Below are 57671 nucleotides of genomic sequence, written 5' to 3'. Positions count from 1 at the left end.
CCGATCCGTGCCCGGTGGTCGAGCCGCACCGTGCTGACGCTGATCGTCCGACTGCCCCGCGCCCAGCGCGCCTCGAGCAGCAGGCCGGGGAAGAAGTCCGCGGGCCAGACGATTCCCGCCACCCGGCCCGTGCCGTCGGCGAGTTCCGCGACGACCTCCTGGACCGCCTCGTCTTTTTCCAACAGGCCCCCGGGATGGGTGAGTTCCAGTTTCAGTACGGCCTGTCGCCCGTGCACGTCGCGGAGTTCGTCACTGACGAGCGAATGCAGGGGCAGACGGCCGTCGATGAGGTGGGCCAGGCGCAAGGGCTGGCGCCAGACGACCTCGCCGCCGCTGCGCAACAGCTCGGCCGGCCCAAGGTCCTCGTCGTCCTTCAGGGTCCCGTCCTGCGGCTGCAGCTCCGGCTCGGGCTCCGGCTCGGGCTCCGGCTCGGGCTCGGGCTCGGGCTCGGGTGAGTGTGCTGGTGCCAGGGTCGCGGCCCAGCCCCGACCCGCGGGCACCAGCGGTTCTACCGGGTCCTCCAGGTCTCCCGGGTGGTGCGAGCGCCAGACGCCTCCGCTCTCGAAGGCGTCGTCGAGGGTCACCCGGGTGCCGTTGGCGAACAGCCCCTGTTCGCTGTCGCGCTGGACGACGTCCGCCAGGGTCAGGTTGGCGCGGCACACGGCGGCCGCGTAGTCCATGCCCCGGAGCAGTTCCGCTGCACCGGGGAAGGCCCGCAGCCGGGGCCCGACAGCCGTGTACACGGTGACGGCGGAGGCCACCCCGTGCCGGCGCTTCGGCGGCACGGCGGCCCGTTCCACGGCCGCCGCGAGACTCCGCATGTCGTCGCCGCCGAGCGGACCGGTGTCGCGCCAGCGGGCCGCGAGGGACTCGCGGGTCACGGCGTACGGCCCCCACATGCGCAGCCGGTCGCTGGTGGCGAGCACCTGACGCACGGTGTCGAGGACTCGGAGAAGCCCGGTGCGCAGGGTCTCGTCGTCCGTCCCGCCCACGAGCGCGGGCAGGGAGACGGGCACAAGAGGGCTCAGCAACTGCGGCCGCGCGGTGGTCAGCAGATGGTCGGCGTAGGCCTCTGTGTCGCCACGACGGGCCGCCTCGTGCGAGGCGTGGCGGGCCTCGACGACCACGTGCCCGTCCTCGTTGATCCAGCGCTGGTGGCTACGCAGCCGCTGCAACTGCACGGGTGTCAGGCTCAGTCCCGGCCCGAAGGCGTGCGGGTCCGGCACGAGAAGTTCACGGCGCGGTGGGGCGTCGTCCGAACAGGGCCGCCCCGGGCCATCGGCGCCCGCCGGCGCCCCCGACACCCAGCCGGGCACCTCGCCCAGTTCCCCGATGGCGGGGTGGGCCCCCTCTTTGTAGACGATCTCGGCGAAGACGGGGTCGGAGCCCGTGGCTATGCGCACCATCGCGCCCACGGGCAGCGCGTCGATACGCTCGCCGAGCGTGACTTCGGGAAAGTCGTCCGGGTTCAGCGGGCTACGCCCGTACCCCTCGCCACCAAGGTCGTACCCGAAGTAGAGGGCGTTGAAGGCGACGGCGACGTGCACGGGCGCGCGGCGCAGAGCGACGACGGCCTCCAAGTACTTCCGCACGCCGACCAGTTCCTCTACCGAAGGCCGCGTGCCGTCCCGCACCATCGCGGATGTGAGCAGGGGCTGCTCGCCGTACGGGTCCCCCACCTCGGCGGCGACCTGCGGCGGTTGCGTTCCTCCAGCCCCGGCACCCCCGCCCCCGGCCGTTCCCCCGGCCCGCGAATTCCTTGCGTCCCCACCCATGCTGCCTCCAGCGCGCCGCACGTCGTTCTCTCTCACCTGCGGCCCCTTGCGCAGGCTATGCGCGTATCGATCCACCCGACCATGCTTTTGTCACATTCACGATCACGAACGGGGGCGCTCGGAACACTGAGCGCCCCTGTCGCGCTCCCCCGCGCAACGCCCGCCCACCTACCTGCGCCGTTGCGCCCTCGAAGTGCGTGGGTCGCGCCCGGCTCACTCCACTCGCTTCCACTCCTCGCACCGGTTCGTCTTGAAGTATTCGCCGGAGTTAAGGGTCACGCGGCCCGGCCCCTGGAGGTTGTTGTTGGCGATGATGGAACCGAACTCGCCGCTGGCGTCCTTGGCCCGCTCCCAGTAGCAGCCGAACTCGCCCTCAGGGCCGGACGTCTTGTAGGTGCCCGCCTTGATGTCCTCACCGACGAGGTACTCGCCCTCGCCGGAGAAGCTGGTGGCGGGGCCGGGCTTCGCGGTCTTCTTCGGCTTGGCGGTGACGGTCTCGCGCACCGTCTCGGTGACCGTGGGCGCGGGGTCGCTCTCCTCCTCGGTGGTCTGCGTGACGGTGACGGTGGGCGCCGGTCCGCTCTTGGTGTCGGCGGTGTCGGAGCCGCTCGCGTCGCCGGCGCCGATGCCGGCCCCGACGAGGAGGGACACGAGCGAGACGGCGCCGTAGACGATCCAGGTCTTGCGGCGGCTCTGCGGCCGGAGCGGGGGCGGTGGGGTGCCCCACGTGGTGGCCTGGGGCTGCGGGCCGTTCTGAGGCTCGGGGTGGGGAGTGGTCATGATAGGGCTCCTGCGTCTGGTGGCTGATTGTCGAAAGTCACGGGTGAGCAGTCGGCGAGAGCTTCCGGCCTGCGGGCCTGTCAGCCCCGCAGACCTCGGATGCGACGCCCGGTCTCGGTCGCCGGGTAGAGGATCGCGTCGGCGACCCGGCCGCCGGAGTCCTTCACGCCGCCACTGAAGTTGAGGCGGCCGGAGGCGCCGGCCTTGGCCGCGATGCCGCCCCAGTACGCCGCCTCGCGCTCCCAGCGGATGTCGGCGAGCAGCCGGCTCAGCGCCTCGGCGTCGAGCGCGCGGTCGCTCCAGGGCGTGGCGTGGTGGACGGCGATGCCGACGCCCGCGAGGACGGCCGGCGCGGTGAGCGCGCTGCGGCTCGCGAAGTGCGGGAAGTGGTCGGTGACGACGCGGGACAGGAGCTGGACGACGACGGTCTCGACCTCGTCGGGCCGCGCGCCGTCGGGCAGTTCGTCCTCGTGGACGGTCTCGGCGGAGCGGGCGAGGCCCTGGCGCCCGTAGATGGCGGTGACGACGAGGGCGCGCAGCGCGGAGAGCGTGACGACCTCGCGGTCGCTCCGGGACACCTGCCGCTTGCTGGCGTTGACGAGCTTCGCGAACGGCACGCGCTTGTCGTCGAGTTCGACCTTGACGGAGTCAGCGAGCCGGTGGGCGAGCCGGGTGCCGAAGTCGCGCTGGTCCATCGACATGGCGAGGTTCTTGGCGACGGCGACGCCCTGGACGTTGCGGTCGTAGAAGATCTGCCGGGCGTCGGCGGGCGCGAGGTCGACGTACAGCTCGAACGGGACGCGGACACGGGCGAGTTCGGCGTGGGTCAGGCCGTAGTCCTCCGGGTCGTCGTAGAGGTCGTGCCAGGCGGTGGTCTGGGTCTCGCCGTCGATGGCGACGACCATGGCGCCGGGCGCGACGGTGAGCGTGCGCAGTCCGGTGCCGGGGAGCAGCTCGTCTCCGAGTCCGGCGAGTTCGCCGGCGTGCCAAAGGGTGACCGGTGGCGTGGACCAGCCGGCACCGAGGTCGCCCTTGAGGCCGTCGGCGATGTACTCGGCGTACGGCCGGACGTTCTTGCCCTTCTGCGACTTCAGGGTCCGCTGGACGGTGGCGCGCAGTTCGGCATGGCGCCGGACGAGCCCGCCGGCGGCCGTGAGTCGCTTCGGGTCCTCCTGCGTCCGCGGCGACGGCACGAGCTGGACGAGCGCGGGCACCGACATGGTCCCGATGACCGCGTCGTCACGGAACGGCATGACGGTGAGCTGGATTCCTTCGACGACAGCGGTCGGCATGGTGAGCCGCATGGGTCCCCTCCCAGTGGTGATCACGTCGGCACCCCCGCAGTCCCGGTGCGACAGGGCGGACGCGGGACGGGCACGACTAAGGAGCGCTCCCACCGGTGGACGTTCACCGTCGGAAGCATCTCCAGATAAGCATGGCACTGAAAGCATCGTCAAACGCCTTGACGGATTTGACGGGTGCTGTAGGTTGTTAACCGTTCGCTACTGAGAGGCTCAGGATCCCGTGATGCCCCAGCCGTCCGCCCAGGTGACCGCCGCCGAGATCTCCCGCATCGCGGGAGTCACCCGCGCCACCGTCAGCAATTGGCGCCGTCGGCACGACGACTTCCCGGCGCCGTCGGGCGGCACGGACAGCAGCCCCTTGTACGACCTGGAGGAGGTCCGCGCCTGGCTCGCGGCGCGCGGACAGGCAGCGGCAGCCAACCCTGCCGAGGAGCTGCGCACGGTGCTGCGATTGCGCGCACAGACCGGCACATCCGGCGCGTCCAGTGCGTCTGGTGCGTCCGGCGCCTCCGACCTGCTCGCCTTCGTCCTCGCGGCGGCCCGCCGCACCCCGGACGACCTCACGGCGCTCACCCACCTCCCGGACGCGGAGCTCGCGCAGAGCGCCACCACCGCGGTCGCCACCGTCGCCGATGTCGTCCCCCCGGCAGGCACCGGGCGCTTCACTCCCGACGACGGTCCGGTGCTGCGCGCGCTGCTGCACTGCGTACGCGACGAGGGCGGCGAGGCGGCGCTGGCGGTCCTGGCGGAACGGGAGCTGGAGGACAGCGCGGCGTCCGGCACGTACCGCACCCCGGAACCGCTCGCCGATCTCATGGCCCGTCTGCTCCCCGGCTCCCCCGCGCGTGTCCTCGACCCGGCGTGCGGCAGCGGCAGCCTGCTGGCGGCGGCCGCTCGGCGCGGCGCGAGCGCGCTGTACGGCCAGGACGCCGTCCCCGTGCAGGCGCGGCGCAGCGCGGTGAGCCTCACACTGACCGCGCACGGGGCCAAGGCGGTCGCGGTCCGCACCGGTGACAGCCTCCGCGCCGACGCCTTCCCCGACCTCCTCGCCGACGCGGTGCTGTGCAACCCGCCCTACGGCGACCGCGACTGGGGCCACGACGAACTGGCCTACGACCCGCGCTGGGCGTACGGCGTCCCGGCCCGCGCCGAGTCTGAACTCGCCTGGGTGCAGCACGCGTTGGCCCACCTGGAGCCGGGCGGCCACGCGGTCCTGCTGTTGCCCCCGGCGACGGCGACGCGCGCCTCGGGCCGCCGGGTCCGCGCGGAACTGGTCCGTAGCGGCGCCCTGCGCGCGGTGCTGGCGCTGCCGCCGGGCGCGGCGACACCGCTCCACATCGGCCTGCACCTCTGGGTGCTGCAACGCCCCGAGCCGGGCGGCGCGGAACGCAAGTCGGTGCTGTTCGTGGACACGACGGACACGGGCGCCGCACATGGCCCGGAGGTGCCGACAGGTACAACACCGTCCCGTACGAGAGGCGCGGGGCGCTCGGCATCACCGGCCTGGCCGGCGCTGAGTGAGCGGGCGGTCGCCGAGTGGACGGCATTCGCCGCGGACCCGGACGGCTTCGAGGGCGAGCCGGGTATCTCGCGCGCGGTGACGGTCGTCGACCTCCTGGACGACGTCGTCGACCTCACCCCGACCCGGCATGTCCGTGCCTCTCGGGCCGACGTAGACCCGGACGAGCTGTCGGCGGAGGTCGAGGAGGCCCGCCGCAAGCTGGTGACCGCGGCGAAGTCCCTGGACCGGGCGGGCCAGAACGCCGAGTGGACCCCGGCAGCACCGGCGGCCCGGGAGTGGCGCACGGCAACGGCCTCGGACCTGGCGAGGGGCGGCGCGCTGACACTCCTGCGGACGGTCCCCGAAACCCCGAAACGCACGGGAGCCGACGGCGGCACGACACCGACAGACGCCCGCCCGGTACTCACGGGCTCCGACATCGCCCGCGGCACCGGCCCGACCGGCGACCCGGGGGAACTGCGCAGCGAGGCGCCGATCGTCATCACCGCCGGGGACGTCCTGGTGCGGTCGGTCGCGAGCGACGGCGGCGCGATGGCACGGGTCGCCGGCGAGGAGGAGTCCGGCGCGCTGCTCGGCCTGCACGTCCACCTGTTCCGTCCAGACCCGGCCCGTCTGGACCCGTGGTTCCTGGCCGGCTTCCTCGGTGCGGCGGACAACATCGCGGGCGCGTCCACGGGCAGCTCGGTGCTGCACATCAGCCCGGGGCGACTGAGGGTCCCACTGCTGCCGCTGGAGGAGCAACGGCGGTACGGGGAGGCGTTCCGGCGGGTGCACGAGCTGCGCGTGGAAGCGCAGCGGGCGGGGCGGCTGGCTGAGGAGACGGCGCGGCTGCTGGCGAGCGGCCTCACGGGAGGGCAACTGCTGCCGACGGCCGGCGCGGCCAGGTCAACAAGACGTCACACATCTTCATAGGCGGAATTTGCCCCTTCGGGGCGTCCGGCCTTCACACATCGACCACACTTGTCTCCTCGTCGGTCCGCGTTCGATGCGGCACGGCGGCGGGACGGTACGGAAGGAACTCGGGGAATCCCTTTGAACAGCAGTAAGCACACGGAGTTGGCGAACAACGCGTGGTCAGTCGCTAACCTCCTGCGCGGCGACTACAAGCAATCCGACTACGGCAAGGTCATCCTGCCGTTCACGGTGCTGCGCCGCCTGGAGTGCGTCCTGGAGCCGACGCGCGCGAAGGTCGCGGAGCTGGCCAAGCAGTACGAGGAGAGCGGAATCGATCCCGACCTCTTCCTGCGGCGGGCCTCGGGCCACTCGTTCTACAACAGGTCCGGCCTGACCCTGAAGAAGATCGCCGCGGACCCGCAGAACGCGGCGAAGAACCTTCAGGTGTACATCGGGCAGTTCTCGGACAACGCGCGCAGTGTGCTGGAGCGCTTCGATTTCGGGCAGCAGGTCAAGCGACTCGAAGGCACCGGCCTGCTCTACGAGGTCATCGGCCGGTTCACGGATCTCGACCTGCACCCCGACGCCGTGCCCAACCACAACATGGGTTACATCTTCGAGGAGTTGATCCGCCGTTTCGCGGAGCAGTCCAACGAGACGGCCGGTGAGCACTTCACCCCGCGTGAGGTCATCAAGCTCATGGTGAACCTCCTCATCGCGCCGGACGGCGACGCGCTGACCCTGCCGGGTGTGGTGCGCACGGTCATGGACCCGGCGTGCGGTACGGGCGGCATGCTGTCGGCGGCCGAGGAGCACATCAAGTCGCTGAACCGGGACGCCACCGTCGAGGTGTACGGGCAGGAGCTCAACCCCGAGTCGTGGGCGATCTGCCGGGCCGACCTGATGATCAAGGGCCAGAACCCGGAGAACATCGCCTTCGGCAACTCCTTCTCCGACGACGGTCACGCGCGGCAAAAGTTCGACTACCTGCTGGCCAACCCGCCGTTCGGCGTGGAGTGGAAGAAGGTCAAGGACGAGGTCGAGCACGAGTTCAAGGCGCTCGGCGAGGCCGGCAGGTTCGGTGCGGGGCTGCCGCGCATCAACGACGGTTCGCTGCTGTTCCTCCAGCACATGATCTCGAAGATGAAGCCGGTCGATGTGAACGGCGAGGGCGGCTCCCGCGTCGCGATCGTCTTCAACGGCTCGCCGTTGTTCACGGGCGCGGCGGGCTCGGGCGAGTCCGAGATCCGGCGCTGGATCCTGGAGAACGACTGGCTGGAGGGCATCGTCGCCCTGCCGGACCAGCTCTTCTACAACACCGGTATCTCGACGTACTTCTGGATCCTCACGAACCGGAAGGACAGGGCCCACAAGGGCAAGGTCGTCCTGCTGGACGCACGCGACCAGTGGCAGAAGATGCGGAAGTCGCTGGGCGACAAGCGCAAGGAGCTGGGCCAGGAGCACATCGCGACGATCACGCGTCTGTACGGGGAGGCGCTCCAGGCCGCGGAGAACGCGGAGCACCCGCTGCACGGCAAGGTGAAGATTTTCCCCAACAAGGCCTTCGGCTACCAGCGGATCACCGTCGAGCGTCCGCTGAAGCTGCGGTTCAAGGTGACGGAGGAGACGCTGGCGGCGCTGGCTGCGGCGAAGCCGGTGCAGAAGCTGGAGCAGTCGGAGGAGTTCGTGGCGGCGGTACGTACGCTGCTGGGCTCGTCGTGGGGGACGAAGTCGGAGGCGTTCGTCGCGCTCAAGGACGCCGTGGTCGAGGCCGGGCTGATGTGGCCGGCGGGGGCACCGTTCGCGAAGGCGGTACGCGAGACGATCGGCGTGCGGGACCCGGAGGGCGAGGTCCAGCGGGTCAAGGGCGAGCCGGAGCCGGACGCGGAGCTGCGGGACTACGAGAACGTGCCGCTGGGTGAGGACGTCGAGGAGTACCTGAAGAGGGAGGTCCACCCGTTCGTGCCGGACGCGTGGATCGACCACAGCAAGACGAAGGTTGGGTACGAGATCCCGTTCACGCGGCACTTCTACGTGTACGAGCCGCCGAGGCCGTTGGCGGAAATTGACGCGGAGCTGAAGGCGCTTGAGGCGGAGATTCAAGGGCTGTTGGGAGAGGTGACGGAATGACGGAGAACAGGATTCCGTACGGAAGGGCTCTGCCCGACACGTGGACCGCGGTACCACTCAAATACCTAGCTACCCTGACCAACGGTTACGTCTTCACCTCTAGCGCCCGAAGCGAGACCGGTACGCCGATCATCCGGATCGAAAACCTCAACGGATCGCCGCGATTCAACCTCTCCGAACTCAACCTTCCAAGCAAATATCAGGTTGACTTCGGAGATTTGCTATTCTCCTGGTCTGGGAACCCCGGAACATCGTTCGGACCCTATCGGTGGAATAAATCCGGTAACTATTACCTAAATCAACACATCTTCAAAGTAGGTGTTTTCGGATGCGACCCTCGGTGGCTCTACTGGGCGCTTAAGGCAGCTACTCATTGGATTGAGCGCGAGCTCACCAGCGGCATGATCGGAATGGTGCATATCACCAAGGACGATCTGTCTGGTGTACCTATCCCGGTGCCGCCAATCGAGGCACAGCGCCGGATCGCCAACTCCCTCGAAGCCGAGACCTCCCGTATCGATAGGCTTATTTCGCTACAGCGCCGCTCCCTTGATCTGCTCGATGAACGCGACAACGCTTTGCGCGATCAGCTCCTGGATCAGCTGTCCACTACTACCGGCCTTGCTCCCTTGCGTCGTTTCACGACTCGCATTGAGCAAGGCGCGAGCCCTCAATGTGACGCCATTTCTCGGCTAGGCACACAGGAATGGGGCGTCCTGAAGCTGAGCGCTGTCAAACGTGGAAAGTTTGATCCCGCCGAGAACAAGCGCCTACCTGACGACGTTCCGGCGCCACGAGGCCTGGAGGTTCGCCCCGGCGATCTCCTAGTCACTCGCGCCAACACTCCACGGCTTGTCGGGGACGTGGCGGTAGCCAACGAGCATTGTGAGCGACTACTGCTCCCGGATCTGATCTACCGAGTGGGACTGCTGGAGAATGTTCGGGCCGAGTTCATCGCCGCAGCTGCCCTCGGACGCCGAATTCGCTCGCAAATTGAGGCAGTCGCCCGGGGTTCCTCCCAATCCATGGTGAAACTTCGAGGCGAAGACATTAAGGCATGGCCCATCCCGCGAGCGACGCCTCGGCAGCAGGACGACCTGGTCGCAGAGCTACGCGCTGGCACAGCATCGACCGAGCATCTCCGTGACCTCGTACGAAGGCAGCTCACTTTGCTAGCTGAACGCCGCCAAGCCCTCATCACCGCCGCCGTAACCGGCCAGTTCGACGTAAGCACCGCCAGCGGGCGCAACGTGACGGACGGAGTCAGCGCATGAGTCCCGTGCACGACGAGAAGTCGTTCGGCACCGCCATAGTCGCCGCCCTCCGCGAGCGAGGTTGGCGAGAGGCGCGGCCCGAGGACTACCGGGCCGACCTCGGCCTCGACACCAACGAGTTGTTCACCTTCATCGGCGAGACCCAGGCCGACGAATGGCACGACCTCCTCACCGTCTACGGCGGTGACCCCAACGAGGCTCAGCGCGGGTTCGCCCAGCGCCTCGACCGGGCCATCGCCGAAGACGGGCTCCTCAACGTCCTCCGCAACGGTGTCAAGGACCGCGGAGTCCGCCTCCGCGTGGCCTACTTCAAGCCAAACCTCGTCGCCGACGACACCGTCCTCGACGGCTACCGAGCCAACCGCCTGACCGTCGTCCGGGAACTCCCCTACGCCACCAAGCAGGCCGACTGGGGACACAAGCTCGACCTGACCCTGTTCCTGAACGGCATCCCGGTCGCCACGGCCGAGCTCAAGAACCCGCTCACAGGACAGGGCGTCGAGCACGCCAAGGAGCAGTACCGCACGGACCGCGACCCAACAGAACTGATCTTCACCCGGCGAGTCATCGCCAACTTCGCCGTGGACCCGGACCTCGTCTTCGTCACCACACAACTCCGCGGCAAGAGCACCCAGTTCCTCCCCTTCAACACCGGCTCCAATGGCCCCGGCCGGCCCGGCGGCGCAGGCAACCCCGCGCCCACGGTCTACGGGACCTACGCCACCTCCTACCTCTGGGAACAGGTCTTGGAGCGCGAGAACTGGCTCGACCTCCTCCAGCGCTTCGCGCACCAGCAGAAGCACAAGACCCCCGGCGGCGGCACCACCAAGTCGACGATCTTCCCCCGCTACCACCAGTGGGACGTCGTCAAGAAGCTCACCGCGCACGCGGCAGTGCACGGCGCGGGCCAGAACTACCTGATCATGGCCTCCGCCGGCTCCGGAAAGTCGAACACCATCGGCTGGCTCGCCCACCGCCTCAGCGACCTCCACGCCGACCGCGACCCGCGAGTCCTGGACCCCGAGGCCGTCGCAGGGGGCCGGATAACTCCGGGCGCTCCCGTCTTCGACAAGGTCATCGTCATCACTGACCGCCGCAACCTGGACGCCCAGCTCCGGGAGACTGTCGGCAGTTTCTCGCAGACGGACGGCCTGGTCGTGAAGGTCGACGAGAAGCACGGCGCCAAGAGCGAACAGCTCGCCCGCGCCCTCTCCCGCGACACCGGCAAGATCGTCACTGTCACCCTGCACTCGTTCCCGGCACTCCTCGACTACATCAAGCGCAACCCGACCGAGATCAAGGGCACCCGGTTCGCGATCGTCGTCGACGAAGCGCACTCGTCCCAGTCCGGCGACGCCGCGACCGCCGTGAAGTCCGCCCTGCGAGACCTCGGCCTGGACTCGGACTCCGACGACGCCGGCGCGACCGCCGTCACCGTGGACGAGAAGCTGAAGGCCAAGGCCGTCGAACGGTCCCGCGCCGGCAATCTCTCCTACTTCGCCTTCACCGCCACCCCGAAGGCGAAGACCCTCGAACTCTTCGGCACCGAGAGCATCGAGAACGGCAAGCCCGTCTACCGCCCCTTCCACACGTACTCCATGCGGCAGGCCATCGAGGAGGGCTTCATCCTCGACCCGCTGCGCAACTACGTCACGTACAACACGTACTGGAAGCTGGTGAACCAGAACCCGGACGAGAAGGAGGTCGACCCCTCCAAGGCCAACAGTCTGCTCGCTCGGTTCGCGCTCACGCACGAGTCCACCGTGTCCCAGCACGCCCAGGTGATCGTGGAGCACTTCGTCGCCCACACCCGCGGCCGGCTCGGCGGGCGGGCCAAGGCAATGGTGGTGACAGCCTCCCGACAGTCTGCCGCCGAGATGGCGCGGGCGATCCGGAGTTACATCAAGGACCGCGACTACGACACCAAGTACCCGGACCTCGGTGTCCTCGTCGCCTTCTCCGGTTCCCTCACCATCGACGACGAGGAGACCACCGAGAGCAAGGAGAACGGCGGACTCCCCGAGAGCGCGCTGCCGAAGGCTTTCGCCTACACCCGCGCCGACGACAAGGCCGTCAAGGCAGGCGGCCGTGCCCAGCAGCAGGAGTACCGGATCCTCGTCGTCGCCGAGAAGTACCAGACCGGCTTCGACCAGCCGCTGTTGACGACGATGTACGTGAACAAGACGCTCACCGGCATCGCCGCCGTCCAGACGCTCTCGCGCCTCAACCGCACCGCTGAGCGCAAGACGCAGGCCGACCTCGCCGTCCTCGACTTCGTCAACGACGCCGAGGACATAAAGGACGCCTTCCGCCCGTACTTCGAGGAGGCGAACACCCTCCCGTCCGACCCCAACCTGCTCTACACGGCCCAGAGTCGCGTGATGTCCGCGCCGATCGTCTCCGAGCAGGACATGGACGAGTTCGCCGCCGCGTACTTCGAGGCGAAGGAGAAAGCGGGCGGCTCCCAGGCCAAGTGGGAGAAGCTGCACGCCGAGTTGTACCGGCTGCTCTCCCCCGCCGTGGCGCGCTTCACCACGCTGCTGGACAGCGAGGAGGAGGACGACGTCGAGGCCGCGGAGGAGTTCCGCTCCCACCTCAACGACTACGTCCGCAAGTACGGCTTCCTCGCGCAGATCGTCCCCTACCACGACCCCGAGTTGGAACGGCTGTACCTGTACGGTCGCTACCTGCTCAACCGCCTTCCGCGGCGCGCCGACGGCGGCGTCGACATAGGGGAGGTCGACCTCAGTCACCTCCGCGTCGAGAAGACCGGCGAGCACGACGTGTCCCTCAGCCCGGAAGGGTCGGCCGAGCTCAAGGGCTTCGGTGACGGCGTCGGCGGCGCGAAGGAGGCGGAGAAGTCCCTGCTGTCCGAACTGATCGACCGGTTCAACGCCAAGTTCGGCACGGAGTTCACCGAGGAGGACGTCCTCGCCCCCTTCAACGCCACCAAGGACGACCCGAAGGTCCGAGCGGCCGCCGTCGTCAACGACGAGGACAACTTCGCCATCGTCTTCGACAAGAAGTTCGAAGAGAACATGATGGACCACGTCACGACCATCGACACGCTCGGCAAGCGGTACTTCGGTCCCGACCGCGACTTCAAGTCCAACCTCGACCGCAGTGCGCGGCGCGCGGCATGGCGGATGATCCGGGCGGAGGAAGGGCTGGACGACTTCTGACACGCTTCGGGGCCCGGCGTTTCCGTCGGGCCCCGAAGGATCGGACGATCAGTGGCCGGCCGCGAGCCGCACGAAGTCGGCCCAGGCGTCCGGGCCGACGGTGAGTATGGCGTCGCCCGGGCGCTTGGAGTCGCGGACGAGTACGGCACCCGTGGCCTCGGCCACCTCGACGCACTCGCCGCCTTCTCCACTGCTGTAGCTGCTCTTGAACCAAGCCGGCTCGGGGAACGGCTCGTTCGCGCGATGAGTCATGTCTCTCCCAGGAGTCCCTCGACAAAGGCCAGCGATTCTCGCGGAGTCAGAGCCTGCGCCCTCAGGATGCCGTACTGCTCCTCGGCGTCCCGCACCTCCACGCGCTCGGTGTAGAGGCGACTGGTCCGCTGGACTTCCACGTACGCCATCCTCCGTCCGTCACCGTTCTCGATCAAGGTGAACGGTCCGGCCAACCCGCAATGTTCCGCGACCTCGTTGGGCATGACCTGGATTTCCACGTTGCGCCGCCTGCCGTGCAACAGAATTTGCTCCAACTGTCCACGCAGTACCGAGAGCCCGCCGATGGGCCGCCGCAGCACGGGCTCCTCGATGACGAAGCTCACCGTGGGCAGCGGCTTGCGGGAGAAGATCTCCTGCCGGGCCATGCGGGCTCCCACCCTCTGTTCGACAGTCTCCTCGTCCAGCAGCGGACGTCGCATCCTGAACACAGCCCGCGCGTAGTCCTCGGTCTGGAGCAGTCCGGGAATGGCGAGCGCGCCGTAAACGTGGAGTGTGACCGCCTCGGCCTCCAGCCGCGCCATGTCCCGGAAGAACGCCGGGTACTGGGCCCGCGACACTTCCTCCTTCAGCGCCATGAGGACACCACCCGCAGACAGCACCTCGTCGGCGCGTTCGATGAACCGCGGCTGCGGAATACGCCGGCCCTGCTCGAACGAAGCCACAGACTCCGCCGAGTACCCGACCCGCCTACCGAACTCCGTCCGGTCCAGCCCCGCCCGCGTCCGCAACAGCTTCAGTTGCCGCCCGAACGCCAGCACCACCCCCGAACTCGGCTCGTCCTCCTGCCTCCGCTCATGCACCTCGTCGACGTCCCTCACGGGCACCGCTCCCTCACCCCGCCGTACCTCCTCGTACAAGGGCGACACGCACCACGTACGAACGCCTCGCGTCAGCGCGTCACCTCTGGTCACGCTACGCCACGAGACGCCACTGTGAGTGCATGAACAGCACAGAACTACCCGTACCGGTGCGTGACTTCGCGATGCGGTTCACGTCGACCGCGCGCGGCGCCCGCCTCGCCCGGCGCCTGTGCGGCGAACGCCTGCACGCGTGGGGCGTCCCGCACAGCAGTGACGCGCACGACGTCCTGACGCTCATCGCCGCCGAGTTGTGCGCCAACGCCGTACGGCACGGACACGTCCCCGGCCGGGACTTCTACTTCCGGGTGACGGTCACGCCGCCCGCACTCGTCGACGACGGCACGACGACCGTCCGTATCGAGGTGACCGACACCCGCGGCGAACGCCTCCCCGTGCGGCAGCAGGCGCCCAGCCCGGCCGAGCCCTCGGCGCCGTACCGTGTCGGAGGCCGGGGCCTGATGCTCGTCGAGGCCCTGGCCGACCGCTGGGGCTGGACGCCGCGCGCGGATGCCCCCGGCAAGACGGTGTGGGCGGAGTACACGGTCACCCGGCCGAAACCCGACGAGGAGCCCGGCACGCCCCACTGATCGGCTGGACGGCGCCTTGGTTCAGCCGGAAAACTGATCCCCTGACGACGGCCGCTGCTCGACGGGGGAAAGGTGCCGGACAGACCGATCGCGGGGCGCTACGAACTGCTCGAACAGCTCGGCCAGGGCGGCATGGGGGACGTGTGGCGCGGCTACGACGCCGTGCTGGACCGGCCCGTGGCCGTGAAGCGGATCCTGCCGCAGGCCGTGCCGACACCGGCGATGGCGGAGGAGTTCGCCAAGCGGTTCAAGCGCGAGGCGCGGATCACGGCCCGTATCCAGCACCCCGGCGTGCCGCAGGTGTTCGACGCGGTGCTGGACCAGTCGTTCGACCATCTGTATCTGGTGATGGAGCTGGTCGACGGTATACCGCTCACCGCCTACGTGCACCCCGACCGTCCGCTCCCGGTCAGCTGGGCAGTGGCCGTGGCGGCGCAGGTCGCCACGGTGCTGTCGTACGCGCACGACGTGCCGGTCGTGCACCGTGACCTGAAGCCGAGCAACATCCTGGTCGCCCGGGACGGCACCGTGAAAGTCCTGGACTTCGGGGTAGCGGCGATCCTGCGGACCGACGTCACGAAGCTGACGGCGACCGGTACGCCGATCGGGACGTACCAGTACATGGCGCCGGAACAGGTGCGCGGCGGACGCGTGACGCCGCGCACCGACCTGTATGCCCTTGGCTGCGTACTGCACGAACTGCTCTGTGGGAGGCCTCTGTTCAGCGGGGACAGCGAGTTCCAGCTGATGAACCAGCACATCAACGCGGCCCCCACGCCGCTACGCAGTTTGCGGGCGGAGGTGCCGTCGGCGCTGGAGGAGCTGGTGCTGCACCTGCTGCGGAAGGCACCCGAGGCCCGGCCGGTGGACGTGCAGGAGGTCTACGACCGGCTCGCGCCGCATCTTCCCGCGCCGGGCGAGCAGGTCGCTCCGGGCGAGGCCGGTCCCACCGGCGCTCCCGATCCGACCGGGGTGTTCCGGCGCCCGTTCGCGCCGCGGGCCCGCTCCGGGGGTGGAGTGCGTGCCGTGCCGAGCGGGGAACCCGCGGTGCCCGCCGAGGCCGCGCCCGTCGTCGGGGCCGGTGAACGGGAGGTGCTGCGGGCGCAGCTGCGGGAGGTGAACGAGCACTATCTCGCGCTGATGGAGGAGGAGCGGTACGCGCAGGCCGCCGAGGTCGTCGGCGAACTCGTGGAGCCGCTGGCCCGGGCCCTGGGCGCCGACAACAAGGCGGTGCTGCGGCTGCGCAGGCGGCGGGCCGTGAGCCGGCAGCTCGCCGGCGACCACCGCGCGGCGCTTCCCGAGTTCGAGGCGCTGGCGGACGCGTACGCCCGCACCTTGGGGCCGACCAGCGAGGATGCGCTGGGCTGCCGGGCGCAGGCGGCGCGCTGCCGTGGCGAGTTGGGACAGGTCACGGATGCGCTGGCGGGGCTGCGGAGCGTGCTGGAGGCGGTGCGGGTCGTCGGCGGGGACGTCAGCGAGGACGCGGTGGAACTGCGGCGCGACATCGGCATGTTGCTGCTCGCGCAGCAGCGGCCCGCGGAGGCGCTGGCGGTGCTCGGTCCGCTGTACGACGACCTGTGTGTGGTGTTCGGGCCGGACGACGAGCTGACCGCCGAGGTGGCCCAGACGCTGGCCGTGATCCGTCTGGATCTCGACGAGTCGTCGTCCGACGGCTGATCGGCGAGGCAGATCGTTCCCTAAAATCCGTGCATGCCCCACCTCGCCTTCGACATCGCGTTCTGCGCGCAGCTCGACAAGCTGCAAAAGCCTGTCAAAAAGGGCGTGTTCGACGCCTGGCGCAAGTTCGAGACGCTCACGCTGGATCAGCTCTTCAAGGATCCGGGGCTGAAGCTGGAGTCGCTGAAGGGGGCGAAGGACAAGCAGATCCGGACCATCCGGATCGACCAGGGCGTGCGCGGCGTCGTCCTGGCGCCGGAGACCGGGGACACGTTCGTGCTGCTGCGGGTCGGGCCGCACGACGAGGCGACCGAGTGGGCGGTCAAGCAGAAGGCGACCATCAACTCCGTGACGCGGGCCGTCGAGATCCGCGACATCCAGACGCTGGAGGAGCTGACCCCGGCGTACGAGCAGATCGCTCCGGCGCCCGAGGAACGGCTGTTCGCGCGCGTCTCCGACGGCGACATGAAGGCGCTCGGCATCGACGAGACGACGCTGCGCCAGGCGCGAGTGCTGACGAACCTGGAGCAACTGGAGGTGTTCGCGCCGTACTTCCCGCAGGACCAGCGGGAGGTGCTGGAGTATCTCGCCGCCGGGTTCGGTGTCGAGGCGGTGTGGCGTGACGTCGTCGCGGTGAACCTCGCGAACGCGCACAGCACCGAGCCCGTCGACACCACCGACTACGCAACGGCCATCCAGCACACCCGAACCCGGTTCGCGGTCGTCACGGACGCGGAGGAGCTGCGGGACATCCTCGACAAGCCGTTCGCGGCCTGGCGGACCTTCCTGCACCCGTCGCAGCACAAGGTGGCGTACCGGCCGTCGTACTCGGGGCCGGCCCAGGTGTCCGGCGGTCCGGGCACCGGCAAGACGGTCGTCGCGCTGCACCGCGTACGGCACCTGCTGCGCCACCTGCGTGATGGTGAGCGGATCCTGCTCACGACGTACACCAACGCCCTTGTGGCCGCGCTGCGTTCGGGGCTCGCCGCGCTGGTGGAGGACGAGGCGCTGCGGGACCGGGTAGACATCATGACCGTGGACGCCTTCGCCGGCCGCGTGGTGTCGACGTCACGACGGCCGCTGCGCGGCTCCGAGGAGCAGGCGCGGTGGGAAGCCGCGGCGCAGACGGCGGGGTTCACGGGTGGCGGGCAGTTCCTGGCGCAGGAGTACAAGCACGTGTTCCTGGCGCAGGATCTGCGGACGTTCGAGGAGTACGCGGCGTGCGAGCGGCACGGGCGGGGCAGCGCGCTGCCGGTGTCGAAGCGGCCCCAGGTGTGGCAGGCCGTCGAGGAGTTCACCGAGCGACTCGCGGCGGACGGGCTGCGCACCTACCTCGGCACGTGCGTCGAGGCCGCCGACCGGCTGACGGCGGAGGGGCCGCGGTACCGGCACGTCGTGGTCGACGAGGCGCAGGACCTGCACCCCGCGCAGTGGCGGCTGCTGCGGGCCGCCGTACCCGAGCGGCCGGACGACCTGTTCATCGCCGGTGACCCGCACCAGCGGATCTACGACTCGCGGGTGTCGCTGAAGTCCGTGGGCATCCGGGTCGCCGGCCGTGCCACCAAGATGCGCAAGAACTACCGCTCCACGCACGAGATCCTCAGCTGGGCCACGGCCCTGCTGATCGGCCGTCCCTTCGAGGAACTCGCGGACGACTCCCGCAACGAGACACTGCTCGGCTACCGCTCCGCTCTGCACGGCGACGGGCCCGACCTGCACGGCGCGGACAGCGAGGAGGCGGAGCTGGAAGCTCTGGTGGGCCGCGTGCGGGACTGGCTGGACAGCGGGGTCGCACCGGGCGACATCGGGATCAGCGCCCGGTTCAACAAGACCTGCGACCGCGCCGTCGACGCGCTGAAGGCGGTCGGCATCCCCGTCAGCCGCCTCAAGGGCAACGCCGAGACCGACACCAAGACCGTCAACGTCGGCACGATGCACTCCTTCAAGGGCCTCGAATACCGCTGCGTCGCCGTCATCGGCGTCGCCGACGGCTCCCTCCCCTACCCGCCGGCCATCACCCCGTCCGACGTCGACCGCCTCCAGCACGAGGCCGACGTCATGGCCGAACGCTGCCTCCTTTTCGTCGCGTGCACCAGGGCCCGCGACGGCCTGTATGTGTCGTGGTCGGGCAAGCCCAGCACCTTCCTGGTGGAGGCGGGCGTGTGAAAAGCCGGGTAGGCACGCGAGCGAGGGACGCAGGGTCGGACCGCGCACGACCAGGTATCCAGCCGCTCACCAACCAGGACCGGAGGGCGCCTCTCAGCGCTTCGACCACCACGGCAACAAACCTCTGACTGCGCGCTACTGTTGCGCCTCAAGGGGAGGACTTCGAGCGGTAGTTGTGCCGCTCGCCGAATTGCGGCGGAGACGACAGCAAGGTGCGCCCGCACAGCACAGCTCGGCCGGTCCCGAAACAACCTGGGGGAATTCGCCATGGCCGACACGCCGATGGATGCCACTGATACCGACACCGACAGAGCCGACGCCACCGCCGACCGGAAGGTCGTCGAGCAGGAGCAGTCCGAGATCAAGGACTTCGTCAAGGGCCTCAGCGCGGACGACATCAAGTCGGGCAACTGGTTCACCAAACTCGCCGCGCATGCGATGAACTCGTACACCGAGAAGGTCGACTGGCAGTACTTCCAGGAGCGGTACGAGGGAGTACCGGCGGATGCCATCGTCGACCAGCGGATCAAGATGGCGTCCCGGTACGCCGCCCTCGAAGGCGGGCTCTCCGCCGGGGCCTACACGGCGACCGTAGCCGCCACCATCGGGAGCCTCGGAGGTGCCTCACCGGCTACCGTCCCCGCGGCCGTCGCCACAATGATGGTCGACGTCGCGTTCATCACCCAGCTCCAGCTCCGCCTGGCCTATGACATCTCCGTGCTCTACCGGGTCCCGGTCGACGTGAACGACCCCGAGGACCTGTGGAAGCTCATCCGCGTGGCCCTCACCATCAAGAGTGGGGAAGTGGTCAACAAGGGCGCGGCCAAATCGGTCCCGCTCGTGGTGCGGCCGCTGCTCAAGCACTTCTACTCCGGTGAGGTGCTCGCCGCCGCAAGGGCGCTCCCCGTCATCGGGAAGTACCTCCTGAAGCGCAACATCATCAAGATCGGTATCCCGCTCGTCGGCGTCCCCCTCGCCGTCGTGCTGAACCGCTACACGACCCTGCTCGCCGGCCGGCACGCACGCGCCGTCTTCCGGAACGAGGCGCGGGTGATCGAACTCGCCGAGGGGTTGAGCGAGCGCACCCGGCACCCGAGGTTGATGCTGTGGGTCGCATGGCTCGTCATCAGGGCGAACACGAAAATCACTGACGACGGAGCACTGTTGATGCGGCATCTGGTGAGGCTGGTCCGGGAGCGGCATCAGGTGGTCGACGAACAACTAGCCCAGCTCGTCGACATCGACCCCGCCGAGGTGTGGAAGCGCATCGACGCCGAGCCGGGGGACCTGAGCGACATCCTCGACGCGGCCGAGCGCGTGGCCGGCGTGGACGGTGACGTGAACTCCCGGGAGGAGGCCGTGATCTCCGAACTCCGGGAGCGCTGCCGCCGAGCCTGACGCCGTCGGGCAGGCCACCACCACGCCACGCCCTCAGTGCGCAACAAAGGGCGCGCGGCTCACGCCTGGTCACGGAACAGTGAAGCCTTCACGTTAACTCCACACCCTCTGCACAAAACCGCTAGCGTCAACGCTCCAACGTTCAACAGGGGGCGCCATGACCAACCCGTACACGCCGTCGTCGGTTAGACCCGCGCCCAAGTGGGCGAGGAAGCGTTACGTACTGCCCGCGCTCGGACTCGCGTTCTTCCTCGGCATCGGAGCGGGCGCCGCCGACGCACAGCAGACGGACGACGCCAAGCCGGTCGCGGCCAAGCCGCGGCCGACGACGACCGTCACCGCCACCATGACAGCGACCGAGACCGCGACACCGAGCGCGAAGCCCGAGCCCGCGCCCACCGTCACGAAGACCATCGAGGTCGAAGTCACGGAGACCGTCACCGCTGAACCCGCGTCCGACACCGGCCTCGGTGACGACGACAGCAGTGGTGGCGGCAGCGTCTACTACGAAAACTGCGCTGCGGCCCGGGCCGCGGGAGCCGCAACTGTTCGCCGGGGCGACCCCGGCTACGGCAGCCACCTCGACCGCGACAACGACGGCATCGGCTGCGACTGGGGATAGCAGCGAAGGGCCGGCAGGCGCCGGACCACCGCCGCCGGGCCGCGGACGGCGACGCCGGTCTGCGCTTGCACGGATCGGCAGCCGATCAGTAGTCGGATAAGTTCCAGAACATGCCCAACTCGGTCTCGGAGACGACGACCAGGCCGCAATCCTCCGAGTAGGCGTCGCCCAGCGGGCTGTACCCCCCGTGCGGCGTCGTGAAGTCGAGTGTGCCGGGCACAGGGCCGGGCCTGCTGACGTTGGTGTGATAGCTGGCCGCGTCCCCGTACCGCGCGAGGATCGTGCATGCCATCGCGCGCAATTCCTCCTCGCTCTCCGTGAAGCGCCTCAGGTTGGACAGGGTGCAGCAGTCGTCGGTGAGAGCCAGCAACAAGGTTCTCGGCACTCGCACGGTCGATCTCCGTAAGGCGCTGCGCCACGTGGTCCCGGCCGTGGTCTGCGAACGGGTAACCGGGGCTCCCTGCGCCCTCCTGGCTCCGCGCCGAGCCGTCGAGACCGGTCCAGCCCCGGGGGTCCGGAACGGCCCGGGTCATCAGCGCGAGGACGTCGACGACCCAGTCCTCGTGGCGACGCGGGCCCGTGGAGTCAAACGGGTACGCGTCTTCGAACAGGTGGCGTACCCCGGCTTCCCAGGCGCGCTGGTCGACAGACATGTGGTGCGGGCCCTTCTTCGGCACAGACACACCAACCCACCCTGACCGCAGGGATGTTCATAAGATTGCAACACTCGTTCCCACGATCCGGACAGAACCCGGAACGACCTCGACAAACCCAGGATCGCGCTGTCACCCTCCCGCCATGCATGTTGCCCCTCGTCCTGCTCCTCGTGTCCTGCGCCGCATCCTCGCCGGCGCCACCGTCGCCCTTCTCGCGACCGCGGTCGGCTGCGCGCCGCAGCCCGAGGCCGACGCGTCCGGGTCCTCCGGTTCGGCAGGGTCGTCCGGTTCTGCCGGGCCGTCGTGCGCCAAGGGCAAGCTCGCCACGAAGACCGCCGGCAAGTTGACCGTCGCCACCGACAAGCCCGCCTACGAGCCGTGGTTCAAGGACGACGACCCGTCCAACGGCAAGGGTTTCGAGTCGGCCGTCGCGTACGCCGTGGCGAAGCAGCTCGGCTACGGCAAGGATGCCGTGGTCTGGCAGAGCGTTCCGTTCAACAAGGCGTTCGCTCCCGGGGAGAAGACCTTCGACTTCGACATCAACCAGGTGTCGATCAGCGAGGAGCGCAAGAAGGCCGTGGACTTCTCGTCCGGGTACTACGACGTGCGGCAGGCGGTCGTCGCGTTGAAGGGATCGAAGGCCGCGAAGGCGACGCGGCTCGCCGATCTCAAGGGCCTGGAACTGGGCGCGCAGGTGGGTACGACCAGCCTGGACTACATCGAGAACGTCGTGAAGCCGACCGAGGACGCCGCCGTCTACGGCAAGAACGACCAGGCCAAGTCCGCGCTGAAGAACGGCCAGGTCGACGCCATCGTCGTCGACCTGCCGACCGCGTTCTACATCACCGCGGCCGAGGTGACCGACGCCGAGATCGTCGGCCAGTTCGAGAACCAGGGCGGTGCCCCGGAACAGTTCGGGCTGGTCATGGACAAGGGCAGCCCGCTCTCGTCCTGCGTCTCGGACGCCGTGGACGCCCTCCGCGCGGACGGCACCCTGGCGGACATCGAGGAGCAGTGGCTCTCGGACGCGGTCGACGCCCCGGTTCTCAAGTGACCGTCGCCGAGAACACGTCCGACCGGAACGGCGGGGACGACGGAGATACCGGAGATGCCGAAGGCGCCGGCGAGGGTCGCGGCAAGGAGGACCGTGCGGCCGATCCGTACGTGCCCTCTCCGCGCCGGCTGGAGCGCGAACGGTACCGGCGTGCCCGGGCCCGCCGGGCCACGGCGATCGCCGCGCTGTCGACGCTGGTGACCGGAGCCGCCCTCTATCTGCTCGTCGTCAGCGCGCCCGGCTGGCCGCGTACCAAGGAGACCTTCTTCGACCTCGCGTACGCGCGCGAGGCGTTGCCCAAGGTCCTCGAGGGTCTCTGGCTCAACCTGCGGCTGCTGCTGGTGTGCGGCGCCGCGGTGCTGGTGCTCGGCATGCTCATCGCCGTGGCCCGTACGCTGCGCGGCCCGGTGTTCTTCCCGCTGCGCGTGCTGGCGGCGGCGTACACGGACTTCTTCCGCGGGCTGCCGCTGATCATCAACCTGATGATCGTGGTCCTGGGCGTGCCGGCGCTGCGGCTCCAGGGTGTCACGGTCGATCCGGTGCTGCTCGGCGGTACGGCGCTGACGCTGACGTATTCGGCGTACGTGGCGGAGGTGTTCCGCGCGGGCATCGAGTCGGTGCATCCCTCGCAGCGTGCCGCGGCGCGGTCCCTCGGCCTCACGAACCGGCAGGCGCTGCGGTTCGTCGTGCTGCCGCAGGCCGTACGACGTCAGGTGCCGCCTCTGCTCAACGACCTCGTGTCCCTCCAGAAGGACACCGGCCTGGTGTCGATCGGCGGCGCGGTCGACGCCGTGCGCGCGGCGGACATCATCGTGGGCCGCAGTCTCAACTACACGCCGTACATCGTGGCCGGGCTGGTGTTCGTCGCTCTGACCATTCCGATGACCCGCTTCACGGACTGGGTGACGGCCCGGATGGACCGGCAGCGGGCACAAGGAGGAACGACATGAGCGGCGACGACATGCCCGTGCTGCGGATGGAGTCCGTCCGCAAGACGTTCGGCGGTTCGGTCGTCCTGAGGGACGTGAACCTGGAGATCGCTCCGCACACGGTGACCGCGCTGATCGGCGCGTCCGGCTCCGGCAAGTCCACGCTGCTGCGGTGCGCCAACCTGCTGGAGGACATCGACGACGGCGCGATCTGGCTGGACGGCGAGGAGATCACCGACCCGCGCACCGACCCGGACGCGGTACGGCGCCGGATCGGGGTGGTCTTCCAGGCGTACAACCTCTTCCCGCACATGACCGTGCTGGAGAACATCACGCTCGCCCCGCGCCGCGTGCACCGCGCCGGCCGCGCCGAGGCCGAGGAGCGGGCGCGGGAACTGCTGGACCGGCTCGGGCTGGCCGCGAAGGCGGGCGAGTACCCGGACCGGCTGAGCGGCGGCCAGCAGCAGCGGGTGGCGATCGCCCGCGCCCTCGCCGTACGGCCCCGGCTGCTGCTGCTCGACGAGATCACCGCGGCGCTCGACCCGGAGCTGGTGGGCGAGGTCCTGAACGTCGTCCGCGACCTGAAGGACGACGGCATGACGATGGTGCTGGCCACGCACGAGATGGGCTTCGCCCGCGAGGTCGCCGACCAGGTCTGTTTCCTGGACGGCGGCGTCGTCCTGGAGCGCGGCACCCCCGACGCAGTCTTCGGCGCCCCGCGCCACGCCCGCACGCGGCGCTTCCTGCACCGGATCGTGGAGGCCGGCCGGCTCTGACACCGCAGAAGCCTCGTCCGCTTCATCGGCGAACGACGGACGAGAACGCGTCGCGCACGTTCGAGTCGGACGGCTTGACGTACTGGTCGGTCGGGGCGACGCCGTAGTAGGTGATGAAGTACGGGCAGCTGGTGCCGTTGATCTCCAGCTTGCGGTCGGCCACGAGTTTGCCCGTGCGCAGCGCGTACACCTTCACCGGCACGCGGATCTTGTGGAAGGTGACGTACTTGACGCCGCCTGCGGAGCCGGACGACGGACGGTAGGGGCAGGTCTCCACGGCGGAGCCGTGGCCGGCCGAGCCCACGCAGACGACGAGCGCGGCGTCGGCCGGGATCGCGGTCCGCCACCGGTCGGGGAGTCTGCCCGTGTACTCGCTGTCGCCCAGGAAGAGCGCGCGGTTGGTGCCCCTGCGGTGGTCGGGTGCACCGCGGTATTTCGCCGGGTCCGCGCAGTACCCGGTTTTCGTGCTGTGCGTCGCGGCGACCAGGTCCCGGACGTGGTCGAGTTCGACGGCCAGGTCGGCCTTGTCGATGCCGCCGCGGGCCTTGGTCGTGCGGTCGTCGTCGGGGTACTGGTCGAGGAGTTGCCGGTAGTGCGCGCGGGCGTCCGTCCACTCCTGGCGGTCCATCAGGTCGTCGCCGCATTCCAGGAGCGCCGCCGGTGCGGTGCGGGCCGCCGCGACCGAAGACCGGTCCAGCACGTCGTGGGCGGGCTTCCTGGCGCGAAGCCAGTCGGTGACGGTCACGGTCTCGCAGGGGTCGCCGACGGGCAGCCGCCCGAGGAAGTCGTCCAGGGCCGCGGCGACGGCCGGTTCGTTGGCGGGGTCCTTCAGGAGCGCGGCCAGCGTCCCGTATCCGGACCTCAGCGAGTCGGTCTCGCCGCCCAGCCCGTGAGACAGCTCGGCGCGGGCGTCGTCCAGGCGCTCGCAGGCGTCCACGGCCGCGTCGCCCCGAGCGACCACGGGAGCGGCGGCAAGCCGGTGGCCGAATCCCACGGTCTCCTGCGCGTCCACCACGGCGGCGCAGTCGCCGTTCTCACGCGCCTCGTCCACACGGCCCACGATGCCGTGGGAGTCCAGCCGCAGCCAGCCGGTGGCCAGCAGGACGGGCACCGTCACACCGAGAGCGACCACGCGCTGGCCGCGCGGTCCGCGCCGCGCGCCCTCCAGCCGGCCGCGGGCCAGGGCCCATCCGTGGGCGACGACCGCCGCCCACCACAGCAGCAGGACGACCTCGCTCCACGTCGCGGCGGTCGTGAACACCGTCCGTACGAGGGCGACGGTGACAAGTCCGGAGACGAGGAACAACGCACGGCGCCCCATGAGGAGGTAACCCGCCCCGAGCAGCGAGGCATTGCCAACGGCGACGGCCCAGGGGTCGGGTGCGGCGTCCCGGGCTACGGGCGGACGCGTGGGCGGCCGCGCCGGGTCCGGAATGTCGGCGTGGTTGAGGTTGTCGGGGTCGTTGAGGTGATCGGGGGACTCGGGGGACTCGGGATTCTCAGGACGGTTCACGAAGTGGTTCCTCGCGGCTCGGTGCGGTTCGTCATCTGCGGTCGTCGGCTTCCGGCTCGCCGTCTGCGGTCGTCGGCTTCCGGCTCGCCGTCTGCGGTCGTCGGCTTCCGGCTCGCCGTCTGCGGTTCGTCGGCTCCGGGTGTCGGCTCCGGTCCTCAGCCCTCGGTCGTCGACCGGTCGGGGTGTGTCATGGCGGTCCGTGCCCGGACGTACGCCTCGGCGGTCGGCCCGTACAGCAAGGCCACCCCGGGGACGGCGAGCAGCGCGGCGAGGAGCAGGGTGATGCCGCCGTACAGCGGGTCGGCGAGAGCGAACGGCGTGGCGAACAGCAGGGTGACCGCCGTCAGGCAGGTGACCGTGGTCCGGGCGACGCGCCGACCGCGGCCGGCCCGGACCGCGAACCAGGAACAGACCACGAAGAGCAGGGTCATGAGGTTCTGCGCCTGCGACTGCGGGTCGGCCATGGCCGCCACCGCTGCCGTCAGCGAACCGAGGATCAGCAGGGTCACGGCGATGGTCACACTGTGCGGCCGACGGGCGGCGTCGGGGTTCACGATGCCCTCCTTGCGGGGATGCGCGTACGGGCCGGGGACGGGCGTACGGAAGGGCGCGGGCCATGACCGGCATGGGCTCCGCGCCGTCCCTCGCTCCCCCAGTGACCTGATTGCACCGCCGGGAACGGTTGTTCAGCAGCCCGTGCGCCGCGCCGAACAATGCGGAGTGCGCGCGGAACACAGCGGTCTGCGCGCGGAGCAACGTGCGGCGCGCGGAGCGACATGCGGCGCCCGTGCGGGCGGCGCAGAGGTCTCCTGCGGATGGCGCAACGCGTGAAGACACCGTGAACCCCCCGTGTTCGCCCCGGCATTGGCGCCCTTGTTGCTTGCGACGCCTCACCACCGGTCCCTACGGTGGGCGCCCGGGCGAACACCGAGCGCACACGGCGACGTGGGCGCTCGTCGGAAACGCACAACGGGGGCGGCACGTGGGGGGACATGGAGCAGGACGCCGGGAGCGGGGGCTCGATCCGCAGGCCGGGCCGGTGCAGCGGTTCGCGGCGGAACTGCGCGCCCTGCGGGAGTCGGCGGGCCGGCCGACGTACCGGGTCATGGCGCAGAAGGTGCCGTTCTCGGTGACCGCGCTGTCGCAGGCGGCGGCCGGGCGGCAACTGCCCAGCCTGCCGGTGACGCTCGCCTACGTGGACGCCTGCGGCGGGGACCCGGAGGAGTGGCGCCGGCGCTGGGAGGAGACGTCGGCGGAGGCCGCCGGCCCGGCACCCGACGGGGACGACGCGCCTGCGCCGTACCGCGGCCTCGCCCGGTACGAACCGGACGACGCCGCGCTGTTCTTCGGGCGCGACCGGCTCGTGGGCCGGTTGCGCGAACTGACTCGGCGGCGCCGGTTCACCGCCGTCTTCGGCCCGTCCGGCAGCGGCAAGTCGTCACTGTTGCGGGCCGGTCTGATACCCCGGCTGCGCGAGACGCGAGACGACGCCGACGTTCCCGCGGCGGTGCGGATCCTCACGCCCGGCGCGGACCCGGTTCGTACGCACGCGGAGCGGCTGACGCCGGTGCCGGACACGGACGCGGACACCTGGCTGATCGTCGACCAGTTCGAGGAGTTGTACACCCTGTGCGCCGACCCGGCGGCACGGGACGACTTCGTGGAGCGCCTGCTGGCGGCCACCGCGCCGGGCAGCGGACTGCGCGTGGTGATCGCCGTGCGCGCCGACTTCCTCGGCCGCTGCGCCGAACACCCCGGGCTGACAGCCGCGTTGCAGGACGCCACGCTGCTCGTCGGCCCGATGACCCGGGAGGAGCTCAGGGAGGCGGTGGTGCGTCCGGCCACCGCGGCCGGCCTGATCGTGGAGCGTGCCCTGACCGGGCGGCTGGTGGCCGAGGTGGAGGACGCTCCAGGCGGCCTGCCACTGATGTCGCACGCGCTGCTGGAGACCTGGCGGCACCGCTCCGGCCGGACGCTGACGGAGAGCACGTACGAGGCGACGGGCGGCCTGCACGGCGCCGTCGTACGCACCGCGGAACAGGTCTACGCCGACCTCACCGCCGAGCAGGCCGACTTGGCGCGGCGCATGCTGTTACGTCTCGTCGCGCCGGGTGACGGCACCCCGGACACCAGACGCCCCATGGAGCACGCGGAGCTGGCTCTCGGTGATCCCGACGACATCCGCGCGGTACTGGACCTGCTGGTGCGCGCACGCCTGCTCACCCTCGACGACGGCACGGTCGACCTGGCCCACGAGGCCCTGATCACGGCGTGGCCGCGGCTGCGCGGCTGGATCGACGCCGAACGCGACCGGCTGCGCGTGCACCGCGCCCTGTCGGCGGCGGCCCGCACCTGGCGGGAACTGGGCCGGGAGAACGCGGCCCTGTACGCGGGTTCCCGTCTGGCGGCGGCCCGCGAGGCGTTCCCGGGAGCCGGGCGCGAGCACGAACTGACGCCTGCGGAAGGGGAGTTCCTGACCGCGTCGGAACGCCGTCGCCGCAGGGGGCGGTGGCGGCGACGGGCGGTGTCGGCCGTACTCGCGACGCTGGTGCTGGTCGCCTCGGGCACCGCGGTCGTCGCCCTGCGGCTGAGCGCCACGGCGCAGGCGGAACGGGACGACGCGGTCTTCGGCCGGATCACCGCGGAGGCGGACCGGCTGCGCGACACGAACGCCTCCCTCGCCGCCGGCCTGGATGTCGCCGCGTACGGAATGCGGTCGACACCGGACCTTCATACACGCCTGGTCACGGACGCGGGCCGCGTACTGTCCACCCGGCTGGCGGGGCATGCGGAGGTCGGCAGTTCCGTGGCGTTCACGCCGGACGGCCGCACCCTGGCGAGCGGCGGTCACGACGGCACCGTACGCCTGTGGAACGTGGCGGGACAGGACGATGTGGACAGCGGCCAGGAGACCGGAGACGACAGTGCGAGGGGCACGCCGCTGGGTGAACCCCTCCCCTTCCGGAGCGGTGCCGTGGGTGCGGTGGCGTTCTCCCCGGACGGCACCCTGCTCGCGGCGACCGGCCGCGGCGGCGCCGTGCGCCTGTGGGACGTGACGGACCGCACCGCGCCTCGCGCCGTCGCGTCCCCGCCGGCCAGTCATGGCGAGGAGAACATCGTGACGGTGGCCTTCGCCCCGGACGGCCGCACCCTGGCCACGGCCGGCGACGACGGCACCGTACGCCTGTGGGACCTGACCGACCCCTCGCGCCCCGAGGCGTTGGGCGCCCCTGCCCGAGCGGACGAACGCAGCGTGCGGGCGGTGGCGTTCGGCCCGGACGGCCGCACCCTCGCCACGGCCGGATACACGGGCGTGGTGCGCATCTGGCGCGTGGCCGACACCGGCGGTCTGTCACGGCTCGGGAAGCCGCTGCGCGACCACGAGGCGTCGGTGTGGACGGTCGCGTTCTCCCCGGACGGCCGGACCCTCGCCACCGGCGGATTCGACGAGACGGTGAGGCTGTACGACACCACCGACCCCGCGCGGCCGGAACTCCTCGGCGACGCGCTCACCGCGCACTCGGCACCGGTGTGGTCCGTGACGTTCGCCCCCGACGGCCGCACCCTCGCCACCGCCGGCCAGGACGACACGGTCGTCCTGTGGAACGTGGCCAACCCCAAGTACCCACAGCAGTCGGGCGAACCGCTCACCGGTCACACGGAGGGAGTGTGGGAGGTGGCGTTCGCGCCGGACGGCCGCACCCTGGCCACCACGGGCGCCGACCGCAGCGTCCGTGTCTGGCACCTGCCCCCGACGACACTGACCGACTTCACGAACCCGCTCACGTCCGTGGCCCACAGCCCCGACGGCGCGCTGCTGGCCGCGGCGAGCACGGACGACCGGCTGATCCGCCTCTTCGAGGTACGACACCCCGGCCGTCCCCGCCATCTCCCGCGCCCGCTGTCGGGTCACGAGGCGGAGGTGCTGACCGTGGCGTTCGCCCCCAACAGCCGTACGGTGGCGAGCGGTTCGCAGGACGGCACGGTACGACTGTGGTCGGTGACGTCCCCGTCCCGCCCGAAGACCTCGGCGACCTTGCCCTCGGCGCACCCGGGCGGCGTGCTGTCGGTGGCCTACTCCCCCGACGGCAGCACCCTCGCCACGGCCGGCCGGGACGGCAGGGTCCGCCTGTGGCACGCGACGGGCACCACCACACCACGCCCGGTCGGCGCGCCCCTGCCCGCCGGGCAGGAGGAGGTCACCTCGGTCGCGTTCTCCCCGGACGGCCGCACGCTCGCCACGGCCGGCGAGGACGGCACGGCCCGCCTGTGGAACGTCACCGACCGCGCCGCACCCCAGCCGTTCGGTCGCCCCCTGCGCGGTCACTCGGACACGGTGACGTCGGTCGCCTTCGCACCGGACGGCCTCGCCCTCGCGACAGGCAGCGCCGACCGCACCGTACGCCTGTGGGACGTGACGTCCCGCACGACACCGCGCCCCTCGGGCGGGCCTCTGACCGGCCACCGCGGCGGAGTCACCTCGCTGGCCTACGCCCCCGACGGCCGGACCCTGGCATCGGGCTCCGAGGACCACACGGTACGCCTCTGGAACACCGCGACCGCCGAACCGTACGGCGAGGAACTCACCGGCCACCTCGAAACCGTCACCTCGGTCGCCTACGGCCCGGACGGCGACACCCTCGCCTCGGCGAGCAACGACCTCACGGCCCGCGTGTGGACACTGGACGCGGACCGTGCGACCCACCACATCTGCGCCCACACCGGCGGGGATCTCACCGGGCAGGTGTGGGAGGAGTCGCTGCCGGGGGTGGGGCGTCGGGACGGGTGTGGAGCGTAGGCGCCGCGGTTCAGACGTACGGATACTCCTCGGACGCCACCCCAACCACCCCGTCCAACCTCAGAAACGCGCAACTCACCGTGCCCGACTGAGCGATCAGCATGTCGGGGACGTGGGACTCGTAGAAGCGGAGGTGCCCGATGGGGCCCACGGTCGTGGTGCGGGCGCCGAGCCACTGGAGGATCGTGCGCAGGTCGGTGAACTGGTCGGGGTGCGCCTCCTGGCGGACGGTGAGCGCCCAGCCTCCGTCGACCTGTTGCAGCTGCGCCACTTGCAGGCCGCCGACGCGGTGGGCGGGTCCCCGGCCGTCCCACAGGGGGTACTCGTACGTGCCGTCCTGCCGGCCGCCCTCCTCCGCCAAGTGCCAGCGCAGCAGCGCGAGTTCCGGCTGCGCAAGGGTGTCCGGCAGGTCGAGTGCGAGTTGCAGTTCGTAGGTGTCGGCCATGATCGTCAGGCTACAAGCCCGCCCGTTTCAGCAGCACCGGCAGCGCCTCCGGCTTCACCTTCTGCACCGAACGCACCTGGCCGAGGCCCAGTTCGTCACGGGTCACCGGATCGCGGTGCAGCGCCTTCGTCGCCTCGGGCAGCAGGGTGGCGGCGACCAGGAAGGTGACGTCGGGGTCCTCCGTGTCCTCCCAGGGCTCTTCGTCGACCTCTGCCACCGCGGAGACCGCGGAGTCCGGCCGGGTGAAGTAGAACCAGAGGCGGTCGCCCGGCTTCATGCGGTTGCGGCGGCTGAGCCAGAGCTCCAACTCCGGGTCCTCCTCCGCCAGTCGGCGGATGGTCTCCTTGTCGGAGGGCTCACCGTCCAGGGTGTCCCTGTGCGGATCGAGGATGTAGATCCAGTCCGCCACAGCAGCCCCCTCGCCCAACGCCATTGGATGCAGCGCTCCATCGTGCCAGGCCGCACCCGCCTCGCGCATTCCTATTTCGTACGGCAGTCCGAACGCGTCCGAAACCGGCGCCGTCCGGGCGGGCCCACCACGGGCGTCGGAAAACCGTTCGCCCTCCGCCTTCCCTTCTCCCTAACCTCGATCGCATGCCGCCCGCCAAGACCTCCTACGTCTGCCTGCCCTGCCGCGCGTCCTACAAGCAGCCCTACGGCAGGGATCGGGTGCGGGTCTGTCCGCGGTGTCGGCGGGAGTTGGTGCACGTCGGGTCGGCGTTCGCCGCGCCGGGGCGGCGGGACGCCGAGGCGTGGCGGGTGCTGTCGGTGCTGTTGCACGCCGGCGTGCGGTTCCACAAGAGTTGTTGCGGCGGGCCGGGTTACCGCCCGCGCACCCTCCGCGAGGTGCGCGAGCGGCTGGCGTACGCCCGGCGTACGGGAGAGCCGTTCGCCCGGGCGCTCACCCGGCCCGAGCTGCCCTGACCCGGCGACCGACCTCCACGCCGCCGCCCTGGCCCACCGACCGTCGGCCGCCCCGGCTCCGCGTGACCTCCACGCTCCGACGGGACGTCACGCCGCGCTCACCTCTTCTGCTCCACCCGCACCCAGTCCACCTCCGCCTGCACTCCCCCGCCCGCGATGCGGTCCACGCTCGACTGCGGCAGGCCCCAGTACGGGCTCGTGACCTTGTTCCAGCCGGCCGGGTAGGCGCCGCCCAGGGCCAGGTTGAGGATCACGTACTGGTCGTGGTCGAAGACCCATTCCCCCCGCGTCGACTCCAGCTTGTTGCGGGTCGTCTCCTGGACCAGGCGGTCGTCGACGTAGAAGCGCATGGTCGTCGGTGTCCAGTCGACCGCGTACGTGTGCCACTGGTCCGCGCGGCCGCCGTTCGGGTAGGTCTGGCGGGCGCCGATGTTGCCGTCCGCCGAGTAGCCCGGGCCGTGCAGCGCGGTGCTCGTCCAGTCGCCGTAGCCGACGTTCTCCATGATGTCGGTCTCGCCGGAGCCCGGCCAGCCGACGTTCGGGGTGTCGACGTCGCTGCCCAGCATCCAGAACGCCGGCCAGAAGCCGTCCCCTACGGGCAGTTTCATGCGCGCGCTGACCCTGCCGTACGTGAAGTCGAACTTCGTGTTGGTGTCGATGCGCCCCGACGTGAAGTCGTACGTGCCGCCGCCCGCTCGCGTGCAGCCCTTGCAGTACTTGGCGCGCAGGATCAGACTGCCGTTCTCCGTGCGGATGTTGTCCGTCGAGTCGACGTACGCCTGCGACTCGCCGTTGACCGGGCCCATCTCCGTGCCGGTGCGGACCACCCGCCACTTGCCCCGGTCCAGGGCCGTGCCCGTGAAGTCGTCGAAGAACGTGGTCTGGTAGGTGCCCTGCTGTTCGCCCGGCAGGGCCGGGTAGGCCGCCGCGGCGCTGCCTCCCGTGCCCCAGACCTGGAACTCGTAGAGGGAGTAGCCGAACTGTGCCGTCGACGGGGCCGGGTTGTAGAAGGAGCGGCGTTCCTTGCCGAGCATGCGGACGTAGCGGCCCCTGGCAGGCTGCGGGAGCCGCACCGAGTCGTGGATGCCGACCGCCTCCGCCGGCGACTTGACGTTCGCCCGGCGTGCCGCGACCTCTGTCGACGATGGACGGTAGACCGTCTGCCATGTGCGGTTGTCGTCGGACACCTGCAGTTCGTAGTCGACTGCATACGCCGCTTCCCAGTACAGGTCCACCGTGTCGATCGTCGACACCGCGCCGAGGTCCACCGACACCCAGCGGTCCGCGTTCCAGTCGCTCGACCAGCGCGTGGCGTCGTCCTTGAGGTTGGCCGGCCAGCCGCCGTCCGTGACGAACGCCGGGGAGTTGCCCGCGTGCTGGTAGAAGTTCGCGTACGCCGGGTGGTTCAGGGCGAGGTTGGTGCGGGTGGTGGACGCCGGGGCCGGTTCACCGCCGTAGACGCGGAAGGAGTAGAGGGAGTAGCCGTACGGGGTGGCGCGCTGCACGCCGCGCATGCGGATGTAGCGGCCCCTCACCTCCTGCGGGTACGTGTGGGCCGTGACCGTGCCGCCCGTGCCGTCGGTCTCCGTGTAGAACGGCGTCCAGTCGGTGCCGTTCGTCGACGCCTCCAGGACGTACTGCTTTCCGTACGCCGCCTCCCACTCGAGCACCACCCGGTCGATCCGGATCGTCGAGCCGAGGTCGAGACGGAGCCACGCGTCGTCGGCGAAGTTGCTCGACCAGCGGGTGGAGTTGTTGCCGTCGAAGGCGAGGCCGGGGCCGAGGCCCGCGTTCTCGCTGCCGGAGGCGGTGGCGGCGGCCGGATTCGCCGCGTACGACGCCGCCGCCCGGTCGGTGTCCCATGCGGCGGCAGCGACGGACGGTGCGGCCGCGGCCGGCGTCAGGAAGGCCTGGCCCGCCGCCAGCACGGCCAGTGCCGTCAGTGCGGTCAGGAGGGGGCGGCGGCGAGTCGTGCGCGTCCTGGCGGTGCGGGGGATGTGCGGAGTGTGTGAGGTGAGGGGAGTCATGCGGTTCTCCTCTGCCGGGCTGGAGTGGGGGCCGAATCCGGTTCTGTTCCTGGTTCGGTGTGTCCGGGCCTTGCCGCATTGCCGATGGAGATGTGTCGCGTACCTGACATCCACGCTTGCTGGTGTGATGGCCCGTGGCAGGCGCGGACTCCCGCAGCCGCGCCCACCACGGTGTTGTGGGGACCCCGTGATGCGGGGTCGGACCGGCGGGGTCAGGCCGCCCTGCGGGCCGCCTCGCCCCGGTGTCCGCGGATGATGTCCGCGTACCGGTGGCCCGTGCCCTTGATCGTGCGGACCTGCGTGCGGTAGTCCACGTGGACCAGGCCGAAGCGCTTGTCGTAGCCGTACGCCCACTCGAAGTTGTCCAGCAGCGACCAGGCGAAGTAGCCCGCCAGCGGGACTCCCCTGCGGGCCGCCGAGGCGCATGCCGCGAGGTGCTGGACGAGGTAGTCCTGGCGCTCCGGGTCGTCGACGGTGCCGTCCGGGCGGACCGTGTCGGGGAACGCCGAGCCGTTCTCCGTGACGTACAGCTTGCGGGCGCCGTACTCCTCGGTGAGGCGCAGCAGGAGCGTCTCGATGCCGCTCGCGTCGACCTCCCAGTCCATGCCGGTGCGCGGGACGCCCGGACGGCGGACCATGCGGGCGTGGGGTGCGGGGCCGGTGGGGTCGTCGGCGATCGTCTGCGGGAAGTAGTAGTTCAGGCCGAGCCAGTCCAGGGGTGCGGCGATCGTCTCCATGTCGCCCGGCTTTTCCGGGAGTTCGACGCCGTAGTGCTCGCGCATGTCGGCGGGGAAGCCGCGGCCGTGCACCGGGTCGAGCCACCAGCGGTTGGTGTGGCCGTCCATGCGGCGGGCCGCCGCCTCGTCCTCGGGGCGGTCGGTCGCGGCGTGGATCGTGGACAGGTTGTTGACGATGCCGACTTCGGCGTTCGGGGCCGCCGCGCGGATCGCCTGCGCGCCGAGGCCGTGCGCGAGGAGCAGGTGGTACGACGCCCGGACGGCGGCCGTCAAGTCGGTCCAGCCGGGCGCCATCTTGCCCTCCAGGTGGCCGATCCACGCAGAGCACAGCGGCTCGTTGAGGGTGGCCCAGTGGGTGACGCGGTCGCCGAGCCGCTCGGCGACGACCGAGGCGTACGCGGCGAAGTGCTCGGCCGTCTCGCGCTCGGGCCAGCCGCCGCGGTCCTGGAGTGCCTGGGGCAGGTCCCAGTGGTAGAGGGTGACGGACGGGGTGATGCCCGCCTCCAGCAGCCCGTCGATCAACTCGTCGTAGAAGGCGAGGCCCTTGGCGTTGACCGGGCCGTCGCCGCCGGGCACGACGCGTGGCCAGGCGATCGACAACCGGTAGGCGTTCGTGCCGAGGCGGCGCATCAGGTCGATGTCCTCGCGCCAGCGGTGGTAGTGGTCGCAGGCGACGTCGCCGTTGTCGTCGCCGTCGATCTTTCCGGGCGTGTGCGAGAACGTGTCCCAGATCGACGGTGCACGGCCGTCCTCGGCCACGGCTCCCTCGATCTGGTACGCCGAGGTGGCCGTGCCCCACAGGAAGTCGTGCGGAAGTGCGGCGAAGTCGATGGTCACGGAAGTCCCTTCGTCATCTTGCAGGTTGGTCACTTGACGGCTCCGGCCGTCAGCCCGGCGACGAGGTAGCGCTGCAGCAGCAGGAAACCCGCGACCACGGGGACGCTCACCACGAGGGAGGCGGCCATGATCTGGTTCCAGTACACGTCGTTGAGCGTGGAGTAGCCCTGGAGTCCGACGGCGAGCGTGCGCGTGGTGTCGTTGGTCATCACCGACGCGAACAGCACCTCGCCCCAGGCGGTCATGAAGGCGTACACCGACACCGCGACGATGCCGGGGATCGCGGCCGGCACGACCACCCGGAACAGGGCGCCGAGCGGGCCGCAGCCGTCCACCTTCGCCGCCTCGTCCAGGTCGCGCGGCACCGAGTCGAAGTACCCGATCAGCATCCAGATCGAGAACGGCAGGGAGAAGGTCAGATACGTCAGGATCAGGCCGCCGCGCGAGCCGAACAGGGCGAGGCCCGTGGCGTTGCCGATGTTGACGTAGATGAGGAACAGCGGGAGCAGGAAGAGGATGCCGGGGAACATCTGCGTCGACAGCACGGTCACCGTGAAGACGCGTTTGCCGCGGAAGTCGTACCGGCTGACCGCGTACGCCGAGAACACGGCGATCACCACGGAGCAGACCGTCGCCGCGCCCGCCACGATCAGCGAGTTCACGAAGTACTTCGCGAGCGGCACCGTCGACCAGATGTCGATGTACGGGCGGATCGTCAGACTGCTCGGCAGCCAGCGGAACTTGCCCGTGACGTCCGCCAGCGGCTTCAGCGAGCTGGACACCATCACGTAGACCGGCACCAGGACGAAGCCGGTGAGCAGGGTGAGGAAGATCCGACGGCACCACAGGAACGAGCGGGGCGGCGCCATCGGGGACGCCGTCTGGCTAGGCATCGGCCGCCCTCCTTCCGCGCGAGGTGAGGAACAGGTACACGCCCGTCACGACCAGCAGGAACAGCAGCAGCAGGACGGACATCGCGGAGCCCGCTCCGAAGTTCCAGTTGGTGAAGGACGCCTGGTAGATGTGCACCGAGATCAGGTCGGCGGCCGGCGGCGCGGTCTTGCCGAACAGCACGTACGGCGTGTTGAAGTCGTTGAACGTCCACAGGAACAGCACCAGGACCAGCACCTGGTTGACCGGGCGCAGCGACGGCAGGGTGATGCGGCGGACCTGCTGCCACATGCCGGCGCCGTCCAGCGCGGCGGCCTCGTACAGCTCCTTGGGGATGTTCTGCAGGCCGGCCATCACGATGAGGAACGCGAACGGCCAGCCCTTCCAGACGGACACCGTCAGCAGCGCGTAGAAGCTGTTGTCGCCGATGAGCCAGAAGGACGGCTTGTCGGTGATGCCGAGCTGGTCGTGCAGGACGTGGTTCACCAGGCCGTTGTCGTGCTGGAACATGAACACCCAGGTGATGACGGCCGCGTAGACCGGCAGGGCGTACGGCACCAGGAACAGGGCGCGCAGCAGGCCCCGGCCGCGGAAGGTGTCCTGCATGAAGACCGCGGCGGCCGTGCCGATCAGCCAGCACAGGCCGACGGACAGGACGGTGAAGCCGACGGTGACGAGGAAGGACCGCAGCAGGGCCTCGCCGACGGGGGCGTTGAAGTCGACGGACAGCTTGTAGTTGTCGACGCCCGACCAGGGGGCGGTGCCCCAGTCGCGGAGGGTGAACTGCGTGAGCTCCTTGAAGCTCATCACGATGCCCATGACCATCGGCACCAGGTGGACCAGCAGTTCGAGGAGCAGGGCGGGCAGCAGGAGCAGGTAGGGCAGGGAGACGCGGCGGACCCGCCCGGGGCGGCGGCGGGGGCCGCGCGCCGCCTGGGGGGAACTCTTGCGCACCGCGGGCTCCGTGGCGACGGGGCTCGTCATGGCGGTGTGGGTGCTCACTTCTTCGGCATCTGCTGCTGGGCCTTCTCGAGCTTCGCCTTCACCGACGCGGTGGTCACGGAGCGCCCGGCGGCGGCGTCGGCGAACAGTTCCTTGATGGCGGTGCCGACGGCCGTCTCGAACTGGGACTCGTCGGGCACCTGCGGCAGCGCGACCGCGCTCGTGGCGAGGGTCTCCTTCAGGACAGCTGTGGCCGGGGTGTTGAAGGCGGGGTCGGACTGCGCGTTCTTGACCGGCGGGATGGAGCTGTATGCGGTGTTCAGGATTTTCTGTTCCGCGTCGCTGGTCATGAACTTCACGAACTTGGTCGCGCCGTCCAGGTTGTCGGTGTTCTTGAAGACGGCCAGGTTGATGCCGGCGACCATCGAGTTGACGTTGGTGCCGGTGCCGGGGGTGCCGGACTGGACGGGCACCGGGGCGATGCCGTAGTCGTCCTCGCTCATGCCCTGCGACTTGAGGTTGGCGGACGCGGACTGCCACAGCAGCATCGCGGTCTTGCCCTTGGCGAAGTCGCTCACGGACTGGTTCTGCGCGTACTCGGCGTTGCCCGGCGCGATGATCTTGTCCTTCGCCATCAGGTCGACGTACTGCTTGACGGCCTTGACGGCGCCGTCGCTCGTGAAGTCGGCCTTGCCGTCGGCGGTGAAGAAGTCGGCGCCGTGCTGCTTGGCGAAGACGAAGGCGTGGTGGATGTTCTCCGCCGGGTTGGAACCCTCCATGCCCAGGCCCCACTTGCCGTCCTTGGACACCTTCTTGCCGGCCGCGATCAGCTCGTCCCAGGTGGCCGGCGGCTTGGTGATGCCGGCGTCGGCGAACATCTTCTTGTTGTAGTAGAGCGCGTACGCCATCGAGTACAGCGGCACGGCCGCCGGGTCCTTGCCCTCGGCGCCGGTGGAGCCGAGCGCGGAGTCGACGAAGCGGTCCTTGCCGCCGATCTTGTCGAAGTTCTTGGCGTCCCAGGGCAGCAGGGCGCCGGTGGACTGCAGGGAGGCGCTCCAGGTGTTGCCGATGTTCAGGACGTCGGGGCCCTGCCCGGAGGTGGTCGCCGTCAGGATCCGGTTCAGCAGGTCCGACCAGGGCACGACCTCCAGCTTCACCTTGATGCCGGTCTGCTTCTCGAACTTGTCGAGCTCGGGCTGGAGGACCTTCTTGTCGATCTCGATGCTGGCGCCCTGATTGGAGGCCCAGTACGTGAGTTCCTTCGGCGAGTCCTCGGATCCGCCGCCCGTCGGCGAACCGCCGCCGCAGGCCGAGACGGCGAGGGCGAGAGACAGGATGACGGCGCCTGTGGCCGCGGCTCGGGTTCTGCGCATGGCTCCTGGTGTCCCTTTCCGGGAGTGCGGATCACGGGGCTGCGGGAGGACACCGCGAACGGCGTACGCGTTCGAGTCCCGAAGCCCTCATGGCTTAATTTAGGACGTGAGTTAATCCACGTCGGCGCCGCCCGTCAAGACTTCCGGCACGGATCGGCGCAGCTCCTTTCAGGCGCGGCCGAACCAGGGTCGGTCCGAGGGCGACCGGGAGGCGACCGTGGCGGGACCGGACGCCGCCCGCGCACGAGAATCGGTCGCACCTCTTGACTCGTGCGTCTCACGGATGAAGCATGCACGCCGAGAGAGCGCTCCCAAACCCCCCACCACGTTCACTTCCTGAACCAGGAGAGCCGCCCCATGCCCGCTTCCTCCCCGCACTCCCGGCTGCCCTCGATCGGCCGCCGGGCCGTCCTGGGCGCCGCAGCCGTGACCGCTCCCGCCGTGCTCGGCCTGTCCGGCGCCGCCTCCGCCGCGCCCGCGACCCGACGGACCAAGCCGCGCAAACTCCAGGGCGGCGGCGACCTCGGCCCGAACGTCATCGTCTTCGACCCGTCGACCGCCGGTATACAGGCGAAACTCGACGAGATCTTCCGTGCGCAGGAGTCGGCACAGTTCGGCACGGGCCGCTACGCACTGCTGTTCAAGCCGGGCACGTACAACGGCCTCAACGCCCAGATCGGCTTCTACACGTCGATCATGGGCCTCGGTCTGTCCCCCGACGACACCACCATCAACGGCGACGTGACGGTCGACGCCGGCTGGTTCGACGGCAACGCCACCCAGAACTTCTGGCGTTCGGCGGAGAACCTCGCACTCGTCCCGGTCAACGGCACCAACCGCTGGGCGGTCGCGCAGGCGGCCCCGTTCCGCCGCATGCACGTGCGTGGCAGTCTCAACCTCGCGCCCGCCGGATACGGTTGGGCCAGCGGCGGCTACATCGCGGACAGCCGCATCGACGGCCAGGTCGGCCCCTACTCCCAGCAGCAGTGGTACACCCGGGACAGCTCGGTCGGCGGCTGGACCAACGCCGTGTGGAACATGGTGTTCTCCGGCGTCGAGGGCGCCCCGCCGCAGGGCTTCCCCAACCCGCCCTACACCACGCTCGACACCACCCCGGTCTCCCGCGAGAAGCCCTTCCTGTACCTCGACGGCGAGGAGTACAAGGTCTTCCTGCCCGAGAAGCGCACCGACTCGCGCGGTGTCACCTGGGGCAACGGCACCCCGCGCGGCACCTCCCTCCCCCTCACCCAGTTCTACGTCGCCAAGCCGGGCGACTCCGCCGCCACCCTCAACCAGGCGCTCGCCCAGGGCCTGCACCTGCTGCTGACGCCGGGCATCTACCACGTCGACCAGCCGCTCCTGGTCGACCGTCCCAACACCGTTGTCCTGGGCATCGGTTACGCCACCCTGATCCCCGACAACGGCGCCACCGCGATGAAGGTCGCCGACGTCGACGGCGTACGGCTCGCCGGATTCCTCATCGACGCCGGCACCGTCAACTCCGAGACGCTGCTGGAAGTCGGGCCGCAGGGCGCGTCGAAGGACCACTCCGCGAACCCGATCACCGTCCAGGACGTGTTCGTCCGCATCGGCGGCGCCGGCGCCGGCAAGGCCACCACCTGCATCGTCGTCAACAGCCGCCACACCATCATCGACCACACCTGGGTGTGGCGCGCCGACCACGGCGAGGGCGTCGGCTGGGACACCAACCGCTGCGACTACGGCGTCGTCGTCAACGGCGACGACGTGCTGGCGACCGGCCTGTTCGTCGAGCACTTCAACAAGTACGACGTGCAGTGGTTCGGCGAGCGGGGCCGCACGATCTTCTTCCAGAACGAGAAGGCGTACGACGCCCCGAACCAGGCCGCCATCCAGAACGGCTCGATGAAGGGCTACGCGGCCTACCGGGTCGGCGACGACGTCACCACCCACGAGGGCTGGGGCATGGGCAGTTACTGCTACTACAACGTCGACCCGACCATCGTGCAGCACCACGGTTTCGCCGCCCCGAACACCCCCGGGGTGCGCTTCCACGGCCTGAGCGTCGTCTCGCTCAGCGGGCACGGGCAGTACGAGTGCGTCATCAACGACACGGGGGCGCCGACGTCCGGGACGAACACCGTGCCGTCGACGGTCGTCTCCTACCCGTGAGAGGTGGCGGCTCCTGCCCGGGCGCGGGCGGGAGCCGCCGGTGAACCGGGGACTGTCGCCCGTCTGTGGGCGGCGGTCGCCTGTCTGCCGGCGACCGTCACCCCTCCCCGGGTGGCGGTCGCCTGTCCACGGATGGCGGGATGCTGCATACAGTCACCGCCATCTTGTGAACGGTCGGCGCCATCATGTCAGGGATGGCGCCGACCGTCGTCACCGTCCGGCCGCCGACCGTCGTCACCGTCCGGCCGCCGACCGTCGTCACCGTCCGGCCGCCGCCCCAGCGGTGGCGGCCGGCGCCGGGGCGTAGCCGGTGGGCCGCGCGGTGAACGTGCCGCGGCCCTGGGTCCGGCTGCGCAGCCGGGTGGCGTAGCCGAAGAGTTCGGCCAGCGGGACGGTGGCCGTGACCACCGCGGAGCCCGCCCGGGCTGCGGAGCCGGTGACCCTGCCGCGCCGGGCCGCGAGGTCGCCGAGCACCGCGCCGACCGCGTCCTCGGGCACGGTCACCGTGACCTCGGCGACCGGTTCCAGCAGGACCATGGCGCAGGCCCGCAGAGCGTCCCGGAGTCCGAGCCGGCCCGCGGTGCGGAACGCCGTGTCCGACGAGTCCTTCACATGGGTCGCCCCGTCGGTCAGCGTCACGCGCAGCCCGGTCACCGGGTGACCGCCGAGCGGACCCTCGGCGAGGGCGTCGCGGCAGCCGGCCTCCACGGCGCGGACGTACTCCTGCGGCACCCGGCCGCCGACGACCGTCGAACGGAACTCGAAGCCGGGGGCGCCGACTTCGTACGACAGTGGCTCGACGTCCAGGACGACGTGGGCGAACTGGCCCGCCCCGCCGTCCTGTTTGACGTGCCGGAAGACCACGCCGGACACGCCCCGGCCGACCGTCTCGCGGTGGGCGACGCGGGGTCTGCCGACGCCGGTCTCGATGCCGTGGTCGCGCCGGATGCGCTCCACCGCAACCTCGAGGTGCAGTTCGCCCATGCCCGACAGCACGGTCTGCCCGGTCTCCGCGTCGGTCCGCACGACCAGCGAGGGGTCCTCCTCGGCGAGCCGCGCGAGCGCGGTGGCCAGGCGGTCGGTGTCGACGGACCTGCGGGCCTCGACGGCCACCGAGACGACCGGCTCGGCGGTGCCGGGCGGTTCGAGGACGAGCGGCGCCTGCCGCGCGCACAGGGTCGTGCCGGCGCGCGCGGACTTCAGACCGACAACGGCCACGATGTCACCGGCCACGGCCTGTTCCAGCGGGGCGTGCCGGTCGGCCGTGACCCGCAGGATGCGTCCGATCCGCTCGGTGCGGCCGGCGGTCGCGTCCCACACGGTGTCCCCCTTCCTCATCGTTCCCGAGTAGATCCGTACGAAGGTCAGCCGGCCCGTCGCTGTGGCGCTCACCTTGAAGGCCAGGGCGGCGAGCGGTTCGTCGGGGTCGGCCGTCCGGCGGCTGCGCTCGACACCATCCTGCATACCGCATACGGGCGGCACGTCGACTGGCGACGGCAGGTAGTCGACGACCGCGTCGAGCAGCGGCTCGATGCCGCGGTTGCGGTAGGCCGAGCCGCACAGCACGACGACGCCGTCCCCGCTGCGGGTCAGGTCGCGCAGTGCCGACGTGAGGGTGTCGGCGGCGAGCGTCTCCCGGTCGCAGAACTCCTCCAGTGCGGCGGGGTGACGTTCCGCCACCAGTTCCTCCAGCAGCCGGCGCCGGCGTTCCGCCTCCGTCCGCAGGCCGTCCGGCACCGGTCCTTCCTCGGCCGTGTCGCCGGTCCACGTCAGTGCCCGCATGCGCACGAGGTCGACGACGCCGGTGAAGGCGTCCTCGGCGCCGATGGGCAACTGCACGACGAGCGGCGCGGGATGCAGCCGCTCCCTGATCGACGCCACGGCCGTGTCGAGGTCGGCCCCGGCCCGGTCGAGCTTGTTGACGAAGGCGATGCGCGGGACGCCGTGCCGGTCGGCCTGGCGCCACACGGACTCGCTCTGCGGCTCCACGCCGGCGACGGCGTCGAACACGGCGACCGCGCCGTCGAGGACGCGCAGGGAGCGCTCCACCTCGTCGGCGAAGTCGACGTGGCCGGGTGTGTCGATGAGGTTGACGCGGTGTCCGTCCCAGGCGCAGGTCACGGCCGCGGCGAAGATGGTGATGCCGCGGTCGCGTTCCTGCGGGTCGAAGTCGGTGACGGTGGTGCCGTCGTGGACCTCGCCGCGTTTGTGTGTGGCGCCTGTCGCATACAGGATCCGTTCGGTGACGGTGGTCTTGCCGGCGTCGACGTGAGCGAGGATGCCGAGGTTGCGGACGGCGGCGAGCGGGTTGCGGTTGATGCGCACGGCCCTTGGCCTTTCGAGGTGTGTTCGACTGGGGCGGCGCGATTGCCGTGCGTACGCCAACTCGACGGGTGCGCCGGGCGGGCCCGACGGGGCTCACTTCCGACGGCGGGTGGCCGAAGGAGGTGTCACCGCGTGTCGTTCAGGCGTGGGTCACGGCCGTCCGGTGCCTGGCGCGCAGCGGGCACCGGGCGGCCAAAGACACCAGGATCACCTCGTACCGGGAACGGGGAGCGACGCCGGCGGTGCGGTCACGCACGGCTGTCTCCCCTCGGCAGGTCTCTCGGCACGACGACGCGCCGCCGTTCGGTGGGCGGCGCGTTCTGTGCCGTGAGTGTAGGGACGCGGTGACCGGGGGTGCACCTGGTTTTCCGGTGCGGCTCGACAACGTCCTCGCGGGTCACGGCCGTTCACCGCAACGCCCGCCTGCGGACTCCCGGCTCGGCCGGTGCGTCCGGGATCGTGTGAGAACCGACACGCCCTGTCGCCCATCGGTGCTGGTGTGAGGCGGGAGCCCGATGGGCAGTGAATGCACGTTCGAAAGGATGGTGTCGGGCTTGTGGGAGTACCCGTGCGAGTGTGTGTGATCGGTGCAGGTCTGTCCGGGCTGGCGACGGCGCACGCGCTCCATGCCAGGGGGATCGACTTCGTCTGCCTGGAGAAGGCCCCGGACGTGGGCGGTATCTGGCGTCAGCCGGGGGCGGGCGAGCGCGGTCCGGCCTATCTGGCCCTGCATCTCAACAGCGCCAAGCAGCTCACGGGTTTCGCGGACTTCCCGATGCCGGCCGACCTGCCCCTGTATCCCAGCCACAGTGACGTGGCGGCGTATCTGCGGTCCTTCGCCGAGTGGGCGGGTCTGCTGTCCCGTGTCGAACTGCGCACGGAGGTCCAGTCGGTGCGTCAGGAGTTCGACGGGACGTGGACGGTCGTCAGCCGTGACGCGCTGGGGGCGGTGTCGACGCGGCGTTTCGACCGGGTGGTCGTCGCCTCGGGGCACAATACGGAGCCGGCGATGCCGCACCCCCTGCCGCCCGGTGCCGACACCTTCGGCGGAACGATTCTCCACTCGATGGACTACCGCACCGGCGAGGACTTCGCCGGACGGCGCGTGGTCGTCGTGGGCCTCGGCGCGTCCGCCGTCGACATCGCGGCGGACCTCTCCCGGCACGCGGCGCGGACGCTGCTCTCCGTGCGCCGGGGGCTGCACATCATCCCCAAGCAGCTCTACGGCATCTCGGTGGACCTGATCGCGGAGGCACCGTGGTTCACGGCCATGTCGTTCGCGGAGCAGCGGCAGTTCGTGGAGCAGGCGTTGCAGGTGGCGCGGGGCAAGCTGTCGGACTACGGTCTGCCCGAGCCGGATCACCCGGTCTTCTCCTCGGCCGTGACCATCTCGGACGAGATCCTCAGCCGCATCCGGCACGGCGCGGTGATCCCGAGGCCGGCGATCGCGTCGTTCGAGCGGGACCGGGTGGTGTTCACGGACGGGACGTCGGAGGCGGCCGACGCGGTCGTGTACTGCACCGGTTTCAGGATGGCGTTCCCGTTCCTGCCGCCGGGCTGTCCGGCGGGCCCCGGGGGGACGGTGGAGCTGTACCGGCGCGTCGTGTCCCCGGACCGGCCCGGGCTGTACTTCGTCGGGCTGATCCGCCCCGTGGGGTCGATCACCCGTCTCGTCGAGGCGCAGGCGCAGTGGGTGGCGCGAATCGTCGACGGTGACGCGGCGCTGCCGTCCGAGGCGGAGATGCGCGGGGAGATCGGCGCCTATCTGGCCGGTGTCGAGCAGCGCTACGGCCGCACGGAGGGTGCGTCGATCCAGGTGGACGTCGGCACGTATCTGCGGGAGTTGCGGGAGCTGCAGGCGGCGTAGACGCGTCTGTCCCCGGAGCGCGTGCGTCCGGCGGGGCTCGACGGGCCCTGCGCGGGCGCGGCGGGCCGGGCGGTTCCGTCGGCCGGGCGAAGCTCCCTGTGGCGCCCGCACGGGGAGCTCTCGCCGGCCTGGCGGGGTGCGTCAGTGCACGGCTTCGGGCTGCGCGGCCGGAAGGTTGGGCGGCCGGACCCGGTACGCCTCGGCGGAGACGTAGACGGTCACGCGGGGCGGTCGGCCCTGCTGGTGGGCGAGGGACACGTAGGCGATGAGCCCGACGCCGTCCGTGAGGCGGCGTCCGGTGACCGCGGGGACGGCGCGGACGAGCGGGCTCGCGTCCATGCCGTGCTGTTCGAGGACGGTGACCGCCCTCTCCAGCGCCTCCCCGTCGTGCCGGGCGTGGTCGCGGACCGGGACGTAGAGGGTGAAGCCGCTGGGCAGTCCGCTCGCCGTCTCGGTGAAGGCGTGGCAGGACTGGAAGGGCCGCGGGACGAGGGCCGGGTCGCCGTGCGGGTCGTCCCGCGTGGTGCCGGTGACGGTGTGGAAGAAGTCCCGGAACCCGGCGTTCCGGGCGCCGTCGGCGGTGCGGGACAGGGAGGCGGCCTCGGCGGCGGAGACGTCCTGGTGGGCGAGGTAGACCTTCACCCGGGGCTCGTCCCAGTCGCCCAGGTCCAGGGCGAAGAACAGCAGGCGGTCGGACGGCGGCAGGGCGTCGAACGCGTGCCGGTGACCGAGCCGTCGCAGCGCTTCCCGCACCGTCTCAGCGGAACGTTTCACCCCTCGGGCGGCCGGGTTGAGGTACACCTTGACCTTCGGTACGCCGCCGGGCCGCAGCTCCAGTGCGCACCACAGGGCCAGCGGTCCGTGCGGGTCCGGCGGCAGGAACAGGTCGGCGAGTTCGTCGAGCCGGCCGGTGGAGAAGTTCCACCGGCGGGCCATCTCCCGTACGGCGTCCAGTCCGGCGCGGCCGCCGCGGGCCAGGCTGCCTGCGCCGCAGCCCGGATCCAGCAGCACGCGCAGCACGGGCGACGCGCCCGGTGTGAAGGAGAGCGAGTACTCCACCGGCGTGTGGTCGTCGGACAGGAAGGTGGCGTTGGCGGGCGGCAGGTCGAGGGGCCGCCCGGCCACGTCGCCCAGGGCCGCGACGACCGCGTCGACGTAGTCCCGGGTGTCGCCCGGGCCGAGGCCCGCGACGTCGCACAGCCGACTCAGTTGACGTGCCGCCAGCCCACCGACCGTCGCGTCGGGCGCGGCGCCGGCCACCGTGCCGGGCACGGCGCCGGCCGGAGTGCCGGGGGCAAGAAGATACCCGCCTGTCGGGGCGGGTATCCGGTCCCACTCAGTGGGGTGGTGCATGAAAGCGGCGTCGGTGGATATGTGGTCCACGACACCTCCTTTGCCTCGTTAGCATCACGGTCGTACCGCGTTGCTCACTACCCGTGAGGCTAAACCTTCATGCTCTGGTGGAGGGTTGGCGGGTGTTGTGTGAATCACCTCGTGAGCCAGTTGAGGAACTGGCTCCAGCGGCCGCCGCGTTCGGTCCTGTGCGCGTCCGTGCCGTGGTCGGCGGGCGCCGCCGCGGGTTCCGGCTTCGCCCGGGGGGCGAGGCGGGGCGCGGGCTCCACCGGGGTGAAGCGGGCGGGCAGCGTGGCGAGTCCCCGGTTGAACGGTCCCGGACGCCACGTCAGGCTGTCCTCGGGGACGGCGAGTTCGACATCGGGCAGCCGCGTGAGCAGGTTCTCCAGGGCGGTCACGGTGATCTGCCGCGCGGGGTCCTTCGAGGGGCAGGCGTGCGGACCCGCGCTCCACGCCAGGTGGGCGCGGTTGCTGCCGGCCTCCCGGGCCGCGGTCAGGGCCGGTCCGGTGTTGGCGGCGGCGAAGCTGACGAGCACGAGGTCGCCCGCCTGCATCCGCTGTCCCGCGAACTCCATGTCCATGGCCGGGTAGTGCGGCGCGAGGTTGGAGATCGGCGGGTTCTCCCACAGCGTGTCGTCGACGGCCTCGTCGATCAGCCCGCCCTTGTGGGCGTACGCGTCGTGGGTGAGCAGCCGGTGCAGGGTGTTGCCGATGAGGTTGCGCAGCGGCTCGGCTCCCGCGCCGAGCAGCAGGGCCACCTGGTGGATCATCTCCTCGTCGGTGAGCTTCACCTGATGCTGCATCAGCCAGGAGGTGACGTCGTCGCCGGGCCGGGACCGCTTGAGGGCGACCAGTTCGCCGACGGCCTCGAACAGCACCTCGGCGGCCTTCTCGGCGTTGACCCCGTCGAACATGCCGGTCATGCCGAACAGCACACGGTCGCCGATGCCGGCGGGGCAGCCGAACAGCTCGTTGAACACGAACAGCGGGAGCTGCTTGGCGTAGTCACCGAGCAGGTCGGCGGAGCCGCGTGCGGAGAACTGCGCCATCAGGTAGTCGGACACCTGCTCGGTGCTCCGGCTCAGGCGGCGCGTGTCGATGCGGCCCATGCTGTCGGTGACGGCCTGACGCAGCCTCAAGTGCTCGGCGCCGTCGGCGAACATGCAGTTCTGCCGGTACGCGAGCAGCGGCACGACGGGGCTGTCGTGGCCGACCTTGCCCTCGTTGAAGGCCCGCCAGCGGCGCGAGTCCTTGCGGAACGAACCGGAGTCCTGGAGGAGTTGCAGCGCCGCCGTGTAGTCGGTGACGAGCGTTGCCTCCACGCCCGGCGCGAGTTCCACGGGCGCGGCGGGACCGTACTGCCGCAGGTAGGCGTAGTAGGCCTGGGGGTCGGCCGCGAAGTCCGGGCCGTACAGCGGCACTCGGGCGCCGGAGCCGTGGGCCGGGCACCCGGGCGGGGGCACCGGGGCGGTGGGGTGAGCGTCCATGTCTGCTCTCAGCTTCCTATTGGGCACGGTCCAGCAAGTAGCGGACGAGTGTGGTCAGTGCGGCGGCCGACGACTTCTCGTCGCGGGCGTCGCAGGTGACGACGGGGGTGTCGTCGAGCAGGTCCAGTGCCTCTCGCAGCGCCCGCTGGTCGCGCGGCGGCGCCCCGTCGAAGTGGTTGACGGCGATGGCGTAGTCGAGTCCGTAGTGCTCGATGAGGTCGATGACGGGGAACGAGTCCGCGAGCCGTTCCGGGTCGACGAGCACAAGGGCGCCGAGCGCGCCGCGCGCCATGTCCTCCCACATCTGGACGAAGCGCTGCTGGCCCGGCGTTCCGAACAGGTAGAGCACGACTCGGTCGCTGATGGTGAGCCGGCCGAAGTCCATGGCGACGGTGGTGGTCGTCTTGCCGTCGACGCCTTTGAGGTCGTCGACCGACTCGGCCGCCCGCGTCATGGTCTCTTCGGTGGTCAGCGGTTCGATCTCGGAGATCGCCCCGATGAACGTCGTCTTGCCGACCGCGAAGTGTCCGACCACGAGGATCTTCACGGCGGTCTGCGACGCACCGTCGCGGACGTAGTCCTGCTCATCCAAACTTGGCGCGGAGACCATGCAGCACCTCCTCCAGTATCTGCTTGTCCGCGAGGGGCGCGCGCTGCACCGGCGGGCGGGTGATGACGAACCCGCCCTCGACGAGCGAGGCGAGGAGGATCTTCACCACGCCCAGGGGCAGCCGGGTGTGTCCGGCGATCTCGGCGACCGAGAGGTAGCCGGCGGAGCAGATGTCCAGCAGGCTCTGCTCCTCCGGGGACAGCCGGGTCGGCCGGCGCGTGTTCTCGGGCGCGGCGGTGACCAGGGTGATGAGGGAGAGTTCCGCCTCGTCGGGCAGGCCGCGGCCCTTGGTGATGACGTACGGCCGTACCAGCTCGGCCGCCTCCGGCTCCCAGCCGTCGGGGCCGGTCATGAGCGGGCGCCGAGGTTCTCGCGCGGCGGCGTCATGAGCTCCTTGCCGAGCTGCGCGACGAGCTGCTGCATACGGAATGTGATGTCCGCCATGTCGACGTCGGGCGACGCGGAGACGCCCAGGTAGGCGCCCTCACCCGCGGAGATCAGGAAGACCCAGCCGCCGTCGAACTCGACGAGGGTCTGGCGCCACTGCTGGGAGGCGTCCTCGCAGAAGAAGCCCAGGGACCGGCTGAGCGACTGGACGCCGCTCATGGCCGCGGCGACCCGGTCGGCGTCGTCCTTGTCGAAGTCCTTGGTCCTGGCCATCAGCAGACCGTCGGCGGATATCAGGACCGCGTGCAGGGCCCCTGGAATCTCCAGGGCGCTGTCGAGCATCCAGGACAGATCGTGCTTCACGAGACCTCATCACCTTCGCTGCTTGCACCACGGGTTCTGCTCGCCCGGTCCGCGGAGTCGGGCTGCGTGGCGCGGCCGGACTGCGTGCCGCGCTGGAAGGCGCCCATGATCGCCGCCTTCTCCGCGCCGGAGCGGGCCGGTGCGCCGGTGGCCGGGGCGCTGCCCGGCACGATGGCCATCGGCCGCTTGCGTCGCCGCCTGGGCAGGCCGTCCACGGTCGAGGACAGGGCCGCCGCGGGCTCGGGTCCGCCGTTCGGGCCGGCGACCGCGGACGCGGAGGCGGTCGGGGCGGGGGTCTTCTTCTCCGGCATGGCGGTGAGCAGGTCGTGCGGGAGGAGGAGCACCGCGCGCACTCCGCCGTACGGGGAGCTGGAGTCCACGGACACCTCGAAGCCGAAGCGTTCGCAGAGTACGCCGATGACGGCGAAGCCGAACTGTGGCGGGTTGCCGAGCCCCGCGACGCCGGTGGCGATGTCGCTGGACAGCAGCTTCTCGGCGCGGGCGCGTTCCTCGTCGCTCATGCCGACACCGGCGTCGTCGACGACGATGCAGATGCCCTTGGGCACGGTGCGGATGTTGATCTCGACGACGGTGTCCGGGCTGGAGTAGCTGGTGGCGTTGTCGAGGAGTTCGGCGAGGGCCAGGGCGACCGGTTCGACGGCACGGCTGGTGATGCCGAAGTCGACCTGAGAGAGGATGTCGACGCGGCGGTAGTGCCGGATCCTGCCCTGTGCGCTGCGGACCACGTCGTACACGGACGCCACGTCGCGCTGCCGGCCGAGCCAGCCGTCGCACAGGACGGCGATGGACTGGGCGCGCCGGCCGAACTGCGAGTTGGTGTGGTCGATTTCGAGCAGGTCCTGCAGCATGTCCGAGTCGCCGTACTTGGACTGCAGGCGGGATACGACCAGTTGCTGTTCGGCGGCGAGGCCCTGAAGGGTCCGCATGGCGGACTTCAGGACGGTCTTGGTGGCTTCTTCGGCCTCTTCCTGAGCTGTCCGGACGGACTGTGCGTAGTCGTTCTCCAGCTCGGTGTAATGGGACGTGAGCCCCTCGATCTCCTGTCGCAATGCACGCGCCACCCTGCGCTGACGAACGATGAGGGCGACGGCGACAACCATGGCGACGAGGAGAGCCCAGAGCACCGGGTTCTGTATGTATTCCGTCATAAGACTCTCTTCAGGCGACCGACGGCCGGCTTGCTGAATTCCCGTCACATGCGGATGGGTCGGCGGACCGCCTCTGTCCGGGTTGACGCCCGGACGTACCTGAAGGTCGGAGATGTCGTGCTACCCAACCGCCCACTCCACAAAACGCGGTGATCGTATCACCGGACAAAGTATTGACCGGACGTCAGCGGGCTTGCGGTGAGGGCGCCTTGGGGCGAAATCAAGACGCCCGGAAGGGGGCGATCGGGCCCGGGATCCGCAAATCGGGAACTGCCGTGCAGTCCATCGCGTTCGGGTTACATCGACCTGTACGGATTGTCGCCGGGGAGGCATGTTGCGCCCGGGACGACAAAGGCCGGAAGACGGCACGGGGGATACGGCACGAGGGTGCGGCGCAGGAATACGCACAAAGGTCCCGACCTTACGGCCGGGACCTTCTTTTCGCTGTTACTGAGAGTGTCCGAGGGGGGACTTGAACCCCCACGCCCGATAAAGGGCACTAGCACCTCAAGCTAGCGCGTCTGCCATTCCGCCACCCGGACCAGGTGTACGCCGCCTTGCGGGGGTTTCTCCCCGCGGCGACGAGGACAACAATACCAAGCTTTCGGAGTGCCTTTCACCTGCGTTTCCGTCCGCCGGGGGCCGTGCGGGCGCGGCACGCCGACGCGGTCGCCTTCTGTCTACAGCCGGTCGCTTTCTGTATACGCGCGCGTGGTCAGAGCGCCGCGGATGCGGCAGGGGCGTGGCTCGTTGTGACCGACCTCGCCTGCCCGGATCCGCGGTGCCAGCCGGTGAAACGTCTCTGTGTCGTCCGTGCACAGCGTCGCCACCGGCGGCACCCCGTCCGGGGCGTTCATCGCGACCAGCAGATCCGTCTCCGTGTCGGCCAGGACGACTGTGTCGACGGGACCGCACGGCGCCGCGTGGTGCGGCGGCGAGGACGGCGGCGGCCCGAGCAGCGTGACCGGCTGGACGTACGCCGAGGTGTCCTGGCCCGGCAGGAAGCGCGCGTCGGCCGTCCTGCCCCGGTACAGCGGGACGGCGCCGCGGTCGACCGCGTCGGCGACGTGGGCCCGCAGTTCCTCGGCCCCGGCCGCGCTGATCATCGGCCCGAAGTCCAGCCGTGGGCAGGGGTCGTCGGGCCGTTCGACGGCCAGGGGGTGGCCGACCCGGACGCCGTGGACGGCCGGGAGGTACGCCGCCAGGAACGCGTCGAACTGCTCGCGCCGCACCACGAAACGCGAGTAGGCCGTGCGGTGCTGCTTGCCGTGCTCGAACAGCTCGGGGACGACGGCGGCGAAGGCGTCCCAGTCCGAGTAGTTCCAGATGCCCCAGGTGTTGGGCGTCCTCACCGGCGCCCGGGACAGCTCTCCCCCGCCGCCGACGAGCGTGACGGGGATGCCTTCGCGAGCGGCGAGGGCGCAGGCCAGGGCGAGCCGGGCGACACCGCCGTCGGCCGGGGTCGTGACGACGACCGCGCTGCCGGCCAGGGCCTGGACCAGCGCTGTCTGGACGACCGCACTCATCCGGTGCTGCCGCATCGCGCTCTCGTGCACGGTGGTGACGACGGCAGGTGTGACGGGCGTGCGCATACGAAATGCGGCGTACGAGATGCCGTATACGGCGGATGTCCTACGTCATGCCGCACGCCCGTCACGACCGGTGACGATCAGTGGTGCCCGGGGATGCCTGGTGACGGCTGGTGACAGCTGATGACGGCTTGGTGGCGGCGTCAGCCGGTGCGGCCGAGGGCACCCTCCACCAGCCGGGCCGTTTCCGTCGGCGTCCTGCCCACCAGGACGCCGACCGCCTCCAGGGCCTCCTTCTTCGCCGCCGCCGTTCCCGACGATCCGGAGACGATCGCCCCCGCGTGACCCATGGTCTTGCCCTCGGGTGCGGTGAAGCCGGCGATGTAGCCGACGACCGGCTTGGTGACGTGTTCGCGGATGTAGGCGGCGGCACGCTCCTCCGCGTCGCCGCCGATCTCTCCGATGAGGACGATCACTTCGGTGTCGGGGTCGTCCTGGAAGGCGGCGAGGCAGTCGATGTGGGTGGTGCCGACGACGGGGTCGCCGCCGATGCCGACGCAGGTCGAGAAGCCGATGTCGCGCAGTTCGTACATGAGTTGGTAGGTGAGCGTTCCGGACTTGGAGACCAGGCCGATGGGGCCGGGCTTGGTGATGTCGGACGGGATGATGCCGGCGTTGGCCTGCCCGGGGGTGATCAGCCCCGGACAGTTGGGGCCGATGATCCGGGTGCCCTTGCTCTTCGCGTACTCGGTGAAGACGACGGTGTCGTGGACGGGGATGCCCTCGGTGATGACGACGGCGAGACCGATGCCGGCGTCGGCGGCCTCGGTGACCGCTGCCTTGGCGAAGGCGGGCGGCACGAAGACGACCGTGACGTCGGCTCCGGTGGACTGCATACCGTCGGCGACGGACCCGAAGACGGGGACGGCGCGGTCGTCGAAGTCGACGGTCTGGCCGGCCTTGCGTGGATTGACCCCGCCGACGACGTCGGTGCCGGCCGCGAGCATGCGGCGGGTGTGCTTCATGCCCTCGCCGCCGGTCATGCCCTGGACGAGGACCTTGCTCTCCTTGCCGAGATGGATCGCCATGTCGTGGTCTCCTCAGGCGGTGGTGGCGAGTCGGGCGGCCACGGCGGCGGCGCCGTCCATGGTGGCGGCCTGCTGGACCAGTGGGTGGGCGTGCTCGTTGAGGATGGCGCGGCCCCGGGCGGCGTTGTTGCCGTCGAGCCGGACGACGAGTGGCTTGGTGACGTGGATGTCGTCCAGGGCGCGGACGATGCCCTCGGCGACGGCGTCGCAGGCGGTGATGCCGCCGAAGACGTTGACGAACACGGACTTCACGGCCGGGTCGGAGAGGATCACCGACAGGCCGTCGGCCATCACGCGGGCGGAGGCACCGCCGCCGATGTCGAGGAAGTTGGCCGGCCGGGCGCCGCAGCCGGCGACCACGTCCAGGGTCGACATGACGAGGCCGGCACCGTTGCCGATGACGCCGACCTCGCCGTCCAGCTTCACGTAGTTGAGGCCCTTGGCGGCGGCCGCCGCCTCCAGCGGGTCGTCGTGGGCACTGTCCGCCTCGCCCCAACGGCTCTGCCGGAAGCGGGCGTTGTCGTCGAGGGTGACCTTGCCGTCGAGGGCGAGGATCTGGCCCTGCGCGGTGCGGACCAGCGGGTTGACCTCCACGAGGAGGGCGTCCTCGCGGACCAGTACCTCCCACAGCCGCACCAGTACGTCGACCGTCTGCGCGGGCAGTCCGGCCGCGTCGGCGATCTCCGCGGCCTTGGCCGTGGTGACCCCCTTGGCCGGGTCGATGTGGATGCGGGCGACGGCCTCGGGCCGGGTCGCGGCCACCTCCTCGATGTCCATGCCGCCCTGGGCCGACGCGATCGCCAGGAAGGCGCCGGCGGCCCGGTCGAGGACGTAGCTGACGTAGAACTCGCTCTCGATGTCGACGGGCTCGGCCAGCATCACCGTGCGGACCCGGTGGCCCTTGATGTCCATGCCGAGGATCTGCCGTGCCGTCTGTTCAGCGGCGGCCGGGTCGGCGGCGAGCTTCACTCCGCCCGCCTTGCCCCGGCCGCCGGTCTTCACCTGCGCCTTGACCACGACCCGCCCGCCGAGCCCGCGGGCGATCTCGCGGGCCGTCTTGGGCGAGTCCGTCACAGCGGCCCGTGGCACCGGGATGCCGTGTTCCGCGAAGAGGTCTCTTGCCTGGTGCTCATACAGGTCCATTCCGGCTCCTGACTCAAAAGTGCCGCACGCCCCCTGGACACCACCCACCGGATGCGGGATAACAAGCTTCATACAGTATTCGTCGACTGTATGCAATGTACTGCGAGAGGGGCGACCTGGACGTGTCCGCCCCAGGAAGCACGAACCAGACCATGTACAGGTGAGGAGCGCTTGTCATGACCGAACAGGCCGCCAGGGCTCTCGACGGCATCCGAGTCCTCGACATGACGCACGTGCAGTCCGGGCCGTCCGCGACCCAGCTGCTCGCGTGGCTCGGCGCGGACGTCGTCAAGCTGGAGGCACCGACCGGGGACATCACGCGCACACAACTGCGCGACCTCCCGGACGCCGACTCCCTCTACTTCACGATGCTCAACTGCAACAAGCGCAGCATCACCCTCAACACCAAGTCCGAACGCGGCAAGGAACTGCTGACCGAACTGATCCGGCGTTCGGACGTGATGGTGGAGAACTTCGGGCCGGGCGCGGTCGACCGTATGGGGTTCACCTGGGACCGCATCCAGGAGATCAACCCGCGGATCGTGTACGCGTCGATCAAGGGCTTCGGCGAGGGCCCCTACACCAACTTCAAGGCCTACGAGGTCGTCGCCCAGGCGATGGGCGGGTCGATGTCGACCACCGGTTTCGAGGACGGGCCGCCACTGGCCACCGGCGCCCAGATCGGCGACTCCGGCACCGGCGTCCACGCCGTCGCCGGCATCCTCGCCGCCCTCCTCCAGCGCGAACGCACCGGACGCGGGCAGCGCGTGAACGTGGCGATGCAGCACGCGGTGCTCAACCTGTGCCGGGTCAAGCTCCGCGACCAGCAGCGCCTCACCCACGGCCCGCTCGCCGAATACCCCAACGACGACTTCGGCGACACCGTCCCCCGCTCCGGGAACGCCTCCGGCGGCGGCCAGCCCGGCTGGGCCGTCCGATGCGCGCCCGGCGGACCCAACGACTACGTCTACGTCATTGTGCAGCCCGTCGGCTGGAAACCCCTCACCGGCCTCATCGGCCGGCCCGAACTCGCCGACGACCCCGAATGGGCCACCCCCCAGGCACGCCTGCCCAAGCTGAACAAGATGTTCCAGCTGATCGAGGAATGGACCTCGACCCTCCCCAAATGGGACGTCCTGGAAAAGCTCAACGCCCACAACATCCCCTGCGGCCCGATCCTCTCCACCAAGGAGATCATCGAGGACCCCTCACTCGCCGCCAACGACATGGTCGTCACCGTCCCCCACCCCCAGCGCGGCGAGTTCGTCACCGTCGGCAGCCCACTCAAGCTGTCCGACTCCCCCGTCCACATCACCACCTCCCCCCTCCTCGGCGAACACAACGAAGAGATCTTCGTCGGCGAACTCGGACTGGACGACGAGGAACTCCGCCTCCTCAAGACGAACGGGGTGATCTGACGTGATGGCCGAGGACCGCGAAGTGAAGGTCCGCGCACTGCTGGACGCGGTGCGGGCCGAGGGGCGCACCGCGCTGACCGCGCCCGAGGGCAAGGTCGTCGCGGACGCGTACGGGATCGCCGTACCGGGCGAGGAGTTGGCGACCGACGTGGACGGTGCGGTGGCGTGCGCGGCGCGCTTCGGCGGTCCCGTCGTGATGAAGATCGTGTCGCCGGACATCCTGCACAAGACGGATGCCGGGGGTGTGGTCGTCGGTGTGGAGGGCGCCGCCGAGGTGCGGGCCGCGTTCTGCCGGATCGTCGAGAACGCGCGGGCCTACGCGCCGGACGCGCGGATCGACGGCGTGCAGGTGCAGGAGTTGCTGCCGCGGGGGCAGGAGGTCATCGTCGGGGCGGTCACCGATCCGACGTTCGGGAAGGTGGTCGCGTTCGGGCTCGGCGGAGTGCTGGTCGAGGTCCTCAAGGACGTGACGTTCCGGCTCGCGCCGGTGGACTCCGGCGAGGCGGTGTCCATGCTGGACTCCATCCGGTCGGCGGAGATCCTGCGCGGGGTGCGGGGGCAGGCCGCCGTGGACCGGTCGGCGCTCGCCGAGCAGATCGAGCGGGTGTCCCGGCTCGTGACGGACTTCCCGGAGATCGCCGAGGTGGACCTCAATCCGGTGATCGCGACGGCGGAGGGGGCAGTCGCGGCCGACATACGGGTGATCCTCTCCGAGTCGTCGGCACCATCCCGGCGACGGTATACACGCGACGAAATCCTGTCGTCCATGCGGCGGTTGATGGAGCCGCGCTCCGTCGCCGTGATCGGGGCGTCCAACGAGTCCGGCAAGATCGGCAACTCGGTGATGCGCAACCTCGTCGACGGAGGCTTCGCCGGCGAGATCCATCCGGTGAACCCCAGGGCCGAGGACATCCTGGGCCGCAAGGCGTACAGCAGCATCACGGACGTCCCCGGTGAGGTGGACGTGGCGGTCTTCGCGATTCCCGCGCGGTTCGTGGCCGCGGCCCTCGAAGAGGTGGGGCGCAAGAAGATCCCCAACGCCGTACTGATCCCCTCCGGTTTCGCGGAGACCGGGGAGCACGCCCTCCAGGACGAGATCGTGGCGATCGCCGAGCGGCACGGCGTACGGCTGCTGGGACCGAACATCTACGGCTACTACTCGACGTGGCAGGACCTGTGCGCCACGTTCTGCACGCCGTACGACGTCAAGGGCGGTGTGGCACTGACCTCGCAGTCCGGGGGCATCGGCATGGCCATCCTCGGTTTCGCGCGCACCACGAAGACGGGTGTGTCGGCCATCGTGGGCCTGGGCAACAAGTCGGACCTGGACGAGGACGACCTGCTGACCTGGTTCGGCGAGGATCCGCGCACCGAGTGCATCGCGATGCACCTGGAGGACCTCAAGGACGGCCGGGCGTTCGTGGAGGCCGCGCGGGCGACGGTGCCGAAGAAGCCCGTTGTGGTGCTGAAGGCGGGGCGTACCGCGGCGGGCGCGAAGGCCGCCAGCTCGCACACCGGCGCGCTCGCCGGTGACGACGCCGTGTACGACGACATCCTGCGGCAGGCCGGCGTCATCCGGGCACCGGGACTGAACGACATGCTGGAGTACGCGCGGGCCCTGCCGGTGCTGCCCACTCCCCAGGGCGACAACGTCGTGATCATCACCGGCGCCGGTGGCAGCGGCGTGCTCCTGTCCGACGCGGTCACCGACAACGGGCTGTCGCTGATGGAGATCCCGCCCGATCTGGACGAGGCGTTCCGGAAGTTCATCCCGCCGTTCGGGGCGGCGGGCAATCCGGTGGACATCACCGGGGGCGAACCGCCGTCGACGTACGAGGCGACGATCCGCCTCGGTCTGGAGGACCCGCGGATCCACGCGCTCGTGCTCGGCTACTGGCACACCATCGTCACTCCCCCGATGGTGTTCGCCGAGCTGACGGCGCGCGTGGTCGCCGAGTTCCGGGAGCGGGGCGTGCACAAGCCGGTCGTGGCGTCGCTCGCGGGCGATGTGGAGGTCGAGGAGGCCTGCCAGTACCTGTACGAGCGGGGTGTCGTGGCCTACCCGTACACGACGGAGCGGCCGGTGGCCGTGCTCGGCGCGAAGTACCGCTGGACACGGGCGGCAGGACTGTTGGGGGGCGGTTCATGAGGTGAGCGAGCGGGGGCCGGCCAACGGTGCGCGTGGGCCGGCCGCCGGGACCCGTGTGCGCACGGAAGGCATGTGGACAGGGGGCGCTGGCCGGATCCTTCGACGCAAGGGGTGCAGGACGACATGACAACGACAGATCTGTCGGCATCGGTTCCCAACCGGGAGGTCACCGACGCGAACGGGCGCGTCTACCGTATCGGTGAGACCGACATCGACATCATGGGCCGCAAGCGCAAGTGGATGGTCATCCTGCCCTGGGTGGGCATGATGGGCATCTCCTCGGCGG

Annotated in this window: 42 protein-coding genes, 1 tRNA gene and 2 pseudogenes (1 of these 45 running past the window's edge); 19 read left to right on the top strand and 26 right to left on the bottom strand. The window is 70.3% G+C overall.

The window, feature by feature from the left end:
- From ACZ7D7_RS16010 to ACZ7D7_RS16000, 3 genes are all read right to left on the bottom strand, one after another.
- Positions 1-1679, bottom strand: partial view of a hypothetical protein gene (locus tag ACZ7D7_RS16010; protein ID WP_470824896.1) — the 5' portion only. It extends 589 nt beyond the left edge of the window; 1679 of the gene's 2268 nt are visible here — the first part of the coding sequence; its start codon is at positions 1677-1679; its stop codon lies beyond the left edge, outside the window.
- Positions 1680-1988: 309 nt separating this feature from the next.
- On the bottom strand, positions 1989-2555 hold the full coding sequence (locus ACZ7D7_RS16005) for a hypothetical protein (protein WP_470824895.1): 567 nt from the start codon (positions 2553-2555) through the stop codon (positions 1989-1991).
- A gap of 80 nt (positions 2556-2635) precedes the next feature.
- The gene (locus ACZ7D7_RS16000; protein ID WP_470824894.1) at positions 2636-3859 is read right to left on the bottom strand and encodes a DNA sulfur modification protein DndB; all 1224 of its coding nucleotides are present in this window, start codon (positions 3857-3859) and stop codon (positions 2636-2638) included.
- Positions 3860-4082: 223 nt separating this feature from the next.
- Here ACZ7D7_RS16000 and ACZ7D7_RS15995 point away from each other — a divergent pair, with 223 nt between their 5' ends.
- From ACZ7D7_RS15995 to ACZ7D7_RS15980, 4 genes are all read left to right on the top strand, one after another.
- Positions 4083-6293: an N-6 DNA methylase gene (locus ACZ7D7_RS15995; protein WP_470824893.1), complete on the top strand. Its 2211-nt coding sequence runs from the start codon at positions 4083-4085 to the stop codon at positions 6291-6293.
- A gap of 120 nt (positions 6294-6413) precedes the next feature.
- Positions 6414-8405: a type I restriction-modification system subunit M gene (locus tag ACZ7D7_RS15990; RefSeq protein ID WP_470824891.1), complete on the top strand. Its 1992-nt coding sequence runs from the start codon at positions 6414-6416 to the stop codon at positions 8403-8405.
- Entirely contained in the window at positions 8402-9679 is a 1278-nt protein-coding gene (locus ACZ7D7_RS15985; RefSeq protein ID WP_470824890.1) for a restriction endonuclease subunit S, read from the top strand. The genes ACZ7D7_RS15990 and ACZ7D7_RS15985 overlap by 4 nt, the downstream gene beginning before the upstream one ends.
- Positions 9676-12861: a type I restriction endonuclease subunit R gene (locus ACZ7D7_RS15980; protein ID WP_470824888.1), complete on the top strand. Its 3186-nt coding sequence runs from the start codon at positions 9676-9678 to the stop codon at positions 12859-12861. The genes ACZ7D7_RS15985 and ACZ7D7_RS15980 overlap by 4 nt, the downstream gene beginning before the upstream one ends.
- Positions 12862-12909: 48 nt before the next feature.
- Here ACZ7D7_RS15980 and ACZ7D7_RS15975 read toward each other — a convergent pair whose 3' ends face one another.
- Positions 12910-13113 (bottom strand): DUF397 domain-containing protein, encoded by a 204-nt coding sequence (locus tag ACZ7D7_RS15975; RefSeq protein WP_470824887.1) that lies wholly within the window; start codon positions 13111-13113, stop codon positions 12910-12912.
- The gene (locus tag ACZ7D7_RS15970) at positions 13110-13934 is read right to left on the bottom strand and encodes a helix-turn-helix domain-containing protein (RefSeq protein WP_470825332.1); all 825 of its coding nucleotides are present in this window, start codon (positions 13932-13934) and stop codon (positions 13110-13112) included. The genes ACZ7D7_RS15975 and ACZ7D7_RS15970 overlap by 4 nt, the downstream gene beginning before the upstream one ends.
- 140 nt (positions 13935-14074) lie before the next feature.
- Here ACZ7D7_RS15970 and ACZ7D7_RS15965 point away from each other — a divergent pair, with 140 nt between their 5' ends.
- The 5 genes from ACZ7D7_RS15965 to ACZ7D7_RS15945 all read left to right on the top strand — a co-directional run bounded on the left by ACZ7D7_RS15965 (position 14075) and on the right by ACZ7D7_RS15945 (position 20444).
- Complete coding sequence (locus ACZ7D7_RS15965; protein WP_470824886.1) at positions 14075-14581, top strand: ATP-binding protein; 507 nt, start codon at positions 14075-14077, stop codon at positions 14579-14581.
- 132 nt (positions 14582-14713) lie between these two features.
- Positions 14714-16258 carry a serine/threonine-protein kinase gene (locus ACZ7D7_RS15960; protein ID WP_470825331.1) on the top strand — a complete coding sequence of 515 codons (1545 nt, stop codon included), beginning with the start codon at positions 14714-14716 and terminating at the stop codon, positions 16256-16258.
- Positions 16259-16291: 33 nt separating this feature from the next.
- Complete coding sequence (locus ACZ7D7_RS15955) at positions 16292-18424, top strand: UvrD-helicase domain-containing protein (protein ID WP_470824885.1); 2133 nt, start codon at positions 16292-16294, stop codon at positions 18422-18424.
- Positions 18425-18691: 267 nt separating this feature from the next.
- On the top strand, positions 18692-19822 hold the full coding sequence (locus tag ACZ7D7_RS15950) for a hypothetical protein (RefSeq protein ID WP_470824884.1): 1131 nt from the start codon (positions 18692-18694) through the stop codon (positions 19820-19822).
- Positions 19823-19979: 157 nt separating this feature from the next.
- The gene (locus ACZ7D7_RS15945) at positions 19980-20444 is read left to right on the top strand and encodes an excalibur calcium-binding domain-containing protein (protein WP_470824883.1); all 465 of its coding nucleotides are present in this window, start codon (positions 19980-19982) and stop codon (positions 20442-20444) included.
- An 85-nt stretch (positions 20445-20529) separates the two neighbouring features.
- Here ACZ7D7_RS15945 and ACZ7D7_RS15940 read toward each other — a convergent pair whose 3' ends face one another.
- Entirely contained in the window at positions 20530-20835 is a 306-nt protein-coding gene (locus ACZ7D7_RS15940; RefSeq protein ID WP_470824882.1) for a hypothetical protein, read from the bottom strand.
- Between the two features lie 407 nt (positions 20836-21242).
- Here ACZ7D7_RS15940 and ACZ7D7_RS15935 point away from each other — a divergent pair, with 407 nt between their 5' ends.
- The 3 genes from ACZ7D7_RS15935 to ACZ7D7_RS15925 are packed head-to-tail and all read left to right on the top strand — an operon-like array spanning position 21243 to position 23859.
- On the top strand, positions 21243-22154 hold the full coding sequence (locus tag ACZ7D7_RS15935) for an ABC transporter substrate-binding protein (RefSeq protein WP_470824881.1): 912 nt from the start codon (positions 21243-21245) through the stop codon (positions 22152-22154).
- Positions 22151-23104 (top strand): amino acid ABC transporter permease, encoded by a 954-nt coding sequence (locus ACZ7D7_RS15930; RefSeq protein ID WP_470824880.1) that lies wholly within the window; start codon positions 22151-22153, stop codon positions 23102-23104. The genes ACZ7D7_RS15935 and ACZ7D7_RS15930 overlap by 4 nt, the downstream gene beginning before the upstream one ends.
- A complete protein-coding gene (locus ACZ7D7_RS15925; protein WP_470824879.1) occupies positions 23101-23859 on the top strand; it encodes an amino acid ABC transporter ATP-binding protein in 759 nt (252 codons plus the stop codon). Before ACZ7D7_RS15930 ends, ACZ7D7_RS15925 begins: the two co-directional genes overlap by 4 nt.
- Positions 23860-23881: 22 nt before the next feature.
- On the opposite strand, the gene ACZ7D7_RS15920 is transcribed toward ACZ7D7_RS15925, so the two are convergent.
- Complete coding sequence (locus ACZ7D7_RS15920) at positions 23882-25372, bottom strand: hypothetical protein (RefSeq protein WP_470824877.1); 1491 nt, start codon at positions 25370-25372, stop codon at positions 23882-23884.
- A 155-nt stretch (positions 25373-25527) separates the two neighbouring features.
- Complete coding sequence (locus tag ACZ7D7_RS15915; RefSeq protein WP_470824875.1) at positions 25528-25926, bottom strand: hypothetical protein; 399 nt, start codon at positions 25924-25926, stop codon at positions 25528-25530.
- A gap of 428 nt (positions 25927-26354) precedes the next feature.
- Between ACZ7D7_RS15915 and ACZ7D7_RS15910 the strand changes: the two genes are divergently transcribed.
- The gene (locus ACZ7D7_RS15910; protein WP_470824874.1) at positions 26355-30170 is read left to right on the top strand and encodes an nSTAND1 domain-containing NTPase; all 3816 of its coding nucleotides are present in this window, start codon (positions 26355-26357) and stop codon (positions 30168-30170) included.
- Between the two features lie 10 nt (positions 30171-30180).
- Here the strand turns inward: ACZ7D7_RS15910 and ACZ7D7_RS15905 are convergent, their stop codons facing one another.
- Positions 30181-30615 carry a hypothetical protein gene (locus tag ACZ7D7_RS15905; protein ID WP_470824873.1) on the bottom strand — a complete coding sequence of 145 codons (435 nt, stop codon included), beginning with the start codon at positions 30613-30615 and terminating at the stop codon, positions 30181-30183.
- Between the two features lie 10 nt (positions 30616-30625).
- Positions 30626-31048: a hypothetical protein gene (locus ACZ7D7_RS15900; protein ID WP_470824871.1), complete on the bottom strand. Its 423-nt coding sequence runs from the start codon at positions 31046-31048 to the stop codon at positions 30626-30628.
- Positions 31049-31209: 161 nt separating this feature from the next.
- Between ACZ7D7_RS15900 and ACZ7D7_RS15895 the strand changes: the two genes are divergently transcribed.
- A complete protein-coding gene (locus ACZ7D7_RS15895; RefSeq protein ID WP_470824870.1) occupies positions 31210-31539 on the top strand; it encodes a deoxyxylulose-5-phosphate synthase in 330 nt (109 codons plus the stop codon).
- 98 nt (positions 31540-31637) lie between these two features.
- On the opposite strand, the gene ACZ7D7_RS15890 is transcribed toward ACZ7D7_RS15895, so the two are convergent.
- The 5 genes from ACZ7D7_RS15890 to ACZ7D7_RS15870 form a co-directional block, all read right to left on the bottom strand.
- A complete protein-coding gene (locus tag ACZ7D7_RS15890; protein ID WP_470824869.1) occupies positions 31638-33566 on the bottom strand; it encodes a discoidin domain-containing protein in 1929 nt (642 codons plus the stop codon).
- Between the two features lie 212 nt (positions 33567-33778).
- Positions 33779-35140: a GH1 family beta-glucosidase gene (locus tag ACZ7D7_RS15885; RefSeq protein WP_470824868.1), complete on the bottom strand. Its 1362-nt coding sequence runs from the start codon at positions 35138-35140 to the stop codon at positions 33779-33781.
- Between the two features lie 29 nt (positions 35141-35169).
- On the bottom strand, positions 35170-36009 hold the full coding sequence (locus ACZ7D7_RS15880) for a carbohydrate ABC transporter permease (RefSeq protein WP_470825330.1): 840 nt from the start codon (positions 36007-36009) through the stop codon (positions 35170-35172).
- A 16-nt stretch (positions 36010-36025) separates the two neighbouring features.
- Positions 36026-37015 (bottom strand): carbohydrate ABC transporter permease, encoded by a 990-nt coding sequence (locus ACZ7D7_RS15875; protein WP_470824866.1) that lies wholly within the window; start codon positions 37013-37015, stop codon positions 36026-36028.
- Positions 37016-37029: 14 nt separating this feature from the next.
- Positions 37030-38346: an ABC transporter substrate-binding protein gene (locus ACZ7D7_RS15870; RefSeq protein ID WP_470824865.1), complete on the bottom strand. Its 1317-nt coding sequence runs from the start codon at positions 38344-38346 to the stop codon at positions 37030-37032.
- 357 nt (positions 38347-38703) lie between these two features.
- On the opposite strand from ACZ7D7_RS15870, the gene ACZ7D7_RS15865 reads away from it, so the two are divergent.
- The gene (locus tag ACZ7D7_RS15865; protein WP_470824863.1) at positions 38704-40497 is read left to right on the top strand and encodes a coagulation factor 5/8 type domain-containing protein; all 1794 of its coding nucleotides are present in this window, start codon (positions 38704-38706) and stop codon (positions 40495-40497) included.
- 258 nt (positions 40498-40755) lie between these two features.
- Here the strand turns inward: ACZ7D7_RS15865 and fusA are convergent, their stop codons facing one another.
- Complete coding sequence (fusA, locus tag ACZ7D7_RS15860; RefSeq protein ID WP_470824862.1) at positions 40756-42822, bottom strand: elongation factor G; 2067 nt, start codon at positions 42820-42822, stop codon at positions 40756-40758.
- A gap of 568 nt (positions 42823-43390) precedes the next feature.
- Between fusA and ACZ7D7_RS15855 the strand changes: the two genes are divergently transcribed.
- The gene (locus ACZ7D7_RS15855; RefSeq protein WP_470824861.1) at positions 43391-44689 is read left to right on the top strand and encodes a flavin-containing monooxygenase; all 1299 of its coding nucleotides are present in this window, start codon (positions 43391-43393) and stop codon (positions 44687-44689) included.
- A gap of 141 nt (positions 44690-44830) precedes the next feature.
- On the opposite strand, the gene ACZ7D7_RS15850 is transcribed toward ACZ7D7_RS15855, so the two are convergent.
- The 10 genes and pseudogenes from ACZ7D7_RS15850 to sucC form a co-directional block, all read right to left on the bottom strand.
- Positions 44831-46072 carry a tryptophan dimethylallyltransferase family protein gene (locus ACZ7D7_RS15850; RefSeq protein ID WP_470824860.1) on the bottom strand — a complete coding sequence of 414 codons (1242 nt, stop codon included), beginning with the start codon at positions 46070-46072 and terminating at the stop codon, positions 44831-44833.
- A 104-nt stretch (positions 46073-46176) separates the two neighbouring features.
- Positions 46177-47529, bottom strand: coding sequence for a cytochrome P450 (locus ACZ7D7_RS15845; RefSeq protein ID WP_470824859.1), 1353 nt, complete (start codon positions 47527-47529; stop codon positions 46177-46179).
- Positions 47530-47545: 16 nt separating this feature from the next.
- Positions 47546-48139, bottom strand: coding sequence for a GTP-binding protein (locus ACZ7D7_RS15840; protein ID WP_470824858.1), 594 nt, complete (start codon positions 48137-48139; stop codon positions 47546-47548).
- Positions 48114-48491, bottom strand: a complete 378-nt coding sequence (locus ACZ7D7_RS15835) for a DUF742 domain-containing protein (protein ID WP_470824857.1) — start codon at positions 48489-48491, stop codon at positions 48114-48116. Before ACZ7D7_RS15835 ends, ACZ7D7_RS15840 begins: the two co-directional genes overlap by 26 nt.
- A complete protein-coding gene (locus ACZ7D7_RS15830; RefSeq protein ID WP_470824855.1) occupies positions 48488-48889 on the bottom strand; it encodes a roadblock/LC7 domain-containing protein in 402 nt (133 codons plus the stop codon). The genes ACZ7D7_RS15835 and ACZ7D7_RS15830 overlap by 4 nt, the downstream gene beginning before the upstream one ends.
- Positions 48886-50058, bottom strand: a complete 1173-nt coding sequence (locus ACZ7D7_RS15825; protein WP_470824854.1) for a sensor histidine kinase — start codon at positions 50056-50058, stop codon at positions 48886-48888. The genes ACZ7D7_RS15830 and ACZ7D7_RS15825 overlap by 4 nt, the downstream gene beginning before the upstream one ends.
- Before the next feature lie 457 nt (positions 50059-50515).
- Positions 50516-50600, bottom strand: a tRNA-Leu gene (locus ACZ7D7_RS15820).
- Positions 50601-50798: 198 nt separating this feature from the next.
- Positions 50799-51614 (bottom strand): annotated as a pseudogene (locus ACZ7D7_RS15815) (aldehyde dehydrogenase family protein); the annotation flags it as partial.
- Positions 51615-51790: 176 nt separating this feature from the next.
- Complete coding sequence (gene sucD, locus ACZ7D7_RS15810) at positions 51791-52675, bottom strand: succinate--CoA ligase subunit alpha (RefSeq protein WP_470824853.1); 885 nt, start codon at positions 52673-52675, stop codon at positions 51791-51793.
- A gap of 12 nt (positions 52676-52687) precedes the next feature.
- The gene (sucC, locus tag ACZ7D7_RS15805) at positions 52688-53818 is read right to left on the bottom strand and encodes an ADP-forming succinate--CoA ligase subunit beta (RefSeq protein WP_470824851.1); all 1131 of its coding nucleotides are present in this window, start codon (positions 53816-53818) and stop codon (positions 52688-52690) included.
- A 176-nt stretch (positions 53819-53994) separates the two neighbouring features.
- On the opposite strand from sucC, the gene frc reads away from it, so the two are divergent.
- The 3 genes and pseudogenes from frc to ACZ7D7_RS15790 form a co-directional block, all read left to right on the top strand.
- On the top strand, positions 53995-55236 hold the full coding sequence (frc, locus tag ACZ7D7_RS15800; protein WP_470824849.1) for a formyl-CoA transferase: 1242 nt from the start codon (positions 53995-53997) through the stop codon (positions 55234-55236).
- Positions 55237-55240: 4 nt separating this feature from the next.
- Positions 55241-57385 (top strand): acetate--CoA ligase family protein, encoded by a 2145-nt coding sequence (locus ACZ7D7_RS15795; protein WP_470824848.1) that lies wholly within the window; start codon positions 55241-55243, stop codon positions 57383-57385.
- A gap of 123 nt (positions 57386-57508) precedes the next feature.
- Positions 57509-57671, top strand: a pseudogene (locus ACZ7D7_RS15790) (MFS transporter); the annotation flags it as partial.

Source organism: Streptomyces sp. NPDC037054, assembly GCF_055606745.1.
Note: the sequence above shows the minus strand (reverse complement) of the source record. Positions and strands in the feature narration are given on the sequence as shown.

Bases quoted from the DNA above. Each gene is read 5' to 3' on its own strand.
- ACZ7D7_RS15925 (WP_470824879.1), top strand. From the start codon at position 23,101: ATGAGCGGCGACGACATGCCCGTGCTGCGGATGGAGTCCGTCCGCAAG.
- ACZ7D7_RS16005 (WP_470824895.1), bottom strand. From the start codon at position 2,555: ATGACCACTCCCCACCCCGAGCCTCAGAACGGCCCGCAGCCCCAGGCC.
- ACZ7D7_RS15870 (WP_470824865.1), bottom strand. From the start codon at position 38,346: ATGCGCAGAACCCGAGCCGCGGCCACAGGCGCCGTCATCCTGTCTCTC.
- ACZ7D7_RS15890 (WP_470824869.1), bottom strand. From the start codon at position 33,566: ATGACTCCCCTCACCTCACACACTCCGCACATCCCCCGCACCGCCAGG.
- ACZ7D7_RS15960 (WP_470825331.1), top strand. From the start codon at position 14,714: ATGGGGGACGTGTGGCGCGGCTACGACGCCGTGCTGGACCGGCCCGTG.
- ACZ7D7_RS15845 (WP_470824859.1), bottom strand. From the start codon at position 47,529: ATGGACGCTCACCCCACCGCCCCGGTGCCCCCGCCCGGGTGCCCGGCC.
- ACZ7D7_RS15895 (WP_470824870.1), top strand. From the start codon at position 31,210: ATGCCGCCCGCCAAGACCTCCTACGTCTGCCTGCCCTGCCGCGCGTCC.
- ACZ7D7_RS15900 (WP_470824871.1), bottom strand. From the start codon at position 31,048: ATGGCGTTGGGCGAGGGGGCTGCTGTGGCGGACTGGATCTACATCCTC.
- ACZ7D7_RS15965 (WP_470824886.1), top strand. From the start codon at position 14,075: ATGAACAGCACAGAACTACCCGTACCGGTGCGTGACTTCGCGATGCGG.
- ACZ7D7_RS16000 (WP_470824894.1), bottom strand. From the start codon at position 3,859: ATGCGGCTCACCATGCCGACCGCTGTCGTCGAAGGAATCCAGCTCACC.
- ACZ7D7_RS15985 (WP_470824890.1), top strand. From the start codon at position 8,402: ATGACGGAGAACAGGATTCCGTACGGAAGGGCTCTGCCCGACACGTGG.
- ACZ7D7_RS15875 (WP_470824866.1), bottom strand. From the start codon at position 37,015: ATGACGAGCCCCGTCGCCACGGAGCCCGCGGTGCGCAAGAGTTCCCCC.
- sucC (WP_470824851.1), bottom strand. From the start codon at position 53,818: ATGGACCTGTATGAGCACCAGGCAAGAGACCTCTTCGCGGAACACGGC.
- ACZ7D7_RS15935 (WP_470824881.1), top strand. From the start codon at position 21,243: ATGCATGTTGCCCCTCGTCCTGCTCCTCGTGTCCTGCGCCGCATCCTC.
- ACZ7D7_RS15825 (WP_470824854.1), bottom strand. From the start codon at position 50,058: ATGACGGAATACATACAGAACCCGGTGCTCTGGGCTCTCCTCGTCGCC.
- ACZ7D7_RS15880 (WP_470825330.1), bottom strand. From the start codon at position 36,009: ATGGCGCCGCCCCGCTCGTTCCTGTGGTGCCGTCGGATCTTCCTCACC.
- ACZ7D7_RS15945 (WP_470824883.1), top strand. From the start codon at position 19,980: ATGACCAACCCGTACACGCCGTCGTCGGTTAGACCCGCGCCCAAGTGG.
- ACZ7D7_RS15995 (WP_470824893.1), top strand. From the start codon at position 4,083: ATGCCCCAGCCGTCCGCCCAGGTGACCGCCGCCGAGATCTCCCGCATC.
- ACZ7D7_RS15955 (WP_470824885.1), top strand. From the start codon at position 16,292: ATGCCCCACCTCGCCTTCGACATCGCGTTCTGCGCGCAGCTCGACAAG.
- ACZ7D7_RS15865 (WP_470824863.1), top strand. From the start codon at position 38,704: ATGCCCGCTTCCTCCCCGCACTCCCGGCTGCCCTCGATCGGCCGCCGG.
- ACZ7D7_RS15975 (WP_470824887.1), bottom strand. From the start codon at position 13,113: ATGACTCATCGCGCGAACGAGCCGTTCCCCGAGCCGGCTTGGTTCAAG.
- ACZ7D7_RS15980 (WP_470824888.1), top strand. From the start codon at position 9,676: ATGAGTCCCGTGCACGACGAGAAGTCGTTCGGCACCGCCATAGTCGCC.
- ACZ7D7_RS15840 (WP_470824858.1), bottom strand. From the start codon at position 48,139: ATGGTCTCCGCGCCAAGTTTGGATGAGCAGGACTACGTCCGCGACGGT.
- ACZ7D7_RS15835 (WP_470824857.1), bottom strand. From the start codon at position 48,491: ATGACCGGCCCCGACGGCTGGGAGCCGGAGGCGGCCGAGCTGGTACGG.
- ACZ7D7_RS15950 (WP_470824884.1), top strand. From the start codon at position 18,692: ATGGCCGACACGCCGATGGATGCCACTGATACCGACACCGACAGAGCC.
- frc (WP_470824849.1), top strand. From the start codon at position 53,995: ATGACCGAACAGGCCGCCAGGGCTCTCGACGGCATCCGAGTCCTCGAC.
- ACZ7D7_RS15795 (WP_470824848.1), top strand. From the start codon at position 55,241: ATGGCCGAGGACCGCGAAGTGAAGGTCCGCGCACTGCTGGACGCGGTG.
- sucD (WP_470824853.1), bottom strand. From the start codon at position 52,675: ATGGCGATCCATCTCGGCAAGGAGAGCAAGGTCCTCGTCCAGGGCATG.
- ACZ7D7_RS15905 (WP_470824873.1), bottom strand. From the start codon at position 30,615: ATGGCCGACACCTACGAACTGCAACTCGCACTCGACCTGCCGGACACC.